Source organism: Empedobacter sp. UBA5924 (genome assembly GCF_002431085.1).
Lineage (GTDB): Bacteria > Bacteroidota > Bacteroidia > Flavobacteriales > Weeksellaceae > Empedobacter > Empedobacter falsenii_B.
This window is the reverse complement of the sequence record NZ_DJDM01000035.1, coordinates 1-57,671: the sequence shown is the minus strand read 5'-3', so window position 1 is coordinate 57,671 and position 57,671 is coordinate 1. Positions and strand designations below refer to the sequence as shown.

The following is a 57,671-nucleotide window of genomic DNA, read 5'->3' as shown; positions in this document are numbered from 1 at the left end:
AAACTACCGCTAAAAAAATCGAAAAATAATTAAGATAATTAAAACCTATCGTTTCTTCATCATCAAAATTAGTGTAGAATATTGCTGCAAAAAAATTGACTATAATTAAAAGAAACAATAAATAACCTAAAAGCGGCAAATAAAAACCTAAATCATAAAATCCTCGAATAATTGTTTCATCTAAAACAAAAGCTACTGAAATACAAAGCCATGTAATGTTGGTCCAAGTAAATATTTGTCCAGAATTAGAGAAAATTTCTCCTAAAAACAACTCCGAAATCTTATCAATTTTCAAATAAAATGACATTGCAAATAAGCAAATCACAAGCTCTATAATAAAAATAGAAAAACTGAAAATTGTATCATTATTTTTAACCACAATATCTGTAAAGGAAATTGCCATCAGTACAAGACCGATGACAAAAATCCCTAAAAATAAGTGTGCAAATGTTATTTTGTTTTGTTCCATTCGATGTTTTTTGAATAGTACATTAAGATTGCAACAATGATAAACAACCCTATACTTCCTACTAATAACGCGTGTTCTTTGAGTTGTAAAACACTGTAAATAAATGTGTATAATAAGATTAACATTAATGTAATTTTGAATGCTAAACCAAATGATTTTAGGAGAGAATTAACGAAAAATGTTATCAATAAAATGGTTGCACCAGATGAAATAAAGTAAGCAATATCAAATCCTAAATATTCTGACAACGATAACAATAATACAAAATTGACACAGATTGCAAATCCAACTAAGGCATATTGTACCAAATGAATATTAAAATTATTTCGACTTTCTATAAAGAAAAACGCTACAAACGTTAATCCAATGAACAAAATTGCATATTTTGTCGAACGATATGTTTTGTCATAATGATCATTCATTTGTAAAAAATTAACGCCAAAACTATAATCAGAAAAGTTAGAAGCGTCCTGCCAAATCTGTCCTTGCAAAGGATTTTGTTGATAAATAGACCATTTTACATTGGTTTTTCCATTCTTTGTTTCGGGATCAGAATTAGGTAAAAAATTTCCATCATATTTCAAATCTTTCCAATTTGTAGTCAAATCAACTTTTGTATTAATCGCCGATGGAATGATATTTAACATTTGCGAACCTTTCATTACCAAGTTAATCGAAACTTGATTAAAATCGAATGTAGAAGGATCAATTTTTTGAGACATCATTTGCACAGGCATCACCTTTTTAATGGCACTCGCTTGTTCCGAATATTCTCCATTTTCTGCTCTAACTTCTGGTTGAATATCAATTGTAGAAGTCGAATTATCCATATTCAACGGAAAATTTTTGCCGTTAGATTGTACAATCACTTTGTTCTCATATCCTTTAGAATCAGAGATTCCGAAAACAATTTTAGTCGAAACTATATTTTCTGCACTTACCTCCATTTCTGCAAGCATATCGCTATAATTCTTAAATTTCGAATTGATATTTAGCTTAGAATTGTAAACAACAGCTTCATAAATACTACGACTTTTTAACTGCGTATCTATCGTTCCATCGATATTCAAATCATTTGCAGAAATATACTTTTTCACTTGTTGTTTCACAACTTTTCCTTGCCCGTCATTTACATTTTCCATGTAAATAACCTCGATAAAAGGACCATAAATTGTCTGTTTTCCACTCCACTTATCAGAAATTTCGGTAATTACCTTGTCCTTGTTTCCTTGACGTTCTTCTATTAAATTTAATATGAACGGAATCGGAATTAAAAGTCCTAAAACTAAAAGGCATACCAAAAATCCTTTTATCATTGTTTTGTTTTGTGAATAAACTGATTGATTTTCAGTTTGATATTCATTTTCTAAATCATTGTGTTCCATAAGTTTGAATTTTAATTTTATTTTAAAAAGTACTTTGTTTTTCAAAGTTTAAATGCAAAAAAAATTATTTTATATTCTTTATTAATTTTTCAAGATAGTTCAAATGCTCCTGAAAAGCTTGTTTTCCAAGTGCTGTTATCGAATAAGTTGTATTCGTTTTACGACCTATAAATCCTTTGTGCACAGTAATATAATCGTTTTCTTCTAGGTTTTTTAAGTGTGAAGCCAAGTTACCATCAGTCAAATCCAAAAAGTCTTTCAAATCCTTAAAAGAAATTTCTTCATTCATGATCAAAGCACTCATAATTCCTACACGAATACGATTATCAAAGACTTTGTTTAATTTATTAAGATTAAAATCCATGTTGCAAATTTAAGCTTTGTAATCATATTTTCGCACCATCCAAACTCCAAAAATCAAATGCAAAAGACCGAAACCGATAAACCAAAATAATAAACCATTGAAAATAAAATAGAAAGCCAATAATCCTAAAAATATTTCACACATTGCCAAATATTTTATCTCAACAATCGTATCACGTTCCACCGTATAAAGCGCCAAACCGTAAAATAAAAGCGTTGCTGGAGCTACATAAGCAAAACTAAAATTATTGATAAAGATTAAACTTACTAATCCTCCAACGATTAAAACAAAAAGAAATTTACGCAATATTCGTTTTGTAACTGGATTTATAAATTTAACGCCGTCTTTTGCCGATTTTTTAGTCATAAAAAAGAAACCTCCAATACAAGCAATTATTAAAGTTACAATTCCTAAAATGAATAATTTAATCTCTAAATTTTTCATTAAAATAGGCGTCAATGTTCCTCTGTAATTTACTTGAAGCGCATCTTGTAAAATCAAAACATAAGCGATAAAAGCAGAAATCATTCCCACTACTCCAACCCAAACACCGCTCCATCCACTAATGCTTGTGAATTTTGAGGTGCGTTGCATCATCGATTTGATTTCGTTTAAACTTTCTACAGGATTATTTGTGCTCATATCAAAAGTACTTTGTAATTCAAAGTTAATATAAAAAATGATTCTACAAAATATTTTTTCAAAAAAAAATCCAATTTCTAAATGAAATTGGATTTTAAAATATAATGAATCAAATTATTCTTAAGGATTTGTAGACCACAAAGAAGCTGATGCCAGCATTGCGCGTTTATCTAATTTTAATAAATCGACAATTAATTGAGCAAAATCTTCTGGCTGAAGCACTTTTTCTGGATTCCCGTCTGTGATTTTCAACACATCTTTTGACATCTCAGATGCAATTGTACTTGGAGTTAAAGTCGTAACACGAATGTTTTTCTTTCTCAATTCAAACATTAATGATTCTGATAAACCTATCAATCCCGCTTTTGAAGCTGAATAAGCAGAAGTTACTGCGTTTCCTTTTAATCCTGCTGTTGAAGATACATTGATAATATCACCACTTCCTAACTCTACCATCGAAGGAATTACTGCTTTAGAAACATAATATGGTCCAAATAAATTCGTACGCACAATCTCTTCCCAATCATTTTCTGGCATTTCCAAAAAACTTCCGAAAGCCGCAATACCGGCATTATTAATCAAAATATCAAACGCTCCAAAACTCTCAATTAATCGTTCAAGTTGCATTTTCACTTCAACTTTTTCGACTACATTAAAAATCGAATAATCCGCTTTTACTCCAAAACTTTTGATCTCTTCTACAGTTTCTTCTAATGTCTTTGTATTTCGTCCTGTCACAGCTACATTAACACCTTCTTTAGCCAATGCCAAAGCAACAGCTTTTCCTAAACCTCTACTACCTCCTGTGACTAAAGCATTTTTCCCTTTTAAATCTTGCATAATTATTTTATAATTAAAATTTTACAATTTATTTTTTTGAAGATTTTTTATGATTTTGAAGTACAAAGATAAACAACACAGATTTCTAAAAAAATATTTTTTATCTACTTAATTATAAGTATTTTTACTACTTAATCACACACTGAATGGATAAATATTTATTTTTTACTCTACTCCTTATCAACGTTCTCTCTTTTTTTTTATTTAAAATAGATAAAAAAAACTCAATTATTGGTAAAAGACGTGTATCTGAATTAGCACTTTGTTTTGTGACTTTGATTGGTGGAACAATTGGTTCTCTTATGTCAATGCAGATTTATCGTCATAAAACAAGAAAAAAGTCTTTTATTTTTAAAATAGTAATGATTATAGCAATACAATGTAGTATATTAATTTTTTTAGTTGATCGAATTTAATTCTTCTAAAATTTAAACCTACGACCATCTTTTTTCTCAGCTTGTTGTTTCTTTTGATTCAATCTTTTTTGTTGAGAAGCTTTCGTAGGTTTGGTCTTTTTTCTAAACTTTGGAATAATCAATGCTTTTTCGACCAATTCTAACATTTTCTTTGTGGCAGATTCTTTATTGTCCAATTGAGAGCGAGATTCTTGTGAATTGATTTGTAGAAATCCTTCTGAATTAATCTTATTTTTTAGCTTTTCTGTAATTAATGCTTTTTCTTCCTCCGAAAAAAATAGAGAAGATTCAATGTTCCATTTTGCTAAAACCATTGTTTCAACTTTGTTTACATTTTGTCCTCCAGCTCCACTACTTCTTGCTGTTTTATATGTTATTTCAGAAGAAAAATCTTTCATCACTTATTATTTTTATTGAATAAAATATGAGATATCAAACAAATTAAAGTAAAAAATACGCCAACAGCAACCACTCCATTCCATTGAAATTTATCCCACGCATTTGCTGCAATAAATGTTCCTAAAGATCCACCAATAAAATAGCTTGTCATGTAAACTGTATTCACTCGATTTCCTGTTTTGGCATCTAATCCAAAAATAATGGTTTGATTAGAAACATGCATTGCCTGTAAACCTAAATCGATCAAAATTACACCAACAATTAATCCCCAATATGTATAGCCAAATTCATAGAAAAATCCCCAAGAAATTAGCATAGTAATGATGGAATAAAAGATAATTTTTGATGTTGACAGAACTTTTGAAACTCTACCAACTAATGCAGCAGCTAATGCTCCTACTGCTCCAATTAATCCAAAAGCACCAGCAATATCGCTTCCAACAAAAAATGGCGCTTCTTCTAAGTGAAAAACCAATGTTGTCCAAAATGCACTAAATGCTGCAAAACCTGTAGCTCCTCGAAAAGAAGCTAATCTTAATTGCGGTTGATTTTTTACTAAATCGACAATCGATTTCATCAAATTACCATAAGTTCCTTTGAAATTTGGTTGTATTTCTGGTAAAAATATATAGATAAAAATCCATAGAACAAACATTAAAATTGCGCCTATCATATAAACTTCTCGCCATCCTAAATATTCACCAATAAAGCCACTAAAAACGCGAGAAAGTAGAATACCAACAAGCAAACCACTCATAACCATTCCGACAGCTTGCGCTTTTTTTTGAGGTTCAGCTAATTCAGCCGCCATTGGCACAAAAACTTGCGGAATAACTGAGGTGAAACCGATTAGAAAACTTAATGGAAAAAGCCAACTTACAGATGGTGCAAAATACATTCCCAAAAGAGCTACTATTATAAAAACAAAATCGATTAAGATCATTCGTTTTCGTTTCAGTAAATCTCCTAAAGGAATAATAAACAACAATCCACAAGCGTATCCAATTTGTGTTAACATTGCAATATTAGAAACTTTACTTTCGGAAACATTAAAATCTTTAGCGATTAATGACAATAATGGCTGATTGTAATAATTATTTGCCACAACCAAACCGCTCCCAATAATCATTATCCATAAAATGATTGGAGTTAATTTGGGTTTCATTTGTAAATTTTCCATTCTAATATTCACTTGCTTCAGTCAAAAGTTTAACATCATCATGAGATAATTGCACATTTACAGCTTCTACAAAAGCATCAAGATGTTGTTCCTTAGTTGCACTCGCAATGGGAGCTACAACAGTTTTCTGATCCATTAACCAAGCCAATGCAACTGCCGAATAAGAAATATTATATCGTGTAGAAATAGTTTGTAAAGCGTCCAAAATTTTGAATCCTCTTTCATTCAAATACTTTTTGATTCCATTACCGCGCAAACTTTGTTGTAAATCTTCTTCAGTTTTATATTTACCTGATAAAAAACCACTCGCTAAACTGTAATAAGGGATAACAGCTAAATTATATTTCTCTGCAACAGGTTGCAAAAATTCTTCAAAATGCTGACGATCATATAAATTATATTCAGGTTGCAAGGTTTTGTATTGCGGTAAATTATAAAGTTCTGATTTATCCAACGATTCAGTCAATCGCTCCGAAGAAAAATTAGAAGCTCCTATAAATCTCACTTTTCCTTCTTTTATCAATTGATTATAAGCGGATAAAGTTTCTTCTACAGGTGTATTTACATCATCATAATGAGTTTGATATAAGTCAATATAATCTGTTTGTAAACGGATAAGTGATTCTTCTACTTCTTTTAAGATATGAACTTTTGTAGTATTTGGCTTATCTTGAATCATATTTCGTCCACCAACTTTCGTTGCCAAAACGATTTGATCTCTGATTCCTCTCGATTTTAACCAGTTTCCGATAATTCGTTCAGATTCTGTTCCAACATTACCTTCCACCCAATACGAATAGTTATTTGCAGTGTCTACCGCATTAAATCCTCTGTCCAAAAATCCATCTAAAATTCGAAAAGATTCTTCTTCATTCAATGTCCAACCAAAAACATTTCCTCCGAAAAAAATTGGTTTTATTTCTAAATCTGTATTTCCTAATTGTACATTTTTCATGGGGATAAAGATAAAAAAAAGCTACTTTGCAGTAGCTTCTTGTTGTAAAATTTTTTGACTCACACGTCGAAAAATGTAACTTTTAAGATACTTTTATGGTGTCTTCATAGGTTTAGAAAACAAAGCATCAAAGTTTAATACTTAGTTTGAAATCGATACCACAAATATATATACTGAATAATATCTATCATTAAAATAGAGTTCAGATTTCGTTAATTCACGTTTCAGCAAGGTGAATTGTGAATTTATTCAGGTGAAATTTTAATCAACTTTCAAAATCATTCGAACTTTTGTTCCTTTTTCATGAAAATCTATAAAAATATTTTCTTCAATATTATGATTAAGCAATTGTAAACGCTCATTAATAATTTTAAGTGCTTTCGAATCGTGAGTTTTATTTTGCGTAATTTGTGTTGTATTTCCTTTTCCGTTATCTTCAATAATTATTTCTAAATAATCAATTTTTATTCTAATAATCAATTTGATAATCGGTTGCAAATGGTTTTGATCAAATGCGTGAACAAAAGAATTTTCGATAATTGGCTGAATCAACATTGGCGGAATTTTGATACGATAAATATCCAATTGGCTATCAATTTGAACATCAAATTCTATTTTATTTTTCCATCTAAAATTCTCAACTTCAACATATAATTTCAAAAAATCAATTTCATCTTTCAAACTAATTTCATCTTTTGTTGAAAGATTTAACATCTGACGAATCAAATGAGAAAAACGTCCCAACGAATTTAACGCATTATCAATATCATTATCCAAAATATAAAACTGAATAGAATTCAACACATTGAAAATAAAATGCGGATTCATTTGAGATTGTAAGGCTGTTAACTTCGTTTCGGTTAATTGTCGCTCTAATTGCAAACGTTGATTTTCTTGTGTATTTTTCTCATTTAATTGACTAATTTTTAATTGATTAAATTTATTTAACGTCTTGATTTTATTTGTATTATAACGATAAATAATCAATCCTAAAGTTAAGACTGACAACAAAATAAAATAAATATTCAAGTAAAAAGGTTCGTCAACATTCAACGAAACCAAATCAATAATTTGTTTTTGTCCGTTGCTTGTATCTGTTATTTCTAATTGAATACGATATTTACCATATGGTATATTCCGCAAATAAATAGATGGGTTATAAAAATACTCATTCCACTTTTCATCAGGATTTACACGATATCTGTACTTATAACTTTGAGCGAAATTAGCATCAACGACAGCAAAATTTAGTGTAATATTGTTCTCATTATTTTTTAAATTCAAATCTTTATCAATCAAATCAAACCACATAAATTTATCTATCCCAAAAGATTCATCATTAATTTTAAAACTTGTAATAATAATCTCTTTCGACTGATTTTTTTGCTTTAATAAATTCTCAAGATTTAACTTATAATAACCATTTTCAACACCAATTGTAGCCGTTTTTCCGTCAAAAATAGACGAATGTATATCCTTATTCACAAAACCTTGTTCATTGCCAATCATATATGTTTTACCATTATTGAAAACGAGTAAATTACGATTGGTTCCAATTAAAATTGAGTTCCCAAAAATGTCAATTGAACTAATATTTTCTCCACAAATTTCACGAATATTAATTACTTTTTTTGTGATTAACTCATCTCCCTTTATCTCTAAAATATAAACTTTCGCAAATTCTGTTGCAACCAACAACTGATTATCTCCAACACATTTTATCATTTTAATTTTAGATTCTTTAAACTGATTATTTTGCAAATACGAAATAAAATTTCCATTTTCATACTTGAATAATCCATCTAAAGAAGATCCAAAAAATACAGCTTTTTTATTTTGACAAATCGAAACAACATCTTTCGGAACATTCGCTTGCGTAGCTGAATATGCGTGATATTTTAGATTATTCAGATCATCAAAAACCAAAATTCCTCCAAAAGGATTTGTCTGAATAAATTGATTATTAAAATATGTAAATTGACTTGTTCGATTAGGTAAATAATCTTTGAATTCTCCATTAAAATCTAACTCGAAAAGTCCTAAATTAGTTGCTATAATAAACGAATTATGACGAATAATCATTTTATAAAAACGAAGATTTTTTTCTTTCAAATCAAAATCAATTTCATAAAAATCTTTATTTGATTGACTTAAAAAATCTTTGAATTTTGACTTATTTCGAAGCATATATTGATAAAAAGCATTTCTCTTTATCTGCTTATTGAATACATTATTCTCTTGAAAATAAAGTCCTTCTGGTGTTAAAAAATATTGTGTATTCGCAACTTTTAAAATTTCAATAACCCTTTTATTATCAATCGTTGAAAAATCTAAAAAATGATTAAAATGAACTTCAAAAAGTCCTTTATCAGCACTTCCAACATAAATTAAATCATCCGTTTTACTACTAAAAACTCGATACGGATAATCCGAAGTGATTTTAAAATTTTCTGTTTGATCTGTTATTTTATTGTCCTTTAATTCGGCAACCATACCATTTCCCGCACCCGTTTCGTAACCAGCTAATAAAAGAGAATGACGTTTATCTGAAATGTTGTGATTTCTAAAAACTGGAAAATCGTAGGTTTTAAAATTCAATTTTTTATTCAAAAAATCGTTTATCGAAATGATATTAAGACCTTTAGAAGATGACAAATACAAATCATTATTATTCAAAAAACTATAATTAATTCGATTGAAAGGATTGACCAACTTCAACTTATCGCGATGAACTTCATAAACACCATGATCTATTGTTGCAACATAAACCTTGTTTTGATATTCGAAAAAAGATACCGCTTCGAACACAATATTGTTATTTTTTTCAAAAGAAGGATTATAAATTTTCTTTGATTTTGTATCAATAATCGAAACACCACCTTGCGCAGCAACATATATTAAATCATCTAAATAAAATAAATTTCGAACACGATCCGAAACTAATCCTTTCGCTGTATTAATTTGTTCAAAACGTTGACCAGTAAATTTCAATATCCCTTGTCCGTAACTTCCGAACCAAACATTATATTGCCTATCTTCTATTATTGTCCAAACATTATTGTATTGTACTTTCTCGAAGCGTTTCATCATTTTGAAATTGTCCATGTCTTTCACAAATACGCCAAAACGAGTTCCAACCCACAAGATTTTACGAGAATCTTTGTAAACACTCAAAATCTCATTGGCAGGCAAGCCATTTTCGTACGTGTATTGTTTTGTCAGAACATATTGCGCAGAAAGTTGATGAGAACAAAGAAATAAAACAAGTAAAAAAATGAAGTTACGCAACCACATTCGATAAAATTTTATACCCCAAAGAAGTCACAGGAAGATTTAATTCACCATCTTTTGGATGACAATTCAGAATCAATAAATTGTTTCGTTTATCAAATTTTTTAGCAAAATTAATATTAACCAAATACGATCTATTGACACGGAAAAAATTGGTTTGATCAATTAAATTTTCTACTTCTTTCAACGTTTTAGTTACCATGTACGCCTCTTTTTCGGTAAAAATTGTACAATAACTATCATCTGCTTTACAATAAATAATATCTTCAATTTTCAGTACCAAAACCTCTGTTATAGATGGAATAAATATAATTCCATGCTCATTTTTGAAAACATCTTTCAGATTATCAGTTTCTACTTCATCTTCAAAATCATCTGCAATATTAATAATCTCTTTCGTTATTTTTGTTTGATTTTGACGCTCTACAAAACGATTCAATAATACTTTAAGATCAGAAATTGAAATAGGTTTCATCAAATAACCCAAACATCCCCATTGATTTACAGCTTCTAAAATATAGTCTGAATGAGCTGTTGTGAAAATGACATCAAACGTAATATCATCGAAATAATCAAATAATTTAAACCCAAATTCCTCTGGCATGTGAATATCCAAAAAAACGATATCTGGTTGATTTTCCTTAATTTTTTCAACGCCTTCTTTTACAGAATTTGCAGTATCAATGGAAACAAAAAAATCTGGCAAAGCATGTTGAATAATTTTCTTTAACCCTTGTTGAGCAAAGTGTTCATCATCTATAATAAGAGCTTTGTAATGATTCATTTGAGTTTAATTTGTTACAAATATAAACTAAAAAAGGATGCTCCGTAGAACATCCTTTGATTATGATTGAAGTAATATTTTTAAACTCTTTTCGATTTTAATTGTAAAAAGATTGCTGCAATTATTGATCCTACCGAAGCCATAATAAAGCCAACCCACAATTGCGAATTAAATCCTAACCCCATTGCAATCGGAATTCCTCCTAAAAATGCACCTAAAGCATTTCCGATATTAAAACTTGCTTGACCAGCTGCTGCGGCTAAAGTTTCGGATCCTTTTCCGTTATTAATCAACATCATTTGAATTGGCGAACCAATTGTAAACGCAATTAATCCCGTAATAAACGACATAATATAAGCCATTATTTGTATGTGAGAAGTGAAATAAACAATCACTAAACAAATCGCCATCGAAGCAAATGAGATAATTGCAGCTTTATTTGGCGACATGGTATCTGCCAATTTTCCACCTATAAAATTACCTACAAACATTCCTAGACCAATCAAGGTCATAATAATTGGAACTTTTGTTTTGGGTAAATCTGCCACATTTGTCATTAATGGAGAAATGTAACTTATCCACGCAAATAATCCTGAAGTTCCGATAGAAATCATCACAATTAATACCCAAGCTTCCCATTTTTTGAAGAAACTTAATTGCTCTACTAAACTTCCTTTGTTTGTATTTTTAAGATTTGGAACCCAAAGCGAAATCGCTAACATTGTGATTAATCCTAAACTTGCAATAATCCCAAACGTTAATCGCCACGAAAAAACTTGTCCTAATTTCGTCCCTAATGGAACTCCGACTAAATTCGCAAACGTTAATCCCGCAAACATAATCGAAATAGCTTGCGCTTCTTTTCCTTTTGTTGCTAATTGTGCTGCCACAACAGATCCTACACCGAAGAATGCTCCATGAGGTAAACCAGACATAAAACGAGCAATTAATAAGGTATTATAACTTGGTGCGATAACAAAAAGTGAGTTAAAAATGGTAAACAATAACATAAAAAAGATTAATACTTTTTTAGGCGAATATTTACTTGTAGCCATGATCAATGTTGGAGCTCCAACCATTACGCCCATTGCATACATTGATATAAAATTCCCTGCTGTTGGAATTGAAATATTCAAATCTTTTGCAAAATCTTCTAAAACTCCCATCATCGAAAATTCCGTCATTCCGATGGCTAAACCTCCCATTGCTAAGGCAAGTAAACTCTTTTTTACCATTTATTCTTCTATTCTTCGTATAATTCTATCGGCAAACCGTCGGGATCTTCAAAAAAAGTAAACTTCTTTTGCGTGTATTCATCCACACGAATTGGCTCTACCATCACATTCAACTGCGTTAATTTTTCTACTTCATTTTCTATATTTTCCACAGCAAAAGCAATATGTCTCAATCCAGAAGCTTCTGGTCGAGAAACACGTTTTGGTGGATTAGGAAAAGAAAATAATTCGATGCAGTAATAATTTTGCAAAGCTAAATCTAATTTATAAGAATCACGTTCTTTTCGGTAAACTTCTTGCACAATTTCGAATCCTAAAATTTCTGTGTAAAAATGTTTTGATTTTTGATAATCCGAACAAATGATTGCAATATGATGGATTTTTTTTAATGCTAACATAATTTATGCGTAATGATTATTTTTTGCTCTTTCATATTGTGGCAACCACTTTATATCTTCTTCTAACTCTTTTGCAGCACGTAATGCAAAATATGGATCGCGTAATAATTCTCTTCCTAAAAAGATTAAATCTGCTTCTTCATTTTGAAGAATTTCTTCGGCTTGTTTTGGCTCAAAAATTAATCCAACAGCTCCAGTAATGATTTCGACTTGGTTTTTAATTTCATTTGCGAATGGAACTTGATAATTTTTTTTGACATCAATTTTTTGATGACTCACTCCTCCTCCAGACGAAACATCAATCACTTCTACTCCATTTTGTTTTAAAATTTTACACAATTCGATTGTTTCTTCTAAATTCCAACCATTTTCTGCCCAATCCGAAGCTGACAAACGAACCCAAAGCGATTGAGTTGTAATGTATTTTTGCATTTCAGCAACAATTTCCAACACAAAACGAATTCTATTTTCGAAACTTCCACCATATTCATCTGTTCTATTATTAATTAAAGGTGACAAAAACTGATGAACCAAATAACCATGCGCGCCATGAATTTCTAAAATTTCAAAACCAGATTTTATAGCACGCTCTGTTGCTTTTCCCCATTCTTTTACAATATTTTCAATTTCTGAAACTGATAATTCATGTGGGGTTTCATCCAATTCATTAAAAGGTAAACTAGAACTCGAAACCGTTTTCCAACCATTTTTTTCGTCAGATTTTATTTGATTGTGTCCCAACCAAGGCTTTTCTGTACTTGCTTTTCGTCCTGCATGCGCTAACTGAATTCCAGGAACACAATTGTATTTTTTAATTTCGGAAGTTAATTTTTGATACACTTCGATATGTTCATCTTTCCAAATTCCTAAATCGCCATACGAAATTCGACCATCTGCAACAACCGCGGTTGCTTCTTGTATAATCGCCGAAACATTGCCAACTGCACGCGAAACATAATGCTGAAAATGCCAATCATTTGGAAAACCATCTTCCGAAGAATATTGGCACATTGGCGACATAATAATTCTATTTTTTAATGAAATAGATTCATTTATATTGATTGATTCAAATAATTTGCTCATTACTTGTTTTTTTGACTTAATTAATTTGGAATAAAATTCGTGAATTTGATTGATTTCTTAAAATGATTCAGCTTAAAAATTGTTTGAATTCTAATCTTTCAACAAAATTAAAAAAGCTTAGAAATACATGAAATCACAAATAATTTTAACAATTTATTTAAAACTGACAAAAAACATAAATTTAAAAAAATCTAATAATCAATCCGATATCATAGTAAATATCTAAGGTTCAGAATAATTTTTAATAAATCTTTCATTGTTTCTTAGTTTGTTCGTAATTTTACAAAAAAGTGAATTTTGGAAAAGAAAAAGATTGTCATTTTAGGTGCTGGATTTGCCGGACTTAAATTAGCCCGTAAATTAAATAATAACCCACACTTTTCTGTTACACTTATTGACCGCTATAATTACCACCAATTTCAACCCTTATTTTATCAGGTTGCAACTGCAGCGATTAACGCAAGTGATATTTCGTTCCCTATTCGAAAAGTATTTCAAGGGAGTAAAAATGTGAGCGTTCGTTTAGCCGAAGTTACAGCAATTAAGAAAGATCAAAATATTGTTGAAACCACAATCGGGGATTTTTCCTACGACTATTTGGTTGTTGCCATGGGATGTACCACAAATTTCTTCGGGAACAAACAAATTGAGGAATTATCATTCCCAATGAAATCGACAAATGAAGCTTTAACGCTTAAAAATCGATTATTAACAAACTTCGAGAGTGCATATTCTGCAGAATCTCCAGAAGAATTGGAAGAAATTATGAATATTGTCGTTGTAGGTGGAGGACCAACAGGAGTTGAGCTTTCAGGTGCAATTGCGCAAATGAAAAAATTCATTCTTCCGAAAGATTATCCAGATTTAGATTTCTCTAAATTGAATATTTATTTGATTGAAGGAGGTCCAAATTTATTAGGTCCAATGTCTGAATTGGCGCACAAAAAGTCTTATGAATATTTGACAAATATGGGCGTAAATGTTTGGACAGAAGGTCGCGTAACTGACTACGATGGAAAAACAATTTCTTTGGCTGATGGTCGTACAATCAATACTCGAAATTTGATTTGGGCTGCTGGAGTTATGGGAAATGTGCCTGAAGGAGCAGTAAAACAAGAAGATTTGCAACGAGGAAATCGTTTGAAAGTAGATCGTACTTCTAAAGTTTTAGGAACTGAAAACATTTATGCAATTGGAGATATTTCTTCGATGGAAACACCGAAGTATCCTCATGGACATCCACAATTAGCACGTGTTGCAGGAGATCAAGCTGAACAATTGGCGAAAAACTTTGACAAATTAGGACAAGGTTTATCTGAAGATAAATTGACATTGTTCGAATACAAAGATCCAGGTTCTATGGCAACAATTGGTAAACGCAAAGCAGTTGTCGATTTACCTAAATTCTCTTTCTCTGGACGTTTGGCATGGTTTACATGGATGTTTTTGCACTTGATGTTAATCTTGACTGTACGTAACAAATTAGCTATTTTCTTAAACTGGGCACAAACTTATTTTACAAATGATTCATCATTACGTATTATTGTTCGTCCAACGAAAAAAGATTTTAGATTTAATTTGAAAGGTTATCGCCGTTTCCCAAAGAATCGTGATAAAGAAGTAGAAGCTTAATCAAAAAAGTATATCAATAAAAAACACCGCTAAAAATTTAGCGGAGTTTTTTTTATCTATAAATTGAAATTTTATTTTCTTGCAGAAGGTCTTCTCACTCCTGTTTTTACTCTTTCTGTTGTTGCTGATTTTGCATTTACAGCACCTTTTGCAGATTTGTTGTATAATTGAATGAAATCAAACAATCCGTCAAAATCACCCGTCAATGTTTTACCATTCGAAACTCTCAAAGCAAAGTTTGTAGACAATAAACTTCTGTTATAAGGATCAAAATAATTTTTTAAGTTAATAGATCCTGAAGAGAAATCTGTATCTAATAATGCAAATGTTCCTGAATTAAGAACTGGTACATAATTTTGCATAATAGGATCTTCGTAATATTCGATATAATCCAATCCTCTATCATTATTTTCTGTTACGTAAGTTCCATTAAAATTTAAATCACCTCTTTGAAAGATTTCTAAATACAAATAAGAGCCATATAATTTTCCATTTTTAGGAACCGGATTCGTCGATAACTCTACACTATAATAATATCCTCCATCTGCTTTTTCAATATCAGCTACAACTGCATTTCGAAGCGGAAAAGAAACGCCATCATAATTGATTTGTCCAACATTTACAATTTCTGGTCCGTTGTCATAGTATCCATCATCATTATTCACACAAGATGTTAATGATATAGACGAGACCGTTAACATTGCTAAAAATATAATTTTTTTCATAATTTCTAAATTTTCAAACTAATTATAATGCCAATATTACAAATAGCGTGCTAAAAAATAACAACAACCAGTTTTGGCATAAAAAAAGTGTCACACAAACGTGCAACACTTTGATATTAAATAAAATATTTTTTAACAGAAAATTATCCTTTGATAACGATTTCCATTTTTTCTTGCTCTTCTAAAGCCAATTCCAAATCAACCAAGATACGTCCTGAATGTTCATCAGCGATAATTTTTTTACGTTGAGCGATATCCATCTGTCTTTGTGGTGGAATTGTAAAGAAAGATCCCGCAGAAGCTCCACGTTGTACAGGAACAACAGCTAAACCATTTTTCACAGAATTTCTGATACGGCTGTAAGCATCTAATAATCTTTGTTCGATTTTAGCAGAATATTCAGAAGATAATTTCAATAAATTACTTTCTTCTTTTTCTGTATCTTTTACAATTGTATCCAACTCAGCTTGTTTGTGAGATAAATGCTCTTTCATTGAATTTAATTTTGCATTAAATTCTTCAACTTGTGCATTTTTTTGAGAAATTTTAACTGTAAACTCGCGAATACGTTTTTCAGATAACTCAATTTCCAAACCTTGATACTCAACTTCTTTAGCTAAAGCATCAAATTCTCTGTTATTTCGTACGTTATCTTGTTGTTTCGTGTATTTTTTAATTAAAGCTTCAGCATTTTTGATTGCTTCTTTCTTCAATTTAATTTCTTCATCCAAACCTTTAGTTTCGTCAACTATTTTTTGGATTCTCGTTTCTAATTGTGCAACATCGTCGCTCAAATCTTCAACTTCTAAAGGTAATTCACCTCTTGTGTTTCTGATTTCATCTAAACGTGAATCAATTAATTGCAAGTCGTATAACGCGCGAAGTTTTTCTTCTACGCTTAGTTCTTTGATATTTTTTGTTTCAGACATAGTTAACAATAATTAACAGGATTGGTATTAATTCCAGAATTAAAGACCACAAAATTAGTAAATTTTTCTTTAAGATACGAAGTTATTAAGTTTTTTGTAAACTGTTCCGATTCAAAATGCCCAATATCTGCCAAAACAAGCTTATTTTCAGCAGTAAAAAAATCGTGATATTTCAAATCTGCCGTGATATAAATGTCCGCTCCAGCCGAAATTGCATTTTTTATTCCAAATGCGCCAGAACCTCCAAGTACAGCAACCTTCTTTATTTTTTTGTTTAATAATTTCGAATGACGAATAACGGGTGTATTCATTTGAGTTTTTAGATAATTGAAAAAATCGAGTTCTTCCATTTCATTTTCTAACTCTCCAATCATTCCAATTCCAATATAATTGTTTTGATTATTCAACGAAATAACAGAATAAGCAACTTCTTCGTACGGATGATTTTTGAATAAAGCATTCATCACATCACCTTCCAAATGTTGCGGAATCACAACTTCTATTCGCGATTCGTTTACTGTTTCTAGCTTACCAACTTCACCAATAAAAGGGTTTGCGCCAGCAGTTGGTCTATAATTTCCAGTACCTTCTACCGCAAAACCGCACGAATCATAATTCCCAATTTTTCCTGCACCCGCTTCATACAACGCAGATTTCAATTGCTCAGCATGTTCTGTTGGCACATAAGTAATCAATTGTTTGATGGTTTGAGACTTTGGAATAAGAATTTTAGTATTCAATAAAGATAATTGTTCAGAAATTTTGAAATTAACACCAACTTTCGAATTATCTAAAGCCGTATGCGTTGCATAAATATTAATTCCATTTTTGATCGCTGTCATCACTGCTTTTTCAACATAATTTTTTCCGTTCAATTTCTTTAAACCAGAAAAAATAATTGGGTGAAAACTCACAATCAAATTACAATTTTTCTCAATCGCTTCTTCCACAACTTCTGGCGTTGTGTCCAACGTTACCAAGATTCTTGTTACCTCATCACTGTAATCACCAACAAGCAATCCAACATTGTCAAAATCTTCTGCATACGCCAAAGGCGCTATTTCTTCCATCGCCAAAGCGACATCTTTTACTCGTATCATTTCTCTTTTAAAAGCAATTTTTCTGTAGGCAAATCATTTTCGATGCCTTTCCAATACGATTCAAAATTAAACTTTTCTAACAACTTTCTTGAAGCAACATTATCAGGATCGATGACAGCCATTACTTGCAAATCAGGAAATTTTTCTTTTGATTCTGCTAATAAATGTTCGCAAATCATTGATCCAAAACCTTTTCTCCAAAATTCTTTTTTCAATAAATAACCAATTTCAAGTGAATTTTCAATATGTTTATTATACACCAATTTACAATCACCTAAAAGATTATCATTTTCATCATAAACTTTGAAAAAACCTAAGTTTTCATCAGCTTCTCCTTTTTCTAAGATTGATGTAAATTTATGATTTGCTTGCTCTTCGTTCAAACCTTTACCAGAGATGTATTTCATCACTTCGTCGTCTTGAACAAGTTTAAAAAAGTTATTAAAATCTGTAGGTTTATATTTTTCGAACCGAATTTTCTTCATGAAATTTTGTTAATGCTTTTAATAAATTGATTTGATTAATCGTACGATTTAGATTTTGTTTTGGATAAGAAATCGAATAATAAATATCGTTTTCTAAATAATCTGCCAAAAATCTAACCGCTTGAATATAAATCACAATATACGCAACAAAATCCATATTATCAAGCTCGACAGGCGTCAACACATTTTTCAGGTGTTCTTGAAAACCTTTTTTAACAGCCAAATAATAATCTGCCGAAAAACCATTTTCTCCATTTGGATCGTCTTCAGCTTTCAGGTTTGCATATGTACGAATCATATCTCCAAAATCGCACAAAATATTTCCTGGCATTATTGTATCCCAGTCTATCACAGCGATTGCTTGCGAATGATTATCATTATTAAATAAGAAATTACTGATTTTAGCATCAGCATGAACGACACGCTTTGGGAAATCTATTTCTAAATACTTTTCAACTTGATACAGATTATCCAAAATATAAGCAACTTCTTCTTTCGTTTCTTCTAAACGCTCTGTTGAAGCATTTTTCAATGCATTTTTGAAATCATTTACACGTTTATGATAATCTAAAAACCCGACAATCGAAGGATAAATTTCATCAACATTAACATCTAACAAATACGAATGAAATTCACTAATTGTTTTCGCCGCTTCATACGCTTGTTCCGCAGATTCCACTTTCTCAAAACAAATAGAATTTGGAATAAAAGAAGTCATTCTCCAAGTTTCTCTATCTTCTTTTGCTAATAAATTTCCTTGCAAATCTTTTACAATTTCGATTACCGAATTTTGATAATTCTTTGCTTTTAGATGGCGAGAAATGATGTCAATATTGTTCGAAATTACTTCTGGTTGAGGAAAAACGTGCGTGTTTATTTTTTGTAAAATATATTTTTTTCCTTCATACTCAACTTCATAAGTAGAATTAATCCAACCAGAACTGATTGGATTAATACTAACTTGATCTATATTTTCGAAATAATGTTTTAATATTTTCTCCATTATATTTTATGTCCAAAGAGAATTTGGATATTTTTGATCATTGATTAAATTGTGAATAGAATTTACTACAACTTCTCTATCTTCTGGATAAGTCATTCCGAACCAATTGTCATCCGATTTTTCTACAATCACTTCCAATTGATCTTCTTTGATCATATCATTTACAACTTTCGGCAAGAAAAATTCTGCTTTCAATTGAGAAGCATTTTCGTGAAGAAATTCCTCAAATTTATCTTCTAATTTTCTGAAAATAGAAGGATGTAAAACAAAGAAATTCATCGATACAGCCGTATCTCCATCTAATGGTAAAACGTTATCATCTTCTTCGAAAACAATTTCTCCATTTTCGTTAGAATAGATATTTGTACGTTCTACAACATTCTCCAAATGACCGTTAGTTACAGTACATACTCCGCGAGAAACAGAACCATTTTCGCTAATCGTATTGGCCAATTTGTACGCAACCATACCATAAGTATTTGCAGTGATTTTTTCGTTTTGAACCAATTCACTTGCTTTTTCAAATGCTTTACGACCATAAAAATCATCTGCATTAATTACAATAAATGGATTGTTTAAATGATTTTTTGTAATCATTAACGCATGTCCAGTTCCCCAAGGTTTTTCACGTTTTTCTATTGTATCATAAATTCCTCTCGGAACAGATGTATACGTCGTTTGAAGAACAAATTCTACTTTACCTCCATTTTTTTCAATTAAATTTTGAAAATATTTTTTAGTTTCTGCATTAAATTGTTCATTAATAATGAATACAAAATGTTTTATTCCGCAAGAAAAAGCATCGAAAATTGAATATTCCATCAACGTTTCTTTACTTGGTCCAATTGGATCAATTTGTTTTTGTCCTTTGTAGCGGCTTCCCATTCCACCTGCTAAAATGACTAATGATAAGGTTTTAGAATCCATAATCTTCTGTACCAAAAACTGGTTTTCTTGTTTTATATTTTCCTCTTGTAAAGTCTGGCATTTCTTGAGAAGTACCATTTCCTTCGATAGATTTTTCACTTAATGGTGTTACTGCATACCAAGTTGCTAAATCATATACATCGAATGGGAATTCTTTGTTTGCTTTAATACATTCGATAAAATCATTCATTAAGAAGAAATCCATTCCTCCGTGCCCAGCACCTTCTGCCTGAGTTTCGTATTTTTTCCAATATGGATGATCGTAAGTTTTTAAATGATCTTCTGAACTTGCCCATTTGTGAGAATGTTTCATTTCATCTTCGAAATAAATGAAACCTTGACTAAATCCTCCTGAACCGATATCTTGCCAAATACCATCAGTTCCTTGAATACGGAAACCTAAGTTATATGGACGCTGTAAAGATGTATCGTGCGTTAATAAGATTGTTTCTCCGTTTTCACATTTTAACATTGTTTGAACGATATCTCCTTGTTTGAATTTAACTTTTGCATTTGGATGATCTACACCTCCATTCTTCACGATATAATCAGTTAAACCAGCTTGTTGAGAAGCCATAGAAGTTAAATGTGTAATTCTATTTCCACGGTTAACATCCATCATTGTACCGATTGGTCCTAAACCATGCGTTGGATATAATTCTGCATTACGTTTTACATAATGATTTGTACGCCAAGCAGCTTCAGAGAAACCTTTGTCTCCAAATTCAACTCCACCACCATAAGGTTGTTTACCATCATTAAATAATACATTTCTTAAATCGTGTTGGTAACCACCTTGTCCATGAACAATTTGACCAAACATTCCTTTACGAACCATATTCATTACAGCCATAACATCGCGACGGTAACAAACATTCTCCATCATGAATACAGGAACTTTCGTTTTTTCGTATGTATCTACGTAATCCCAACATTCTTGTAAATTCATCGCTCCACACACTTCTAAACCTACAATTTTACCCGCATTCATTGCTGCAATTGTTTGCTCAGCGTGAAATTCCCATGGCGTAGCTATAATTACAGCATGCATTTCTTTATTCTTATATAATTTTTTATATCCATCTAAACCTTTAAAATACTCTACAGGTTTTTTATTATGTTTTGCAAAAATTTTGTTTGAACGATCAATCATTCGTTGATCTGGTTCAGCGATCCCAACAACTTCTACATCATTTCTTTTTAATAACTCATCTAAATGTACCTGCCCTCTCATTCCACAGCCAACAATTCCTACTTTCACCTTATCAATTTTTGATGAAAAATCAAATAATGAATCTGGTGATACTAATGCTACCGTAGATGCTGCAGCAGTCGATTTAATAAAATTTCTTCTGTCCATAGTTGTATTTAATTGTTTGCTTTATTTTTTAAAATGCAAAATATGAAAAATAATCAATAAAACTTTCTGCTTATAAGTAAAATTAGTAGGTTTTAGGCGAATCCTTAGGAAATACTATAATAAATTCTGTCGTAGTAACATTTTCGTTTTTAGATTTAATTACAGATAATTTTTCATTTAAATCTTCACTTTCTAGAATTTCAATTACGGCGATTTTGAGCTCAGGTCGAAAATATTTCAAATACCAATAAATTCCGCCATAATTTTTAGAATGATAATCACCATTGTAATGAATGAATAGATTATTTTTCTTCAAATTATTCAAAATTGATTCTGCCATTGTTGCATCCTTTGTAGCTTGTGCTGCAACAAACTGTTTTGCCTTCACTCCAGCATGATCTCCCATCATTTTAATCATCTCAGGATAACCAGGTGCATCATAATCTATGGTAATAGGAAGTTTCGCAATAAAGGCTTTCTCATTATTTGGAACTGTATCCAAAGCTTCAAGTCCATTCTTAGCGACATACGAAGCATATTTGCGCGTTACATTAGTTGCTACAAAATCTAAATTCTTTTCTTTCGCAAAATCAACAAGCGGTTTGTAATCTGTTTTGTAATTATTCCAAAGCTTTGTACTCTTTTGAAACTCATCATCCGTCGTTTTGCTTTTCAAATAATTCGTTAAATCATTTTGTTGATGACGCTCGAACATTTCTGCTCCAAGAATCAGTTGTTTTCCTTTTATCTTATACAATTCTTTTGTCGTTTGCAATTGCAACCAATGATTTACCGCATTATTATGATGTTCACCAAATAAAACAACATCATATTTTGCTAATTCTTTAATCATTTTATCAAAATCAACTTTCTTTTCTTGTTGATTATAAATTTGATAAGTTTTTCCGTTTTGCGCTTTAGCCTGAATTGTTAGTACAATTAATAAGGTATAAAGTATCGTTCTCATGTTATTTAAATTAATTCTAAATTGTAACAAATTAACAAAAAACTCTACATATAAAGAAAACAAATTCAACTACTATGAATAAAGTTCTTGAAATTAATCAACTTACTAAAAAATTTGGCAGTTTTACAGCGGTCAACAATGTCACTTTTTCGGTAGAAAAAGGAAACGTTTATGGATTACTTGGTCCAAACGGAAGTGGAAAATCGACAACATTAGGAATGATTCTTAATGTAATCAATCCTACAGCGGGTTCGTGGAAATGGTTTGATCAAGAACCAGATAACGATTCATTAAAAAAAATTGGTGCAATTATCGAAAGCCCAAAATTCTATCCTTATTTATCAGCAGAAAAAAATCTTGAAATTGTTGCTGATATTAAAGAAGTTAATTATGGAAAAATTGACGAAAAACTTGAATTAGTTGGATTACTTTCTCGTAAAAAAGATAAATTTCAACAATATTCGTTGGGAATGAAACAACGTTTGGCAATTGCGGCTGCGTTATTAAATGATCCTGAAGTGCTGATTTTAGACGAACCTACTAATGGTTTAGATCCACAAGGAATTATTCAGATTCGTGAATTGATTATTAAAATTGCTCAACAAGGAACTACAATTATTCTAGCAAGTCATTTATTAGACGAAGTCGAAAAAGTATGTTCGCATGTAGTGGTTCTGAATCAAGGAAAAATGCTTTATGCGGGTTCTGTAGATCAAATGAATTCAAGTTTTGGAAGTATAGAAGTTGCTGCGCAAAATATGGAAAGTTTGGAATATACACTAAAAACGTTCTCATTCGTTTCAAAAGTTACCAAAGAAAACAACAAACTTTTTGCTGTTTTATCAGAAGAGAAAGATCCAGCAGAAATTAACAAAATGCTTTATGAACAAGGAATTATCGTGAATCATTTAGTAAAACGTAAAGAATCTTTAGAACAACAATTTTTCCAACTAATCCAAAAACAGAACTAACATGAAAAGATTATTTAGCATAGAATGGAATAAATTATTCTACAATAAAGGAACGCGAATTTTCATCATTTTATATTTTGTGATGATTCTGTTAATGGGAATTACGTTACCGAATTTCAAACCAAATATGAATGAAATTGAAGTTGATTTAATCAAATTGGGAGCATTAGAGTTTCCTATAATTTGGCATAATATTACGTGGTTAATTGGTTTTGGAAAATTCTTTTTAGCTATTATTGTTATTAATAATATTACAAACGAATACTCTTTCGGAACTTTCAAGCAAAATACAATTGATGGTTTATCTAAAACTGAATTTTTAAACACAAAAGTTTTGATGAACGTTGTGATAACTTTGATTTCTACACTTTTAGTTGGCGTTTTAGTTTTTGCATTAGGTTCTATTTTTAGCGAAAAGTTTGATTTTGTAAACGGAATCGAATTCTTAGGAGGATATTTCGTCGAAATCTTCGCTTATATTGTATTCGCCATGTTTTTATCATTCCTATTAAAGAAAAGTGCTTTTGCGATTTTATCTTTAATTGTTTTGAATATTATAGAATCTGTTGCTAAAGTTGTTGAATTTTTAGTTCGTTTTGGTAAAAATCCTCCAAAAAATCCTAATGAAATTAAAATCTTAACTAATTATTTACCACTTAACTCGAACGGAAAAATAATTGATTATCCTTCTGTAGATATACAAAAAGCAATTATGGAAGGAAAATTATTTGTTGCGGATCATGTACAATGGGAATATTTTGCTGCAAATGTTTTCTACATCATTTTATTTCTTGGTTTATCCTTATTAATTATCAAAAAAAGAGATTTATAAATTATAAATATTTCATAAAAACAAGAAAACCTCCAAATTTGGAGGTTTTCTTGTTCAAAGCAATTTACAATATCACTTGTTTGTTTATCTTTGCAACTATGCAAATGACAAATTTCGAAGAGCTAAAAGCTCTGTTAAAATCAACCCCAAAGAAAATTGCAATTATACCGCACAAAAATCCTGATGGAGATGCGATAGGTTCTACATTGGCGATGTTTCATTATTTGAATAAATTGGGACATACGTGTAACATTGTTTCACCAAACGATTTTCCGAAGTTCCTAAAATGGATGCCTTCAGCAAAAGATATTGTAATTGCAGATTACCGACCAAAAGTTTCTGAAGCAATTATACATCAAGCTGAGTTGATTTTTATCTTAGATTTCAATACTGTAAAACGAATTGATGACTTAGGAAACTGGGTTGAACGTTCGAAAGCTCCAAAAATATTAATCGATCATCACCGCGAACCAGATACATTTGATTTTATGTATTCGGATATCGAAATGCCTGCGACTTGTCAAATGGTTTATAATTTTATCGAAGCGATGAATGATTTAGATAAAATTGATAAAGGCATTGCTGAATGTATTTATACTGGAATAATGACGGATACAGGCGGATTCCGTTTTCGTAATACATCGGCAGATACGCATAGAATTGTAGCAGAGTTAATTGATAAAGGTGTAGAAGTAGATAAAGTTACTTCTTATGTAAACGATTCACAAACACAAGGACGATTAAAGTTATTATCATTAACTCTAAATAATCTAACTTTTTTACCAGAATATCGAACAGCTTTCATGTTTTTAAAACGTGAAGATTTACTAGCAAATGGTTTTCAAAAAGGAGATACAGAAGGTTTTGTAAATTATGGTTTGAGTGTAGAAAATTTTATCTTTTCTGTAATTTTTATTGAAGACACACATCATAATTTCATTAAAATTTCGTTACGTTCGAAAGGTGATTTTGATGTGAATGAATTCTCTCGCAAACATTTCAATGGCGGCGGTCATATGAATGCTTCTGGAGGTCGTTCGGATATGAATATGGAAGAAACAATTGCTTATTTCCAATCCCTTTTACCAGAATATCAAGAAAAATTAGCTAGTATCGTTATCTAATGAAAAAAGTTATTTTATTCACTTTCGCTGTTTTTGCGTTAATGAGTTGTGATCAAAAAGTCATACAATATCCCGTTTCATATTCCAATGACGATTTTATGAAACGTTCGCAAGAACGTGGAAAATTATTGCATCAAGAAGAATTACAATGGTTTGATGATTATATGAAAACATCTGACCTAAAATTTGTTAAAACGAGTTCGGGCTTTTGGATTTCAAATAGTGGTCAACGAACAGCTTCTACAGCAAATAATGGAGACTACATCGAATTTGAATATCAAGTAACTGATCTCGAAAACAATATTTTATATTCGTTTAACGATAATAAAGTTCAGAAAATAATTTTAGGAAAAGCTGATATTGTGAGAGGTTTACAAGCTGGTTTGCAATTAATTCCTGAAGGTGAAACTGCTAAATTATTATTACCTTCGTTTTTAGCTTATGGAGGTTATGGTGATACACAAAAAATTGCTCCAGACTCGCCTATTATTATGGATGTAAAAGTTTTAAAAATAAAAAAACACTAATAAACACAAAGACTGTAAAGTTAAAATGAGAAAAATATTATTAATCTTAACTGTCATCACTACTCTTGTTAGTTGTGGCGTTAAAATTCCAAAATCGATGAGTAAAGAAGAATTTAAAAGTTTAGAAGACGGATTGTATGCAAAAATGACAACAAATCATGGTGCAATGACAATCAAATTATACGAAGAAGAAGCTCCAATGACTGTTGCTAACTTTGTAGGATTAGCAGAAGGTACAAAAGAAAATAAAGCAAAAGCAAAAGGAATTCCTTTTTATGATGGAATCATTTTTCACCGTGTAATCAAAGATTTCATGATTCAAGGTGGTGATCCAGACGGAAGAGGTACAGGTGGACCTGGTTACGATTTCGAAGATGAGTTTCATGCAACATTAAAACACGATAAAAAAGGTGTTTTATCTATGGCAAATTCAGGACCAGCAACAAACGGGTCTCAATTCTTCATTACAGAGGTTCCAACTCCATGGTTAGACGGTAAACACACTGTTTTTGGACAAGTTGTAGAAGGTTTAGAAGTTGTAGATTCTATTGCTAATGTAGAAAAAACAAGAGATGACAAACCAGTTGTTCCAGTTGTGATTGAGAAAGTAGAAATCGCTCGTAAAGGTGATAAATACGCCAAATATAACGGTGGAGAAGCTTTTGAAACTGCAAAAGCAAATCATGCAAAAAAACAAGCTGAAGCTGAAGCGAAAGCAAAAGCTGAAAAAGATGCTGAAATTGCTCGTCAAAAAGAATTAGAGGCTAAAGCGCAAACTACTCCTTCTGGATTAAAATATGTAATTTTAGAAGAAGGAAACGGAGCAAAACCTGTGCAAGGAGATCCAATTCAAGTACATTATACTTTACGTTTAAATGATGGTGAAAAATTAGATTCATCTTACGATCGCAATCAACCACTAGACGCAACAGTTGGTGTTACAGGATTAATCCAAGGTTGGATGGAAGCATTAACAATGTTCAACAGAGGTTCTAAAGTTTTCTTAATTATCCCTGCCGAATTAGGTTACGGATCAAGAGGTGCTGGAGGTGTTGTACCACCAAATGCAACTTTATATTTTGATATGGAAGTTTTAGATAAATAATTTATCTATTCAAAATAAGTAGAAAAGCCACTCAAATCGAGTGGCTTTCTTTTTTGCCTACATTTTTGAAATTACTATTTTTACTGCTTATCAAAACTCACATGAAAAATTTAACATCTCTAATTTTACTCTTTATCGGTTTACAAATAGTAAATGCACGAGAAATAGTAAACTTCAACTCTAATTGGAGCTTTAAAAAAGGGCCATTTACCACTGCAGAAATTAATTACAATTCTATCTTCAAAGGCGATTGGCAATTGGTTCAAGTTCCACATACATGGAATGCAACTGATATGCAAACGAACCAAGTTACACCTGGTTTTTATAGTACAAACGAGCGTTTTTATGTGGGTGATTCGTATTACAGAAAATCTTTTACGCCAAAAACAAACTGGAAAGGTAAACGAATCTTTATCAAATTTGAAGGTGTTGGAGCAAATGCAGAAGTTTACATGAATAATTCTCCTTTAAAATCAACTCAAAATAAGAACAAAGTAAGCTATCAAAGTGATGTAAACAACGGAAATTATAATTTTGTAGGTCGTCATCAAGGTGGATATTCTGCTTTTGTTTTGGAATTGACAGGAATGTTAAAATTTGATCAAGAAAATGAAATTTTGGTTAAAGCTAATAACGAAGAAAATCCAGCAATTATTCCTGTTAATCATGTTTTATTCCTGTTTATGGCGGAATTTATCGTCCTGTTTCGTTAATTGTTACTGATCCTATCAATATTGCTGTAAATGATTTTGCTTCGGCTGGAATTTTTATTTCTCAGAAAAATGTTAGTAAAAAATCGGCTGATATTCATCTTAAAGTCAAAGTTGATAATAAATCAGCTCAAACAAATAACATCGAAATTTTCACTTCGATCATCGATCATAACAATAAAACTGTAAAGTCTATCAGCACTCCTTACACTCTATCACCACAAGGAAGACAAGAAATTATTCAAGATATTAAGGTTAATAATCCACATTTATGGAATGGATTAGAAGATCCATATTTATATAAAGTAGTGACATAAATCAAACAAAATAATCAAGTTTTAGATGAAGTAACACAACCTTTGGGTATTCGTAAATTTGAACTAAAAGCGAACGAAGGTTTCTTCTTAAACGACAAAAAATATCCGCTTTATGGCGTGACAAGACATCAAGATCGCTGGGGAAAAGGTTCGGCTTTATCAAATGAAGATCACGATGAAGATTTAGCAATTATAAAAGAAATTGGTGCAACTTCTATTCGATTAGCTCATTACCAACAATCTGATTATTTTTACTCGAAATGTGATAGTCTAGGATTGATTGTTTGGGCAGAAATTCCGTTTGTGAATCAGGTTACAACCTTGGAAGAAAATAATGCAATGCAACAATTAAAAGAGTTGATTCGTCAAAATTACAATCATCCATCTATTTACACTTGGGGATTACACAATGAAGTTTATTCGCCAAATAATTACACCATCGAATTGACAACAAAGCTAAATGACTTAGCTAAAACAGAAGATTCTGATCGTTATACAGTACAAGTAAGTGGTTATAATGTGGTCGATCATCCAGTTAATAATAATGCGGATATACAAGGAATTAATCATTATTTTGGATGGTACAATGGCGAAGTAGAAAATTTGACAGACAAAGAAGATGTTGAAACTTGGGCGAATGAAATTTCGAAAAAATTCAAAGATTACAAAATCATTTTCTCTGAATATGGCGCAGAAGCAAAACCTGAAGATCAAGTTGAAGTTGCTGGGAACTATGGAAATCAATGGAGTGATCCTGCATTTTTTCCAGAAGAATTTGCAACTAAATTTCATATTGTTCATTGGGCAACAATAGAAAAACATCCAATATTTTTGGGATCTTATGTTTGGAATACTTTCGATTTTGCAACGCCTATTACACGATTAAATGTTAATCCAAGAAATTTCAAAGGTTTGGTTTCGTTTGATCGAAAAATTAAAAAAGATCCTTTTTATTGGTATAAAGCAAATTGGAGCAAAGAACCTGTTGTTTATTTAACGCAACGTAGAATGGTAAATAGAGGAAATGAATTTACAACTGTTACAATCTTCTCTAATCAAGGAACGCCAACGTTAACTGTAAATGGTAAAAAGATTGAAAATGTAAAAAATGGCTATAATAAGATTCATTTCGTTGCTGAAAATGTTCAATTGCAAAAAGGTGAAAACATAATCATTGCAGAAACTAATCTTAATGGAAAAACCATTTCAGATAAGATTATTTGGAACTATGATTCAAAATATAAAACTTCTCAAAAAGAAGCCACTACGAAAGATATTCATGTTGGACTTTAGTGAGAAATAATATCATTAAAAAAGGCTTAAAAATTAATTTTTAAGCCTTTTTTAATTGTAGTTTACTACTTATTTTTCAAAATCTCGTGAAAAACGGTTTGAGCTGAGAAAATTCGGTTCGTTGCTTCATCAATTACGATAGAACGATCAGAATCTAAAACTTCATCAGATACTACTACATTGCGACGAACTGGTAAACAATGCATAAATTTTCCGTTATTTGTCAAATTCATTTTATCCATTGTCACTTCCCAATCCTTATCACCATCATTCGGTTGACCATAATTTTCATAAGAAGACCAGTTTTTTGCATAGACAAAATCAGCATCTTTCAACGCTTCATCTTGATCATAAGCAATCGTTGCTCCATCAGTAAATTTTGGATCTAGCTCCAAACCTTTTGGTTGTACAACTGTAAAATCTACCCAATCTACTTTAGAAAACCATTGCGCAAAAGAATTCGGAACAGCTTGTGGCAAACGACGTGGATGCGGCGCCCAAGTCATCACAACTTTCACTTTCTTTTCAGGTTTTGTCCCAGGCGTATAACCCGTTTTTTCTGCAATTGTAATTAAATCAGCAAAAGATTGTAATGGATGTAATGTTGCACTTTCCAAAGACACAACAGGAACAGAAGATAATTCTTTTACTTTATTGAACATGATTTCGTTATAATCTTCATCACGATCTACTAATTTCGGAAAAGTACGAACGCCTAAAACATCACAATACGCACTCATTACCTGAATTGCTTCTTTGATATGTTCTTGCGAATCTCCGTTCATCACAGCACCATCAGCCATTTCCAATGTCCAAGAATCTGCTCCAGCATTCAAAACCCAAGCATTTGCTCCAAGATTATAAGCCGCTTTAATAGAACTTAGACGTGTACGTAAACTTGGATTAAAAAAAATTAAACCAACTGTTTTATTTTTACCAACTTCTTGTTGAGCAAAAGGATTTGCTTTAATTTCTAAGGCTGTTTTTAGTAATTCGTCGATGTTTTCTACATCATAAACCGAAGTAAATTGTTTCATAATTGAGAAGAATCTTTTGTTTTATTTGTTCTGCAAAATTAGTGGAAACAATCGAGGTTTAAAGAATTATTTTTGCTAATTTTCACTTAAAACAACGTCAATTCATCTTGTGGACCACGAATATCTAAATCTAAATCATTGTTTAATTTCTTAATAAAATATTTGGCTAACATTGGCGATTCTAACTCTAAATTTTGATGAATAAAGAAATACAATTTCTGCAAACCTTCTGCTTTCCAAAGTTTAATTGTTTCAATCCATTCATCCAAACGCTCGTAATCAGATGGAATATTTGCTCCAACAAAACGCACAAAAGCTTCATTCGAAGTCAATCGCATATGCACCATATCTCTCCTACCCGCTGTATCAACAATAATATTTGAAATGTTATGCTTTTCTAATAACGAAACCAATCGATTAAAATTTTCTTCGTTCGAAAACCAATCTTCATGACGAAGTTCTACAGCTAACGGATAACCTTTCGGAAAATTTTGAATGAAATTTTCTAATTTTTCAAAATCTTTTGGAGCAAAATTTTCGTGCATTTGTAAGAAAATCATTCCTAATTTTTCTTCAAATAACGCAACTGCATCCAAATATTGATTCAATTTATCTGTCACATTTTGCAATCGTCCATAATGACTAATACTTTGTGGAATTTTCGGGAAAAATTTAAAATCTTTTGGAGTTTTATTTACCCAAGTTTCGACATTTTCTTTACTTGGCGAACGATAATATGTCGCATTTAACTCGATACTATTAAATTGCGTTGAATAATAACTCAATTCATCTTTTGTTTTAGGCGGATAAAAATTCTTCAAATCTTGCTTATTCCATTTTGCACAGCCTACATATACTTCGAAATTATCTGATTTATCAACTTTATTCAACAAATCAATCGTTTCTTTTGGCGTTTTTGGCAATGTAAAATCAACCAATTCTGGGTTTTCTACTTTTCCGAATTTCATCTTTCTAAATTTGAACGAAAATTAAGCAATTATAAGCAGTTCTCATGATCTATTTTACGACAAAATGTCAGAAAAATTTCATTTGGAATATCTTTTGAAATTTACATTCCGTCTACAAATCTCATGATTTAGACTATTTACAAGAAAAACTAATTATTAAAAATAAAAAATACAATAACGATGAATAAAGGAAATATTAATGTTTCGGTAGAGAATATCTTTCCATTAATTAAGAAGTTTTTATACAGCGATCACGAAATCTTTTTGCGTGAGTTGATTTCGAATGCTTCTGACGCAACCCTGAAATTAAAGCATTTAACAAGTATTGGTGATGCAAAAGTAGAATACGGAAATCCAAAAATTGAAGTAAAAATCAATAAAGACGATAATACTTTACATATTATTGACCAAGGTTTGGGAATGACAGCTGATGAAGTTGAAAAATACATCAATCAAGTTGCTTTTTCTGGTGCAGAAGAATTTATTAATCAACACCAAGATGCAGACGGAATTATCGGACATTTTGGTTTAGGTTTTTATTCTGCATTTATGGTTGCGGATAAAGTAGAAATCATTACAAAATCATACAAAGACGAGCCAGCAGTTCATTGGACATGTGATGGTTCTCCTGAATTTACCTTAGAAAATTCGGATAAAACCGAGCGTGGAACTGAAATCGTTTTACACATTGCTGAAGATTCGAAAGAGTTTTTAGACGAATGGAAAATCCGTGAATTATTGAATAAATACAATAAATTCATGCCAATTCCGATCAAATTTGGAACGAAAAAAGAAACACTTCCTTTACCAGAAGGTGCTGCTGAAGATGCTAAACCAGAGGAAATCGAAGTTGATGATATTATCAATAATACAAATCCGGCTTGGACAAAAGCGCCATCAGAATTGTCTGACGAAGATTATCAAAATTTCTACAGAGAATTGTATCCAATGCAATTCGAAGAACCTTTATTCCATATTCACTTAAATGTTGATTATCCATTTAATTTGACTGGAATTTTATTCTTCCCAAAATTAGGAAACAACATCAATATTGATAAAGATCGTATTCAATTATACCAAAATCAAGTATTTGTAACAGACGAAGTGAAAGGAATTGTTCCTGATTTCTTGATGTTATTACGTGGTGTGATAGATTCTCCAGATATTCCATTGAATGTTTCGCGTTCGTACTTACAAGCTGATGGAGCTGTGAAGAAAATTTCGGCACATATTACGAAAAAAGTGGCGGATAAAATGTCTTCATTAATGAATCAAAATCGTGAAGATTACGAGCAAAAATGGAACGATATTAAAGTTGTAATTGAATATGGAATGATTTCGGAAGATAAATTCTTCGAAAAATCTGACAAATTTGCATTGTATCCAACAGTTGATGGTAAATATTTTACTTGGGATGAATTAAATACTGCGATTAAAGACAATCAAACCAACAAAGACGGAAAATTAGTAATTCTTTATGCGTCTGATGTTGATGGACAAGATCAATACATACAAATTGCGAAAGAAAAAGGTTACGAAGTAATTTTATTAGATTCTCCTATTTCTTCTCACTTGATTCAGAAGTTAGAATCTACAAAAGAAAATGTAACATTTGTTCGTGTTGATGCGGATCATATCAATAATTTGATTGAAAAAGATGAAGTTAAAATTTCCAAATTATCTGATGATGATAAAGAAAAATTGAAAACTGAAATCACAGAATCAATCAACAATAAATCATATACAATTCAATTAGAAGATTTATCTGGAACAGATGCACCTTTCATCATTACGCAATCAGAATTTATGCGTCGTATGAAAGATATGCAAGCTTCTGGCGGAGCTGGGATGTTTGGAATGGGTAATTTCCCTGAAATGTATAATGTTGTTGTGAATGCAAACTCGGATTTAGCAACAGAAATTTTAGCTAAAGATTCGAAAGAAGAAAAAGAAGCGTTGATTAATCAAGCATTAGATCTAGCAAAATTATCGCAAGGTTTGTTAAAAGGTAAAGAATTAACAAATTTTATCAATAGAAGTTTTAAGAACATTAAATAATCTCAGAACACTATATTTTAGTAATCTTAAACTTAAAATCCAGCACATAATGTGCTGGATTTTTTATTTCTAAATAGATTTATTGATGTGTTAAACTTTTAAAATTAATCTGAAATAATTTGCAAAACATGATTTTTGTCATTAATTTTACATCAAGGAATTAATAATTATTCGTTCAGGACTTCAAAATACTTTAGTTGTTTTGAAACAGAACATTAAAATTAATAGTTGTTTTTCCACAAAATAACGAAATTTTTAAGCCGACAGAGAATTTTCATAATAAGGTGAAAATTAATTCAAATCATTATCAAAAATTTCGGGAAGGATTTCAAGAAATTGAAATCCTTTTTTCTCTAGACGTTCTTTTTAAATCGATTTTGCTCATAGTTATTGCATAGGATTAATAGTCTCTCATATATGAGTACATTTCATTTATTATTTACAATAGATATTTGTTCTATTTATAAAAATTCTTTTTTATAATCATTTAAAAAGAACAAGTTACAATGGACTTATTCAGAAGAAAGAATTTGACATTGGGAAGGATTTCAAGAGATTGAAATCCTTTTTTTTTGCAATTATTATAACAAAAAAAGAGCGACAAACATGTCGCTCTTTTAATATATATCAGAATGTTATTATTCTTGTGATACAATTTTTGCAGATAAATACTCACGGTTCATACGTGCAATGTTATCTAAAGAAATTCCTTTTGGACATTCGATTTCACAAGCTCCTGTATTTGTACAGTTACCAAAACCTTCTAAATCCATTTGTGCAACCATTTTTTGAGCACGACGAGCAGCTTCTACTTGTCCTTGTGGTAACAATGCGAATTGAGAAACTTTAGCTCCTACGAATAACATTGCAGATCCATTTTTACAAGTTGCAACACAAGCTCCACAACCAATACATGTTGCAGCGTCGAACGCTTCATCTGCATGCATTTTGTTTACTGGAATATTGTTTGCATCTACTGTACGTCCTGATGTATTTACAGAGATGTAACCACCAGCTTGTTGGATACGGTCGAAAGATGAACGGTCTACAATTAAATCTTTGATTACTGGGAATGCAGCAGATCTCCATGGTTCGATGTAAATCGTTTCACCATCTTTGAACATACGCATATGTAATTGACAAGTTGTAACACCTCTATCTGGTCCGTGCGCTTCTCCATTGATGAATAAAGAACACATACCACAAATACCTTCACGACAGTCGTGGTCGAATGCAACTGGCTCTTTTCCTTCCTCTATTAATTGCTCGTTTAATAAATCAAGCATTTCTAAGAAAGAAGAATCAGTAGAAACATCTTTTAAGGAATATGTTTCCATTTTTCCTTGAGCATTAGCGTTTTTTTGACGCCAAATTTTCAGCGTGATGCTGATTGTTTTTGATGATGCCATAATTCTATATGATATTTTGACATTTTGCTTGAAGGTTTGTTATCAAGCAAAATGATTTTATTATTTATAACTACGAGTTTTAAGCTCGATATATTTGTAATTTAATTCCTCTTTGTGTAAAACCTCAGTGTTGATATCATCACCTTTATATTCCCAAGCGGCAACATAAGTATAATTTTCATCATCACGCATTGCTTCACCTTCTTCTGTTTGGTACTCCTCACGGAAGTGACCACCACAAGACTCATTACGGTTAAGAGCGTCAATTGCCATTAACTGTCCTAATTCTAAGAAGTCAGCTACACGTCCAGCTTTCTCTAACTCAGTGTTCATTTCGTTAGCATCACCAGGAACTTTTACATCACGGTAGAATTCTTCACGTAAAGCAGCAATTTCAGCAATCGCTTCTTTTAAACCTTGAGCATTACGAGCCATACCTACTTTGTTCCACATAATATTTCCTAAACGTTTGTGGAAACTATCTACAGTTTTAGTTCCTTTATTGCTTAAGAAATGTTGAATTTGGTCTTTAACAGCCTTTTCAGCTTCATCAAATTCTGGCGTATTTGTAGGAATTTTACCTGTACGAATATCTGCTGATAAATAATCTGCAATTGTATAAGGTAATACGAAATAACCATCTGCTAAACCTTGCATTAATGCAGAAGCTCCTAAACGGTTAGCTCCGTGATCAGAGAAGTTAGCTTCTCCTACTACGAAACATCCAGGAATTGTTGATTGTAAGTTGTAGTCAACCCAAACACCACCCATTGTGTAGTGAATTGCTGGATAGATACGCATTGGATTTTCGTATGGATTCTCATCTGTAATTTTCCAATACATTTGGAATAAGTTTCCATATTTCTCTTCAATCCATTTTTTACCTAATTTCTCGATTTCAGCATCTGATGGATTTTGATCTCCGTTTGCGAAAGCAACCTCACGACCTTTTTTCTTGATCTCATCTGTAAAATCTAAATAAACTCCTTCTCCAGTTTCATTTGCTTCAATACCATAACCAGCATCACAACGCTCTTTTGCAGCACGAGATGCAACGTCACGAGGAACTAAGTTACCAAATGCAGGATAACGTCTTTCTAAGTAGTAATCTCTGTCTTCTTCTTTGATATCAACTGCTTTTTTCTTACCAGCACGGATTGCTTCAGCATCTTCTTTCTTTTTAGGAACCCAGATACGACCAGAGTTACGTAAAGATTCAGACATTAAAGTCAATTTAGATTGATTTGTTCCGTGGATTGGAATACAAGTTGGGTGAATTTGTACATAACAAGGGTTAGCAAAATAAGCACCTTTTTTGTGAATTTTCCATGCTGAAGTTACGTTAGAACCCATTGCATTAGAAGATAAGAAATATACGTTTCCGTAACCACCAGTAGCAATAACTACTGCGTGAGCAGAATGTCTTTCGATTTCACCTGTAATTAAATTACGAGCGATAATACCACGAGCTTTACCATCTACAAGTACAATATCTAACATTTCGTGACGGTTGTACATTTGGATGTGCCCTAAGTGGATTTGCTGATTCATTGCTGAATAAGCTCCTAATAATAATTGTTGCCCTGTTTGACCTTTCGCATAGAAAGTACGAGATACTTGTACCCCACCAAAAGAACGATTATCTAATAACCCACCGTAATCACGTGCAAAAGGAACCCCTTGCATTACACATTGGTCGATAATATTACCAGAAACCTCCGCTAAACGATAAACGTTAGACTCACGAGCGCGGTAATCACCACCTTTGATTGTATCGTAAAATAAACGATAGATAGAGTCGTTATCTCCTTTATAATTTTTAGCAGCATTAATACCCCCTTGTGCAGCAATAGAGTGAGCACGACGAGGTGAATCTTGGTAACAGAAAGCTTTTACTTTATATCCTAACTCTGCTAAAGTAGCAGCTGCAGAACCACCAGCTAAACCAGTACCTACAACAATAACATCAATTTTATCACGGTTATTTGGAGCCACTAAGTTTAGGTGTGCTTTGTGTTCGCTCCATTGTTGTGCGATATCTCCTTCTGGAGATTTTGAATCTAATATACTCATTTCTTGATATTATTTAATTATTTAACAAAAAAATGGTAAACAGCGATGATAATGAAACCTGCTGGAATTAAAATTGAATACCATTTCCCGAAAGCAACAATTACTGGAGTGTATTTGTTGTGTCTTGCACCAATAGATTGGAATGCTGATGCAAATCCATGTTGTAAGTGTAATGATAAAAATACAAATGCAACAATGTAAATTACTAATCTTACAAAACTTAAAGCACCTTCTAATGTGAAAACGTGGTTTAAGTGATCCATAAAGTAATTTCCTTGAGCAAACTCAGGATTTGGAACAATGTAGTGATCAGTAATTGTAGGAACCCAAAAGTCATACAAGTGTAATAATAAGAAAATTAAAATTACAGATCCAGAAACTAACATGTTTCTTGACATCCAAGAAGCATTTGCAGCACCATTATACTTTTGGTAAGCAACTGGTCCACGCGCTTTCTTGTTTTGCGCTTCTAATACAAACCCCATTACAAAGTGGTATACAACACCAATTAATAAAATAGGCTGCATTAAATATTGGATAAAAGGGTTATCACTCATGAAAGCCGAAACTTCATTGAACCCATTCGGATTAATAACAGATAATGCATTAATCACGAAATGTTGTAACAAGAACACGATCAAAAATAACGCTGAAAGCGCCATCGCGAACTTCTTACCAATCGACGATTTTAGTAATGATTCATTTGCCATAAAGCAATTCGTTTAATTTTTTAGATATTTCCACAAATTTAATCATCCCATTGCTCTAATCACAATGAATTATATCATTTCGTTAACAGATTTCAATAGTTTAGAATCATTCTTAGTTAATTAAGACATTTTTAACAATTTTTCTAAATTTTTATTGCTTAATAAATAATTAATTTCTATACTTGCAGTAGAAAAGTAGAACAACTTTTCATAGGTTTAAGTTAGTTAGGTTAATCCTCTTATATTTCTATAAGAGGATTTTTTATTTTTTTAGTTGTAACATTATTCTTTTTTTTACTACAAATAAAGAGCAACAGAATAATAGTTTGAATAATAAAGCAAAAATATTTACCGAATTAGTCGAGAAAAATCAGGGAATTATCCATAAGGTTTGTCGTATTTACACAGACGACAAGGATTCTCATGACGATTTATTTCAGGAAATTGTATTGCAATTATGGCGTTCTTACGATTCCTTCAAGGGAGATTCAAAATTTAGTACGTGGATGTATCGTGTTAGCTTAAACACAGCAATTACATTAATCAAAAAAAAAACAAAATCCAGTGAAACTGATTTTAATGAAGCTCAATTTTTAAACTTAAAATCAGACGACAAAGACGAATTTTTAGAAGAGCGTATCACACTTTTATACGCGGCAATTAGATTATTAAACGACGTAGAACGTGCATTGGTACTGCTATTTTTGGAAGACTTACCTTACAAAGACATTGCCGAAACTTTAGGAATTTCGGAAGTAAATGCACGAGTAAAGATGAACAGAGTGAAGATAAAATTAAAAGAAATAATGTCTAAAATGGAACAATAATGGAGTTAGATGACTTAAAATCAATTTGGGGTTCCATAAAGGAAGAAGAAAAGTTTGATCAAAATCAAATTTTTCAAATGTTGAAGAAAAAATCATCAACAACAATAAAATGGTTATTTATATTCACTTTTTTCGAATTTATCCTTTTTCTTGTCTACAATTTATATGTTTTAATTTCAGGAAAAAATTTTTTTAATAACGAAGTCAAAACATTAGTCGAAGAAAAAACAATTAACAATTACGAGATCGCTTCGGTTTTTAGTATTGTGATTACGTTTGGATTTTTGGTGATGGCTTATCGTTATTTCAAAAAAATAGATCTTAATCAATCTGTGGTCGATTTGATGAAAAACATTATTTCATTTCGTCGATTGGTGAACTTGTTTATTCTTTTCACCGTTTTAAGTTTAATTGTTTCTTCTGCCCCATTCTATTACGAATTAGGCCAATCTATTTATTTGGCAAAACACGCTCATGATATACAGCCAATTGTGAATAATGCTGCTGTTTATGGTTGGATTGCAATAATAACTGCTGTTGCTTTTATTGTGATTATAGGAACGGTTTATTATGGGATTATTTATTTTTTATTTTTAAGAAAACTTCAACAAAACATGAAAGAGTTGAAAGAAATGAAATAAAATCTTATTTTTGTAAACTGAATGAAAAAATTTATCCAATATCTTATGCTAACGATTTCACTGTTTATGACAGTGTATCAGTCTGCGCATATATTGGATCATGCTCTAAATAAAGAGCACAAAGAGCTGAAAGACAAATTCTCTAACGTACACGATCATAGCTGTACAATTTGCCATTTCAATCAACATTTTATAGAAAATGATTCAGAAATTGAGTTATTTGAATGGTCACAATCATTTATCCAAAAAGATAAAACACTTTACACAACTCGTGTAAAACAAGCTGTATTACTTACTCAAAAAAGTCTTCGAGCACCGCCCTACGCAATTTAATTTCAGAAAAAACCACCTTATTTTTTTAACGTTATTAAATTATTGTATTTATGTCAATCAACATAAAATGTAGTATTGCGGCTACATTATTGTGCGGAACTGTGTTTGCACAAAACATTTTCGAAGGTCAAATTATAGATAAAAATCAAAAACCAATTCCTTTCGCAACTGTATACTTCAACAACGAAGAATATCACACAAATGCCGAAGGAAAATTTAGAATTGAGAATTTAAACAAAGGAAATTATCAAGTTCAAATTGATGAGCAAGGTTACGAACCTTTTTCTCAAAATATTACGTTTGATTCTCAACAAAAATTTGTTTTTACACTTACTTTTCACAAAGCATATAATTTAGATGAAGTTACTGTTTTAGGGCATCATCACGATTTTTCAACAGCTAATGTAGAGCGTGTCGATCAATCTTATATTCAAGAAAACTATGCAGGATCATTAGCCAAATCACTTGAAAATATTGCAGGTGTTAATGCTTCTGGAATTGGATCATCAGCTTCAAAACCAATTATTCGTGGACTTGGTTTCAATCGATTAATTGTTGCTGAAAATGGTGTAAAACAAGAAGGACAACAATGGGGAGCCGATCATGGTTTGGAGATTGATGCGCTAAATGTTGAAGATGTCGAAGTGATAAAAGGGCCTGCGGCTTTGGAGTACGGAAATGAAGCTATTGCTGGAGTTATCAAGATTAACAATAACAATTTACCAGCGAAACATTCACTTTCTGGAGAAGCAAAAACTTTATATCAATCAATAAATGATAATTACGGAATTGGATTTAATTTGAAATCTCGTAACGATCATTTTTTCTATAAAATAAAAGGTTCTTATTCTGATTATGCAGACTACAGAACGACTACCGATCGCATTTATTACCTGAATCGCTATTTACCAATTTACAATAAACGTGTAAAAAATACGGCTGGACAAGATTTGAATGCTGAAATACAAACAGGTTATATTGGTGAGAAATTTCGTTCAATTTTAACGGTTTCTAACGTTAATCAGAAAATCGGTTTCTTTCCTGGTTCACACGGAATTCCTTCTGTAGATAGACTTCAAGATGATGGAAATTATAGAAATATCGAATTTCCTTATCAAAAAGTGAATCATTTTAAAGTAATTTCCGAAAATGAATTTCGTTTAAATTCAAAAGACGTTTTAAAATTTTTAGCAAGTTATCAAAACAATCGTCGACAAGAAGTTAGTTCATTTCACACACATTATGCAAATCAACCAGTTCCAACAAAAAATCCTGATTTAGAATTAGATTTTAATTTATCAACGTATGATTCTCAATTAAAATTTGAACATAATCATAGCAAAAATTTCAAAACAATAATTGGCGCACAAGCGCAATTACAAGCCAATAATATTGCCGGTTACAATTATTTATTACCAAAATATGACCGAAATATTTTTAGCGGATTTTTGATTGAAGAATTCAAAAAAGGAAATCGTTGGAAAGTAACTGCTGGTTTACGTTACGATTATTCGACGTTCAAATCGGAAGGTTATTTTGATGAATTTCTTTACAATTATTTGATTGAAAAAGGTAATTCTGAAGGCATTGCAGATTATTATGCAAATCGTAGCAAATCAATCGATCGTAGTTTCAGTAATTTAAACGGAATGATTGGTGCAACTTTTCAACCAAATGATTTATGGGATTTCAACTTGAATGTTGGAACAAATTTCCGTTTACCAACCGCTATAGAATTGGGTTCTAACGGAATTCATCACGGTAGTTTTAGACATGAACGAGGTGACGAAAATCTTGATATAGAAAAAGGAATTGCTGTAGATTTCAAATCTGTTTTTCACAAAAATGATTGGAATATTTCGCTAAGTCCGTATTTATATTATTTCAGCAATTATATTTTCTTAAAACCTTCGGGACAATTTTCGATTCTTCCTCATGGTGGACAAATTTATCAATATACACAAAGCAAAGCTTTGTTGACTGGTTTTGAATTTGAAGTTCGTAAGAAAATCAACGAAAATTTTGATGCAAATCTTGTGTACGAATATTTATACAATCGACAAATTACGGAAAATAAAAAATTCGGAAATTATCTTCCTTTCACTCCTGCAAATAATTTATTTGGACAAATTAATTATAAAATCAATCAAAATATTGCATTTTTAGAAGGTTTGAGCTTTTTTGCAAATGGAAAATATACATTTGAGCAAGATAAAATTGCACAAAATGAAGATATCACTCCAAGTTATTTCTTGGTTGGAATTGGAGGAAAAACGAAACTTAAATTCAATAATTTTAGTGCAAATTTAAGTGTTCAGGTTTCTAATTTATTCAATAAAAACTATTACAATCACACCAGTTTTTATCGTGCATTGCAATTACCAGAACAAGCTCGAAACATACAAATTATGTTAGGAATTCCGTTCGGAAAATAGTTGATACATGAAAAAGAAACATCCTATTTTTGGACTTTTCTTTAGTATTATTCTTTTTTCGATTCCAACTTTTAATCAATTACATTTTTCTTTAATCGATCATTCACAAGATTTTTCGAATCAAAAGAAAGAAATTATTCATCATCAATGTAATCATTTCACCTATTACTCTGTCTTTATTGACACGCATGATGAACCAAAAATAGAATCAAAACCGAACGAAGAATTTTACAGTAAAGAAAGTTTTGAACAAGTAGAAAAAATTAAACATTCTACAATTGAATATCATTTTACACGAGGTCCGCCTCAGGATTTTGTTTATTAATAAATCAACCAAAATCTTAAAAAAATAATATTCAATTCAAAAAAAATAAAACAATGAAAAATTCAATTTTAAACTATTCATTTATAACATTATCAGCATTATTCATTACATCTTGTTCATCAGATGATTTTTCATTAGATACAACAAAACCTGAAATTAATTTGATTGCACCTAAAGACCACGATGAATTTCATTTAGGCGAAACCATCTCAATTGATGCTATTTTGAAAGACAATGTAGAATTGGGAACGGTAAAAATTGAAATTCATTCCGCAGAAGATGGTCATCAACACAGAACAGCAAATGTTAATTGGACGTATGATGCAGAAGAAGCTATTCCAGCAGGAAAAACTGAGCACACATTAAGTCATAAAGTAAATATTCCTACAGAAGGAATTACGGAAGGACATTATCACTTAGGATTATTCTTAATTGATCGCGCTGGAAATCAAACGCAATCTTTTATCGAAATCGTTGTAGGTGAAGATTACGACCATGATCACTAAAAAAAAAATTTGAAAACGTCCGAAATTTCGGGCGTTTTTTTATGTGCATTGTTAAAAGAATACTATTTTAGCACTCTTCAATTATATCAAAACAAAAAAATGATTGCAATAGCAGATAGTGGTTCTACTAAAACGGATTGGGTAATTTTAGATAGCGACCTTAATGAAGTTTTTAGAACAAGTACAATTGGATTTAATCCGTATTTTGTAACAGCAGAAGATATTACGACTGAATTACAAAAAAATGAAGATTTTGCACCTGTTGCAAATGATTTCGCAAAAATCTTTTTTTATGGTGCTGGAACTTCCAGCGAAACAATGCATGCTGTTGTTAAAGAAGGTTTACAAAACTTCTTTACAAATGCTGAATTTGTAATAGACCATGATTTATTAGCCGCTTGTTATGCCACTTACATGGGAAAACCTGCAATGGTCTGTATCTTAGGAACAGGTTCTAACTCTTGTTATTTCGATGGAACAACAATGCGTGAAGAAACAAAATCTTTAGCTTATATCTTAGGAGACGAAGGTTCTGGAAATGACTTAGGAAAACGTGTATTACGCGCTTTTTATACAAAAAAAATGCCTCCACATTTAGCAAAAGCTTTTGATGATTATTATAAATTATCTGTAGATGAGTTAAATAAAAATGTGTACCAAAATAAATTTGCAAATACATATTTAGCTTCTTTCAATAAATTTGTTGTTGAACATAAAAATGATCCATTTATTCAGAAAATTATTTATGATGCGATGTCTTCTTTTATCGAATATCAAATTATGCCTTACGAAGAAGCTCGTCATTCTGAATTAAATTTTATTGGTTCAATTGCTCATATTTACGAAGATGTTATTCGTTCAGTTGCGGCAGAATATCACTTAACAGTTGGTCATATTATTAGAAAACCAATTGATAATGTTGTTGATTATCACAAAAAATATTTGATTAAATAAGCATGGCAGCTCAACCAAAAATAGCGGTAATTTCTTACAATACTCCTCATCGCAAAACACAAGATGTTTTGCACGGATTAAAAGCTAAAGGTTATCAAAATGTAAAAATATTTGCTTTGCCTTTTGTACAAAGAGAAAATCCGTTCAAACCAATTTATCAACATCGTCCAAGTAAAGCGATTCAAGTAAATTTAGATGATTACTGTAATAATTTTGGTTATAATTTCGATTTGACAACTGCTGAAACGTTGAATAATCAATTAAACGATTATAAAGCTGAATATGTAATTATTGCAGGTGCGGGATTATTACCAGATGAGTTGGTTGACAATCATAAAATTATCAATACACACCCAGGTTTTTTACCTTTGACAAGAGGTTTAGATTCATTAAAATGGGCAATCACAAAAGGAGTCGAAATTGGTGTTACAACTCATTTTGTAGACACAGAAGCCGATGCTGGCTTTTTGATTGAACAACAATATGTTCCTGTTTACGGGAATGATACGTTTCATTCTTTGGCTAATCGTCAATATGAAACAGAAATTGAAATGTTAGTTAATTCGATTGAATTAATACCAACACTTTCAGAATTCAAATCACTTTCATCAAATGAATTTGAAGCGACGCGCAGAATGCCAAAAGCTATTGAAGAAAATTTGATGCAAGCATTTGACACTTACAAAGAAAAATATAAAAGGGATTAAAAATTTTTTAGAAAAAAATTAAAAAGCTAACCGAATTGGTTAGCTTTTTTGTTGAATCTATTTTTTAATTTGATTTTACTATCTTTAATAAAATAATTAAGATGAACAAAGAAAAACCTTTGAGCGAATTAACATTAGAAGAATTAAATGAAAAAAGAAAAAAAGTTAATAAACTTAATCTTAGCATTCAAATTCCTTTATTACTCATTGCAATCGTTTTATTAATTCTGAAGATGACAAACAAATATGATATCAATGTAACATTCGTTATTTTATTATCATGTTCTGTAACTTTTATTCCTCTTATAACAGGTTTAGCGAAAATAAATGCAGAAATCAATACCAGAAAAAAAGCGAATCAATGAGTTTCTTTTCTCTTTTTCCTAAGATGTAAAATTCCTTTGATTGGATTATAAATCATAATAAAAACCATCATTACAATTCCGAAATAAAATAAGGTTCTAAAAATTTGAATATCTGCGATCAACAAAGCTTGATTATACAATTGAGATTTTAGATTGCTTGCTGTCAAACTGATAGACTCATTTACTAAATGAGTTGTATCGTGTTTATTGAATAGATTATTCCATTGTTCTTGAAAAATTGTATTGGTAATATCTAAATTTTTCGTCATCAAAAATTGATGTTTAGTCGTCAAGAAAAGAATTGCATTTTGCATAATCGAAAAACTAATTGTTGACGACCAATAACGCATTGCAACTGCTGCTTGCATGGTATTCATAGAAAAATTAGCATGTACAGAACATACCATATATTGCAAAATTGGCGCAAACAACATTCCTTGTCCCATTCCTTCCATCAACAATGGCGGAATAACTGCATTCGGACGAGTATCTGGAACCAAAATGTAACTAAACCACAACATAGCAAACGTTAAACAAAAAAAACCTCCAAAAAACACATACTTATATTGCGTTTGAAATTGTGTTATGATGTAATAAGCAAACAATGCTCCAATATAAATTCCGGCACAATTATAATATTGTATTTGCAAAACAAACTCCCAATTCCATTTCCAAACAACATTCATCACTTGATAAATGTTACTCATACTCGATTTGAAAATATAAAATGTAAAAAACAACAACATACCTACAATAACTCTTTCGGAACGAAGAATCTCGAAATGGAAAATTGGTTTTTTAGACGTTAATTGTTGCAAAATAAATAAGCCTGAGAAAATAAACATTGCAGCAAACGCAATAACGATATAAAGCGATTCGAACCAATAATATCTTTTACCATAAATCAATAAAAAAGCTCCTGCTATTAATGACATCATCATCAAAAAATAACCCGCCAAATTTAACTGATACAATGGTTTTTTGGGATACAATCTACCATGACTAAAGAGAAAAACATAAATCAATAACGATAAAACATGAAAAAAGATGACAGTATAAATCACCATATTGAAATTATAATTTTCGATGGCAAATTTTACAATAGAGGTTGTATATTTATCAGCCGTCATCATAAATCCATACAAAAACGTATTTCCTAATAATCGTCCATATTCGCCTTTTATACGCGACATAATTAGCGGAACAATAATACATCCTTCGAGATAAGATGTTGTTCCTTGTATCACACGAAGTAAATAAATCAATTGCGTATTTGTTGTCAACGAAATTATTAACATTAATATAATATTGATAATAGTCATAAACAATAAATAAGAGCGAATATTAAAGAACTGAAAAAGCCGTTCGTTAATAAAAAGTCCACAAACAATTGTGGCGTAAGCCAAAGAAAAAATGAATTGTAAATCGTCTACATCAACATCTAGAAATGAAGCTGTAAATGTACTATTCATATTGAAAAGTGAGAGAATCATCACATGCGGAATCAACGCGGCAATGAGAATTGGAAGCACCAATTTTTCTGGTATCCATTTCTTGAAAATGGGATGTTGATTGTGCATTGAGTTATTTATTCAATTTTACAATCAAGTTCAAAACATTCATTCGAAAGTTTGTCTAATTAAAAATATTTTATTGATTTCGTGATTATCTTACCTAAAAAGTAAAAAAAGGAAGCTGCCTGAGAAAAGTCAAAAGGCTAAAATGTGATTCTGAATAATAAATCGTTAAAATACGATGATTCATTTTATAAAAATATAACAAATTTAAAATCAATAAAATACAACTAACATTTATTAAAACAATTAATCATTTTTCGTTTGATTTATTTTGATGGCAAAAGTAAGTGCTAGCGCATAAAAACAAGTTGATTATTTGAGAATAAAATTTGTTCATTTAAGCCATTTATAAATTTAAAAAACTTTAAAATATGACCTTTCTACAGGATAATTTTGATAAAATATTCATTTTAAAAAATTTGTCATAAAAAAAAACGTACTTGATTCTATTAAATCAAATACGCCAATTAAATAAAAAAGTAATATATAAAAATTATTTTAACGATGTAAAAGTCTATTTTTTATCGGTTGATAAAGAATTACAAAAATCGCAGCGATAATTCCCACAACAAACAATGTTCGGAAAATCTCTATATTACTAACCAACAAAGCTTGGTTATACAATTTTGCTTTTAAAGCTGCGGCAGTAATACTTTCTGCTTCGTTTGGAAGATGACTCGCAATATTTTTATTGAACAAACTATTCCATTGTTGTTGGAAAATCGGACTCGTTTTGTCTAAATTTTTGGTCATCAAAAATTGATGTTTAGTCGTCAAGTATAAAATTGCATTTTGCATCAGCGAAAAACCAATTGTTGTCGTCCAAAAACGAATCGCCGTACCTGCTTGCGCCGCACTACCAGTAATAGAAGGATGTACAGAACCTGTAATATACAACACTAATGGCGTAAAAATAACACCTTGCGCAATTCCTTCTAATATCAGCGTTGGCGCTACTGCCTCGACTTTTGTATCTGGATAAAACAAGTAACTAAACCACAACATGCTCATGGCTAAAAGTACAAATCCAAGAAAAAATATTTTTCTAAAATCAACTTTATTTTTAACCATGAAAAATGAAAATACAATACCAATGATGGAACCTGCTACATTAAAATATTGAATCTGCAACACATATTCCCATTGCCATTTCCAAACTGTTGACATGACTTGGTAAATATTGCTCATCCCAGCACGCAAAGTATAGAAAACAAAAAACATTAATATTCCTAAAATGACACGTTCTGATCTGAAAATCTCAAAATGAAACAAAGGTCGTTTGGCTGTTTTTTGATGCAATAAAAATAAGCCACTAAAAACGAGTGTTGATGCAAATGCTGTGATAATAATTGGCGATTCGAACCAATAATATTTTTTCCCATAAATCAAGAAAAACGCGCCAGAAATTAGGGAAATAATCATCAAGAAAATTCCTCCTAAATTTAATTGATACAATGGTTTTTTAGGAAACATTCTGTTGTGATTAAAGAAAAATACATAAATAATTAATGCTACAACATGAAAACTCATAATCGTATACACCATCATATTGTGGTTATAATTCTCAATCGCAAACTTCACGATAGAAGTCGTAAATTTATCACCTGTTAACATTACGCCATACAAAAACGAATAAGCAATCAATTTTGAATGTTCACTTTTAATATTCGACATAATGATTGGCAACAAAATACAACCTTCGAAAAGCGATAAAGGTCCTTGAATAAAACGCAGAATCAAAATCAATTCTGTATTTGTCGTTAATGTCATTCCAAACAATACCAAAATGTTAAGCATGGTCATTGTTAGCAAATAACTTCTGATATTGAAAAAGTGAAAAAATCGAACGTGAATAAATAAGCCACAAACAATAGTGGCATACGCCATCGAAAAAAGGAACTGCAAATCGTCGACCTCCAAATCCAAAAATGATGCTGTAAACGTACTATTCATGTTGAATATAGTCAAAATCATCAAGTGTGGAAATAGCGCAAGGATAAAAATTGGCACAACCAATTTTTGCGGAACCCATTTATTAAATATTGAATTTTGTTGTGACATTTATTTAATTTACTTTTTCTGCGGAAACATTTACATTCATTCCGGTACGTAATTTTTCGTTGTTTTTAGACTCTTTCAGAATTATTTTTACAGGAAAACGTTGTTCAATTTTCACGAAGTTTCCTGTAGCATTATCAGGTTTAATCAAAGCAAACTCAGACCCAGAAGCTGGCGAAAGTGATTCAATTTTTCCTTCAAACTCAATGTATTTGTAGGCATCAGCTTTTATAATAACTGGTTGATCCAAATCGATTTCTCCAATTTGCGTTTCTTTAAAATTTGCAACAATCCATTTCTCTTTCGAAACTACTTGCACCAAGGCCTGCCCTTCTTTTATTAACTGACCTTCTTGTATATTTTTTGTTCCAACCCAACCATCGTAAGGTGCTACAACATAGGTATATGAGAGAATAAGTTTAGCATCGTTCAATTGGGCTTTTCGTTGTAAAATTTGAGTTTTTGCAGGCGCAACTTTTGTTTGTTCTGCAGACGCACTAACATTCACGGCATTACGTTGTTGTTCCAAAGCACTCAAACTTGCTTTTGCTTGTTTATATTTCGCTTCAACTTCTTCAAACTGTTGCACGGTTGCAGCATCTTCTTGCACTAAATTTTTGAAACGATTATAATCTTTTTCAGTTCTCCAAACCTCTATTTTAGCAGCTTCTATATTTGCATTAACAATATTAACATCACTTGATTTTGTATCTACCGCTTTTTCATATGTTAAAACAGATTGCGAAGTCGATTCTAAATTTGCTTCTGCAATATCAATCTGGTTCTGAAATTCTCTATTGTCAATCACAACAAGCGTATCACCTTTGTGTACAAATTGATTTTCTTCGAAATTTACTTTTTTGATAAAACCAGAAACTTTACTCGAAACTGGCGTAATATATTGTCGCACTTGCGCGTCATTTGTATTGACATGTGAACTCGAAAAGAAATAAAACCAAGCTACTGCAGTGATTCCTATGATAATAAAAATCCAAGCAATCGCAGAAAGCGTTCTATTCATTCGTTTTTCTCCTTTTGTCTGTTGTTTTCCCATTTTTATAAGTTTCCTAAAATGTATTGTAATTGATAGTATTTTAATTGTTTGTTAATTTGCAATGAAATCAAATTCGATTGAGCTTCTAAATAAGCGTTATCCGCATCGATAAGTTCTGTAATCAAACTCAATTTGTTGACATATTTTGTTCTAACAATTCGATAATTTTCTTTGGCTTGACCAATTGCATCTTCCGCAATTTTTATTTTATCGATCGATTCTTCTAATCGTTTATTCGCTGCAAAAACATCATGTCGAATTTGTTCTTCTTTCTCTTCTATTTCTAATTTTGCAATTGAAATGTTACGATCTGCGATTTGCATTTTTTGTTTATTCTTGAAAAAATTACTCAACGGAATCGAAACATTTACACCAACAGAACCAAATCTGTACAAATATTCTTCTGGTGGAAAAAACATAAAGTTTGGATAATTATATCCATATTCCGCTCCAGCAGTTATTTTTGGTAATGTATTAGCTTTGGTAATTTTCTTATCAATTTCTTTCAAATTCAAATCATCTTTCGCAATTTTCAAGCTTTCACTTTGATCTATTGCTTCCAAAATCATTTCATCAACCAAACCCAAATGCTCTTCATTTGTAAACAAATCATTGGTGTCAATATGCATTTCTTGATTTTCTGGTAAGGCTAAAATTGTTTTGATTTGATGTTCAATAATCGAAATTTCATTCGCCAATTCTGTAAAAGACATTTTATGATTTGACAATTGCAATTCTGTTCTCAAGACTTCGTTGTAGGTTACCAAACCATTTTTTTTCAAGGATTCTGTTTGTTTAATCACAACCGAATCTTCTCTCATTTTATCTGAAATTAACTTTTGTTGTTCTTGCAAATGCAACGCTTGTAAATAAGCTGTGATGATTTGCATTCTCAATTCTCGTTCATCTTTTCGAACTTGCAGTTTCGAAATATTAGTTTCTATTTCAGATTTTTTCTCATCATTTTTTAATTTACCACCTAAATAAATTGGAATTTCTGCCGAAAGTGTAAAATCGTATTTCACTCGAGGAACAGCATATTTTGTAGAAGGTTTTAGAAAACCGTCTTCATATTGGCGTAAATTACTCAAAACATGAAAACCAGTATGAAAGTCTACATCTGGCAATTTCTCATTTTTAAGATCTTTCTCTTTTAATTCAGCAATATTAGTTTTTAAAGCGCTAATTTGTAATTTTTTATTATTTTGAAGTCCAATTTCAATTGCTTTGCTTAATTTCAGTTGGTTATAGTCTATTTCATTTTGAGCATAACTCAACCCACTCAGCATTAACAACAATGTAAGCAACTGATATTTAACGAATTTAAATATCATTTTGTATTATTTATAAGTCTGTTATTGATTTTTAGTGATGCAAAGTTACATTCAAAACACCTTTACCCTCTTGATAAAAAAAGAAAATAATTTGCTCATTTACGCCAAAATAAAGTAATTTGCAAAAGCAAAAATATTTCACTTTATAAAAGTATAAAACAATGTTGTTTGATCAGTTTTTTTTTAACGAAGTTGACAAATCTAAAGTCCATTTTTACATACAACATGCACATTTAGATACGATAGGAACGCGCGTACATGAACACAAAAAAGCACAATTATTATATGCAGAAGGCGGAATTGTACATGTTTTTGTAAACGACAAACATTGGTATTTGCCTGCGCGTTGTTTTATGTGGATTCCTGCAAATACGCCACATTCTATCTTAACGAATAGTAAAACAGGCGATTTGTATAACTTTTATTTCAAGACCGAAAAAGAAGAAAACGATTTTTATTCGATTACAAATATTTATTACACGAATGAGTTGTTAAGGGAAATGATTTTGTACACCAAAAATTGGAGTGGATCAATTTCGGAAAAAGATCCTGCAAAATATGATTTTGTAAAAGCCATACGATCTATTCTACCCGAAATGGAATCGAACAAATTACCTGCTTTTATTCAGCATCCATTTCCAAAAGATCAGAAACTGATTGATATTGCTCGATTTCTGATGAAAAATATCGAGAAAAACTATACAATAGATGAAGTTGCGCAACAATTTGGTTTGAGCACGCGAACATTATCTCGAAAATTCAAAGATAATATGGGAATTAATTATGTTCGATTTTTACGCGCATTACGTATCACAAAATCATTGGAATTGATTGCTGAAAATAAATACAATATGTACGAAATCGCAATGTTAGTTGGTTATAATTCGTTGTCATCTTTCAGTAATATTTTTCAGAAAGTTTCAGGAATTCGACCAACAGAATATGCGCAATTATTACACACAAAAAAACAATAACTTAAGATAAAAACTATGATTATTAAAGCTTTTGCCGGAAGTAACAGCTCTACTTCTATCAATAAACAACTCGTAACTTATGCTTCTTCTTTATTAAACAAAGATCAAATTGAGATTTTAGATTTAGATGACTTTGATATTCCTACTTTTGATATTGATATAGAAAAAGAACAAGGTTTTTCTGATGAAGTAAAACGATTTTATCAAAAACTTGTTGATTCTGATATTTTACTTATTTCATTAGCAGAACATAATGCTTGCATTACAGCAGTTTTTAAAAGCTATATGGATTGGTGCTCAAGAATTAATTATAAATTTCTTGAAGGAAAAAAGGTCTTCGTTATGAGTACATCTCCTGGTGGTTATGGAGCTAAAAACTCTTTAGAAATAGGTTCTAAATTAATTACAAAATTGGGAGGTGACATTTTAGTCGATTTCTCTTTGCCTAAATTCAACGAAAATTTTGCAGAAGATAAAATCACTAATGAAGAATTAAACAGAGAATTGATTCTTAAAATTGATGAATTTAGAAAAAAAATATAAGTTTTTATCTTTTCCTAACATAGGTCAATAAAATTTATGGTTGCTTGCAATAACTTTGCTTCATCAAAAATGAAAATACTCAATAAGAATATGAAAATTTTAGCTTTCGCTGGTAGTAACAGCAAAAAATCAATCAATAAAGAATTATTAAATTATACTTTAAATCAAATCGAAAATGCAGAAATCGATTTAGTTGACATCAATGATTTCGAGATGCCTATCTATTCTATTGACCGTCAATTAGAAAATGGATTTCCACAAGAAGCGCAGGATTTTTACAATAAAATCAAAGATGCAGAAGGTGTTGTAATTTCTTTGGCAGAACATAATGGAAACTTTTCTGTTGCATTAAAAAATATTTTGGATTGGGTTTCTCGTATCGAAATGCCATATTTGAAAGATAAAAAATTGTTGTTATTAAGTACATCTCCAGGTGCTTATGGTGGAGGAAATGTAATGGAAGTTGCAACAAAATATTTTGGAATGTTTGCAAGCGGAGAAATTGTAGCAAGCACAACTTTCCCATCTTTCAACGATAATTTCCAAAATAACGAAATTGTAAATGAAGAATTAAAAAATAAAGTATTAGCGCAAGTTAGTATCTTTCAAGAAGCTTTAACTATTGTTGAAGCTTAATTGAAAATGTATGTATTAAAAAAAGGTCTTTCGTTCGAAAGACCTTTTTTTTGTTATCAATTTAATTTACATTTATCTCGTAAGTGATATCAATTCCTCCATTTGCAAGCATATCATGTACACTACAATACTTCTTAACCGCTAATTCAGCAGCCTTATTTGCTTTATCTAAATCAATATTTCCTTTTAAGAAAAATTTGATATGAATATTTGTAAAAATATTTGGAATTTCATCTCGACGCTGACCTTCAACCTCAACTTTAATATCTTCAATTTCTTGGCGTTGTTTCTTCAAAATTTCATTCAAATCAAAAACACTACAACTTCCCAAAGCAATCAAAACCAACTCCATTGGGCGAACTCCTTTTCCTTCTCCTCCAATCGATTCAGGTCCATCAATATTTACTTTTACCGAAGAACTTGACGCAGTCGCTTCATAGTGAGAAGCCTGATTTACTCTATTTAATTCAATTTTCATCTTATTTCTTTTAAAGTATAAAAATAATCATTCTCTAAAGATTTATTCTAATATTTGATTGAATAATGATTTTCTGAATAAATTTAGCTAAATTTAAATTCAATTATAGAAATTTTTGAAGTAGATCGAAGCACAAAATAGCAACAAAGGCTGTCTCACGACAGCCTTTATATTTTTTAATCACTTTATAATTTAAACAGTATGATATTTAAAACTTTGTTCGTTTTTAATTGTTTTCACTGATTCGTAAATCAACTCGATGACATTTTTTACATCAGCTTGATGAACCATTTCTACAGTTGTGTGCATATAACGCAAAGGCAACGAAATTAAAGCTGAAGGTACACCACCATTACTATATGCAAAAGCGTCTGTATCCGTTCCTGTTACACGAGAACTTGCAGCACGCTGAAAAGGAATATTGTTTTTCTCAGCTGCATCAATAATTAATTCGCGTACATTATTTTGCACAGCAGGCGCATAATAAACAACTGGGCCATCACCACATTTTTGCTCACCTTCTTTCGATTTTGTAATCATTGGTGTCGTTGTATCATGTGTAACATCAGTAATAATCGCAACATTTGGTTTGATTGTTTGCGTAATCATTTCCGCGCCACGCAACCCTACTTCTTCCTGAACCGCATTTACAACGTATAAACCAAAATCTAATTGATCTTTATTTTCTGCCAATTTACGCGCAACCTCAGCAATCATAAACCCTCCCATTCTATTGTCTATTGCACGACAAACAAAATAACGATCGTTCAATGTAAAAAATTCATCAGGATAAGTAATCACACAACCAACGTGAATTCCAAGTTCAAGAACTTCTTCTTTCGATGTACAACCTGTATCAATCCAAATTTTATCTGGAGTTGGCGCTTCATCTTTTCCTGCTTGACGCAAATGAATTGCTGGCCAACCAAAAACTCCTTTTACAATTCCTTTTTTGGTATGAATATTAACCACTTTAGAAGGTGCTATCATATGATCTGATCCTCCATTACGAATCACATAAATCAATCCATCATCAGAAATATAATTCACAAACCAAGAAATCTCATCAGCATGGGCTTCAATCACAACTTTATACTTCGCTTCAGGATTTATTATACCATAAGCAGAACCGTAATTATCTGTTTTTACTTCATCTACATATGGTTTGATATAATCCATCCAAACTTTTTGTCCTTCACTTTCAAAACCTGTAGGTGAAGCTGTATTTAAATATTTTGTCAAAAAATCCAAAGATTGTTGATCAAACAAATTATTTGTACTCATTTTAGTTTATTTATCTAACAAATGTACTAATTTTAGGAACAATTTTTGAACTAATTCTGATATGAAATTTTATATCTATCATATAACTTTACTACTTACTTTTGTTGGATTATCTAATGTTAATGCTCAAATTTTTGGGTTAGATTTAGGTGGAAAAAATCCTGCACAAGAAATTAAAAATGATTCAATTAATTTAGATGAATTTGCGTTTAATCCTTTAGACACAATACATCTTAATGAAATGAATAGTTATTCGGTTCATTTAAAAACTGATTTAGAAAAAAAATATTATTTATGGCTAAGAAAGCGTGTTCGCGATGTTTGGCCGTATGTAAGAACTGCTGTTAGAGAATATAATTATGTATCAGACACCATTCAAACAATGGATAAAAGACGAGACAAAAAACGTTTTATTAAATCTCGCCAAAAGGATTTGGCTGATCAATTTGAGAATCAATTAAAAAATATGTCAAGTTCTCGTGGACAAATTCTTACTAAATTAATCTATAAAGAAACAAATAAAACAACATACGATATTATAAAAGAATTACGTGGCGGATTGAATGCTTTTCTTTATCAAGCAGCAAGTGGCGCGTTTAATATTGATCTAAAACAAACTTATGATCCGAAGCGAACGCGAGAAGATTTGTATATTGCCGTTATTCTTCAACGAGATTTTGCAGACGGAACGTTAAAACCTGTCGACGAAGATTAATTTATCTTTCATACTACCAATTATAATAATATTCTGATTTTTTATTATATTTGATTTAATAAAGGGAAAAACGTGGGAAACAATATAAAAAGAATTGGTGTATTAACCTCTGGAGGTGATGCGCCAGGAATGAATGCGGCCTTACGTGCCGTTGTAAGAGCATGTAAGTACTACGATATCAAATCAGTAGGAATCCGTCAAGGTTACGAAGGTTTGATTAACAATGATATGATTGAACTTGGACCTCGTTCGGTAAAAAACATTATCAATCAAGGTGGTACAATTCTTAAAACAGCTCGTTCTTTAGAATTCAAAACTGCAGAAGGTCGTCAAAAAGCATACGATCATCTAAAACAAAATAATATCGATGCTTTAGTTGTAATTGGTGGAGATGGTTCTTTTACAGGAGCAAATATCTTTCATCAAGAGTTTGGTGTTCCATTTATTGGAATTCCAGGAACAATTGACAATGATATTTTTGGAACAGATTTTACAATTGGATATGATACAGCTTTGAATACTGTCATTGATGCAATTGATAAATTAAGAGATACAGCAACTTCACATGATCGTGTATTTTTTGTAGAAGTTATGGGACGCGATGCAGGTTTTATTGCTTTAAATAGTGGAATTGCTTCAGGTGCACAAGATATTTTGATTCCAGAACAACGTGATAGTGTCGAAGAATTATGTTCTTCTTTAGAACGTTCAGAAAAATCTGGAAAAAAATCAAGCATCGTTGTAGTTGCAGAGGGTGAAAAATTAGGTGGAGTTTTTGAATTAGCAAAACAAGTACAAAATCGTCATCCAGAATATGATATTCGTGTAACAGTTTTAGGACACATACAGCGTGGTGGTTCTCCATCTTGTCACGATCGTGTTTTAGCAAGTCGTTTAGGAATTGCTGCTGTCGAAGGTTTACTAGAAGGTAAAACAAATCTTATGGCTGGTATTCGCTCTAATAAAGTTGTATTTACAGCGATAGATGAAGCCATCAAAAAACACAATGAGATTGACGAAGAGTTAATCAAAGTAGCTAATATTTTAGCGATTTAAACATTTAATATAAAGGGAAATTATATATACTATGTCAAAAATTAAAATTGGAATCAACGGATTCGGAAGAATTGGTAGCCTTGTTTTCGGGGTTGCTATTGAGAGAAACGATATTGAAATCGTAGGTATTAACGATTTAGTAGACGTTGATTATTTAGCTTATATGCTAAAGTATGATTCAGTTCACGGAAAATTTAACGGAGAAGTTAAAGTAGAAAACGGAAACTTAATTGTTAATGGACAAACAATTCGCGTTACAGCTGAAAGAGACCCAGCGAACTTGAAATGGGACGAAGTTGGAGCTGATATCGTAATCGAAGCAACAGGTTTATTCTTAACAAAAGAAACTGCAGGAAAACACATTGAAGCTGGAGCAAAAAAAGTTGTTTTAACAGGTCCTTCTAAAGATGATACCCCTATGTTTGTAATGGGTGTTAACCACGAATCTGTAACAGCAGAAGACACAATCGTTTCTAATGCTTCTTGTACAACAAACTGTTTAGCACCATTAGCAAAAGTAATTCACGAAAATTTCGGAATTGTGGAAGCTTTAATGACAACAGTTCACGCAACTACTGCAACTCAGAAAACAGTTGACGGACCATCAATGAAAGATTGGAGAGGTGGACGTAGTGCAATGGTAAACATCATTCCTTCATCTACTGGAGCTGCGAAAGCAGTTGGAAAAGTAATTCCAGAATTGAACGGAAAATTAACAGGAATGTCTTTCCGTGTACCAACTGTTGATGTCTCTGTAGTTGATTTAACAGTTAAATTAGCAAAAGAAACAAACTACGACGAAATCAAAAAAGTAATGTGCGAAGCTGCTGAAGGAGATTTGAAAGGAATTGTAGGATACACAGAAGATGCTGTTGTTTCTCAAGATTTCGTAGGTGATACAAGAACATCTATTTTCGATGCAGAAGCTGGTATCATGCTAAACCCTACTTTCGTTAAGTTAGTTGCTTGGTATGACAACGAAATTGGTTACTCTAACAAAGTAGTTGATTTAGTTCAGCACATCGCAAAGATTTAATTCTTAATTAATAATTAACAAAAAGGCTGTTCTCAATAAATGAATGGCCTTTTTTGGTTTAGACTTCTAAAATTTTAAGAAAATTTTATTCTTTTTTAAGACTTTTTATGACACTGTACCAAAAACTGTG

The 57,671-nt window shown here is 31.2% G+C and carries 58 protein-coding genes (1 of these 58 running past the window's edge); 26 read left to right on the top strand and 32 right to left on the bottom strand.

From position 1 onward, the window contains the following. The 5 genes from B3792_RS10060 to B3792_RS10040 form a co-directional block, all read right to left on the bottom strand. Nucleotides 1-469: the 5' portion of a hypothetical protein gene (locus tag B3792_RS10060; RefSeq protein WP_291069512.1), read on the bottom strand. 131 nt of this gene lie to the left of the window's left edge; 469 of the gene's 600 nt are visible here — the first part of the coding sequence; its start codon is at nucleotides 467-469; the stop codon falls past the left edge of the window. Further along, nucleotides 451-1,854 (bottom strand): cell envelope integrity protein CreD, encoded by a 1,404-nt coding sequence (gene creD / locus B3792_RS10055; protein ID WP_180904588.1) that lies wholly within the window; start codon nucleotides 1,852-1,854, stop codon nucleotides 451-453. The genes B3792_RS10060 and creD overlap by 19 nt, the downstream gene beginning before the upstream one ends. A gap of 64 nt (nucleotides 1,855-1,918) precedes the next feature. Continuing rightward, nucleotides 1,919-2,218, bottom strand: a complete 300-nt coding sequence (locus B3792_RS10050) for a winged helix-turn-helix domain-containing protein (protein WP_180904589.1) — start codon at nucleotides 2,216-2,218, stop codon at nucleotides 1,919-1,921. A gap of 9 nt (nucleotides 2,219-2,227) precedes the next feature. Next, nucleotides 2,228-2,860: a hypothetical protein gene (locus tag B3792_RS10045; protein WP_180904590.1), complete on the bottom strand. Its 633-nt coding sequence runs from the start codon at nucleotides 2,858-2,860 to the stop codon at nucleotides 2,228-2,230. 120 nt (nucleotides 2,861-2,980) lie between these two features. After that, nucleotides 2,981-3,700 carry a 3-ketoacyl-ACP reductase gene (locus B3792_RS10040; RefSeq protein ID WP_038331245.1) on the bottom strand — a complete coding sequence of 240 codons (720 nt, stop codon included), beginning with the start codon at nucleotides 3,698-3,700 and terminating at the stop codon, nucleotides 2,981-2,983. A gap of 146 nt (nucleotides 3,701-3,846) precedes the next feature. Between B3792_RS10040 and B3792_RS10035 the strand changes: the two genes are divergently transcribed. Then, entirely contained in the window at nucleotides 3,847-4,116 is a 270-nt protein-coding gene (locus B3792_RS10035) for a DUF1294 domain-containing protein (protein ID WP_291061615.1), read from the top strand. Nucleotides 4,117-4,121: 5 nt separating this feature from the next. Here B3792_RS10035 and arfB read toward each other — a convergent pair whose 3' ends face one another. From arfB to B3792_RS09995, 8 genes are all read right to left on the bottom strand, one after another. Next, nucleotides 4,122-4,514 carry an alternative ribosome rescue aminoacyl-tRNA hydrolase ArfB gene (gene arfB, locus B3792_RS10030; protein WP_038331233.1) on the bottom strand — a complete coding sequence of 131 codons (393 nt, stop codon included), beginning with the start codon at nucleotides 4,512-4,514 and terminating at the stop codon, nucleotides 4,122-4,124. Next, complete coding sequence (locus B3792_RS10025; RefSeq protein WP_291069508.1) at nucleotides 4,514-5,695, bottom strand: MFS transporter; 1,182 nt, start codon at nucleotides 5,693-5,695, stop codon at nucleotides 4,514-4,516. Before B3792_RS10025 ends, arfB begins: the two co-directional genes overlap by 1 nt. A gap of 1 nt (nucleotide 5,696) precedes the next feature. Then, on the bottom strand, nucleotides 5,697-6,650 hold the full coding sequence (locus B3792_RS10020; protein WP_125349277.1) for an aldo/keto reductase: 954 nt from the start codon (nucleotides 6,648-6,650) through the stop codon (nucleotides 5,697-5,699). 261 nt (nucleotides 6,651-6,911) lie between these two features. After that, on the bottom strand, nucleotides 6,912-9,944 hold the full coding sequence (locus tag B3792_RS10015; RefSeq protein ID WP_291069506.1) for a sensor histidine kinase: 3,033 nt from the start codon (nucleotides 9,942-9,944) through the stop codon (nucleotides 6,912-6,914). Next, the gene (locus tag B3792_RS10010; protein WP_280049277.1) at nucleotides 9,931-10,725 is read right to left on the bottom strand and encodes a LytR/AlgR family response regulator transcription factor; all 795 of its coding nucleotides are present in this window, start codon (nucleotides 10,723-10,725) and stop codon (nucleotides 9,931-9,933) included. Before B3792_RS10010 ends, B3792_RS10015 begins: the two co-directional genes overlap by 14 nt. 80 nt (nucleotides 10,726-10,805) lie before the next feature. Continuing rightward, a complete protein-coding gene (locus B3792_RS10005) occupies nucleotides 10,806-11,960 on the bottom strand; it encodes an MFS transporter (RefSeq protein WP_286495202.1) in 1,155 nt (384 codons plus the stop codon). Nucleotides 11,961-11,968: 8 nt separating this feature from the next. Beyond that, the gene (locus tag B3792_RS10000; protein ID WP_125349274.1) at nucleotides 11,969-12,358 is read right to left on the bottom strand and encodes a VOC family protein; all 390 of its coding nucleotides are present in this window, start codon (nucleotides 12,356-12,358) and stop codon (nucleotides 11,969-11,971) included. A 3-nt stretch (nucleotides 12,359-12,361) separates the two neighbouring features. After that, nucleotides 12,362-13,441, bottom strand: coding sequence for an NADH:flavin oxidoreductase/NADH oxidase (locus tag B3792_RS09995; RefSeq protein ID WP_291069504.1), 1,080 nt, complete (start codon nucleotides 13,439-13,441; stop codon nucleotides 12,362-12,364). Nucleotides 13,442-13,738: 297 nt separating this feature from the next. On the opposite strand from B3792_RS09995, the gene B3792_RS09990 reads away from it, so the two are divergent. Next, nucleotides 13,739-15,073 carry an NAD(P)/FAD-dependent oxidoreductase gene (locus B3792_RS09990; RefSeq protein WP_115000890.1) on the top strand — a complete coding sequence of 445 codons (1,335 nt, stop codon included), beginning with the start codon at nucleotides 13,739-13,741 and terminating at the stop codon, nucleotides 15,071-15,073. 71 nt (nucleotides 15,074-15,144) lie between these two features. Here B3792_RS09990 and B3792_RS09985 read toward each other — a convergent pair whose 3' ends face one another. The 8 genes from B3792_RS09985 to B3792_RS09950 form a co-directional block, all read right to left on the bottom strand. Next, entirely contained in the window at nucleotides 15,145-15,798 is a 654-nt protein-coding gene (locus tag B3792_RS09985; RefSeq protein WP_219034331.1) for a hypothetical protein, read from the bottom strand. A gap of 143 nt (nucleotides 15,799-15,941) precedes the next feature. Then, the gene (locus tag B3792_RS09980; protein WP_125349270.1) at nucleotides 15,942-16,727 is read right to left on the bottom strand and encodes a zinc ribbon domain-containing protein; all 786 of its coding nucleotides are present in this window, start codon (nucleotides 16,725-16,727) and stop codon (nucleotides 15,942-15,944) included. Nucleotides 16,728-16,729: 2 nt separating this feature from the next. Next, complete coding sequence (locus B3792_RS09975) at nucleotides 16,730-17,827, bottom strand: Nif3-like dinuclear metal center hexameric protein (RefSeq protein WP_409450510.1); 1,098 nt, start codon at nucleotides 17,825-17,827, stop codon at nucleotides 16,730-16,732. Next, a complete protein-coding gene (locus tag B3792_RS09970; protein WP_038331212.1) occupies nucleotides 17,824-18,312 on the bottom strand; it encodes a GNAT family N-acetyltransferase in 489 nt (162 codons plus the stop codon). The genes B3792_RS09975 and B3792_RS09970 overlap by 4 nt, the downstream gene beginning before the upstream one ends. Next, complete coding sequence (locus B3792_RS09965; RefSeq protein WP_291069500.1) at nucleotides 18,284-19,315, bottom strand: phosphotransferase enzyme family protein; 1,032 nt, start codon at nucleotides 19,313-19,315, stop codon at nucleotides 18,284-18,286. The genes B3792_RS09970 and B3792_RS09965 overlap by 29 nt, the downstream gene beginning before the upstream one ends. A gap of 6 nt (nucleotides 19,316-19,321) precedes the next feature. After that, the gene (locus B3792_RS09960) at nucleotides 19,322-20,242 is read right to left on the bottom strand and encodes a nucleotidyltransferase family protein (RefSeq protein ID WP_038331209.1); all 921 of its coding nucleotides are present in this window, start codon (nucleotides 20,240-20,242) and stop codon (nucleotides 19,322-19,324) included. Then, the gene (locus tag B3792_RS09955) at nucleotides 20,232-21,602 is read right to left on the bottom strand and encodes a Gfo/Idh/MocA family protein (RefSeq protein ID WP_286495206.1); all 1,371 of its coding nucleotides are present in this window, start codon (nucleotides 21,600-21,602) and stop codon (nucleotides 20,232-20,234) included. Before B3792_RS09955 ends, B3792_RS09960 begins: the two co-directional genes overlap by 11 nt. Nucleotides 21,603-21,684: 82 nt before the next feature. Continuing rightward, nucleotides 21,685-22,569, bottom strand: a complete 885-nt coding sequence (locus B3792_RS09950) for a ChaN family lipoprotein (protein WP_221856264.1) — start codon at nucleotides 22,567-22,569, stop codon at nucleotides 21,685-21,687. Between the two features lie 74 nt (nucleotides 22,570-22,643). On the opposite strand from B3792_RS09950, the gene B3792_RS09945 reads away from it, so the two are divergent. The 8 genes from B3792_RS09945 to B3792_RS09915 all read left to right on the top strand — a co-directional run bounded on the left by B3792_RS09945 (nucleotide 22,644) and on the right by B3792_RS09915 (nucleotide 29,448). Next, a complete protein-coding gene (locus B3792_RS09945; RefSeq protein WP_221856261.1) occupies nucleotides 22,644-23,540 on the top strand; it encodes an ABC transporter ATP-binding protein in 897 nt (298 codons plus the stop codon). A gap of 1 nt (nucleotide 23,541) precedes the next feature. Beyond that, the gene (locus B3792_RS09940) at nucleotides 23,542-24,372 is read left to right on the top strand and encodes an ABC transporter permease (protein WP_221856259.1); all 831 of its coding nucleotides are present in this window, start codon (nucleotides 23,542-23,544) and stop codon (nucleotides 24,370-24,372) included. A 98-nt stretch (nucleotides 24,373-24,470) separates the two neighbouring features. After that, the gene (locus B3792_RS09935; protein ID WP_125349263.1) at nucleotides 24,471-25,496 is read left to right on the top strand and encodes a DHH family phosphoesterase; all 1,026 of its coding nucleotides are present in this window, start codon (nucleotides 24,471-24,473) and stop codon (nucleotides 25,494-25,496) included. Beyond that, nucleotides 25,496-26,023: an FKBP-type peptidyl-prolyl cis-trans isomerase gene (locus B3792_RS09930; protein WP_115000909.1), complete on the top strand. Its 528-nt coding sequence runs from the start codon at nucleotides 25,496-25,498 to the stop codon at nucleotides 26,021-26,023. Before B3792_RS09935 ends, B3792_RS09930 begins: the two co-directional genes overlap by 1 nt. 25 nt (nucleotides 26,024-26,048) lie before the next feature. Continuing rightward, on the top strand, nucleotides 26,049-27,128 hold the full coding sequence (locus tag B3792_RS09925) for a peptidylprolyl isomerase (RefSeq protein ID WP_291049136.1): 1,080 nt from the start codon (nucleotides 26,049-26,051) through the stop codon (nucleotides 27,126-27,128). A gap of 101 nt (nucleotides 27,129-27,229) precedes the next feature. After that, a complete protein-coding gene (locus B3792_RS09920) occupies nucleotides 27,230-27,841 on the top strand; it encodes a sugar-binding domain-containing protein (RefSeq protein WP_286495215.1) in 612 nt (203 codons plus the stop codon). Beyond that, entirely contained in the window at nucleotides 27,802-28,155 is a 354-nt protein-coding gene (locus B3792_RS14130) for a hypothetical protein (protein ID WP_409450446.1), read from the top strand. The genes B3792_RS09920 and B3792_RS14130 overlap by 40 nt, the downstream gene beginning before the upstream one ends. Nucleotides 28,156-28,197: 42 nt before the next feature. After that, entirely contained in the window at nucleotides 28,198-29,448 is a 1,251-nt protein-coding gene (locus B3792_RS09915) for a glycoside hydrolase family 2 TIM barrel-domain containing protein (RefSeq protein ID WP_291049132.1), read from the top strand. Between the two features lie 65 nt (nucleotides 29,449-29,513). Here the strand turns inward: B3792_RS09915 and B3792_RS09910 are convergent, their stop codons facing one another. Further along, a complete protein-coding gene (locus B3792_RS09910) occupies nucleotides 29,514-30,485 on the bottom strand; it encodes an N-acetylornithine carbamoyltransferase (RefSeq protein ID WP_280051133.1) in 972 nt (323 codons plus the stop codon). A gap of 86 nt (nucleotides 30,486-30,571) precedes the next feature. Beyond that, nucleotides 30,572-31,453, bottom strand: a complete 882-nt coding sequence (locus B3792_RS09905; protein WP_291049127.1) for a DUF72 domain-containing protein — start codon at nucleotides 31,451-31,453, stop codon at nucleotides 30,572-30,574. Nucleotides 31,454-31,633: 180 nt separating this feature from the next. On the opposite strand from B3792_RS09905, the gene htpG reads away from it, so the two are divergent. Continuing rightward, nucleotides 31,634-33,511: a molecular chaperone HtpG gene (htpG, locus tag B3792_RS09900; protein WP_286495218.1), complete on the top strand. Its 1,878-nt coding sequence runs from the start codon at nucleotides 31,634-31,636 to the stop codon at nucleotides 33,509-33,511. A gap of 638 nt (nucleotides 33,512-34,149) precedes the next feature. Here the strand turns inward: htpG and B3792_RS09895 are convergent. Genes B3792_RS09895 through B3792_RS09885 form a run of 3 tightly spaced genes read right to left on the bottom strand, consistent with a single transcriptional unit; the run spans nucleotide 34,150 to nucleotide 37,703 of the window. Further along, nucleotides 34,150-34,920, bottom strand: coding sequence for a succinate dehydrogenase/fumarate reductase iron-sulfur subunit (locus tag B3792_RS09895; protein ID WP_038337216.1), 771 nt, complete (start codon nucleotides 34,918-34,920; stop codon nucleotides 34,150-34,152). A 60-nt stretch (nucleotides 34,921-34,980) separates the two neighbouring features. Further along, nucleotides 34,981-36,993, bottom strand: coding sequence for a fumarate reductase/succinate dehydrogenase flavoprotein subunit (locus B3792_RS09890; protein WP_286495219.1), 2,013 nt, complete (start codon nucleotides 36,991-36,993; stop codon nucleotides 34,981-34,983). 17 nt (nucleotides 36,994-37,010) lie between these two features. Next, nucleotides 37,011-37,703, bottom strand: a complete 693-nt coding sequence (locus B3792_RS09885; RefSeq protein ID WP_286495220.1) for a succinate dehydrogenase cytochrome b subunit — start codon at nucleotides 37,701-37,703, stop codon at nucleotides 37,011-37,013. Between the two features lie 326 nt (nucleotides 37,704-38,029). Between B3792_RS09885 and B3792_RS09880 the strand changes: the two genes are divergently transcribed. From B3792_RS09880 to B3792_RS09840, 9 genes are all read left to right on the top strand, one after another. Then, on the top strand, nucleotides 38,030-38,530 hold the full coding sequence (locus B3792_RS09880; protein ID WP_291069497.1) for an RNA polymerase sigma factor: 501 nt from the start codon (nucleotides 38,030-38,032) through the stop codon (nucleotides 38,528-38,530). After that, nucleotides 38,530-39,171 (top strand): hypothetical protein, encoded by a 642-nt coding sequence (locus B3792_RS09875; protein WP_219034492.1) that lies wholly within the window; start codon nucleotides 38,530-38,532, stop codon nucleotides 39,169-39,171. Before B3792_RS09880 ends, B3792_RS09875 begins: the two co-directional genes overlap by 1 nt. A gap of 66 nt (nucleotides 39,172-39,237) precedes the next feature. Beyond that, entirely contained in the window at nucleotides 39,238-39,504 is a 267-nt protein-coding gene (locus B3792_RS09870) for a hypothetical protein (protein WP_148098210.1), read from the top strand. Nucleotides 39,505-39,554: 50 nt separating this feature from the next. After that, complete coding sequence (locus B3792_RS09865; protein ID WP_221855587.1) at nucleotides 39,555-41,939, top strand: TonB-dependent receptor; 2,385 nt, start codon at nucleotides 39,555-39,557, stop codon at nucleotides 41,937-41,939. 7 nt (nucleotides 41,940-41,946) lie between these two features. Beyond that, nucleotides 41,947-42,264, top strand: a complete 318-nt coding sequence (locus tag B3792_RS09860; protein WP_038337229.1) for a hypothetical protein — start codon at nucleotides 41,947-41,949, stop codon at nucleotides 42,262-42,264. 53 nt (nucleotides 42,265-42,317) lie between these two features. Continuing rightward, on the top strand, nucleotides 42,318-42,770 hold the full coding sequence (locus tag B3792_RS09855; protein ID WP_291049109.1) for a DUF4625 domain-containing protein: 453 nt from the start codon (nucleotides 42,318-42,320) through the stop codon (nucleotides 42,768-42,770). A 99-nt stretch (nucleotides 42,771-42,869) separates the two neighbouring features. Further along, nucleotides 42,870-43,724 (top strand): BadF/BadG/BcrA/BcrD ATPase family protein, encoded by an 855-nt coding sequence (locus B3792_RS09850; RefSeq protein ID WP_221855585.1) that lies wholly within the window; start codon nucleotides 42,870-42,872, stop codon nucleotides 43,722-43,724. Nucleotides 43,725-43,726: 2 nt separating this feature from the next. Further along, the gene (locus B3792_RS09845; protein WP_286495224.1) at nucleotides 43,727-44,431 is read left to right on the top strand and encodes a formyltransferase family protein; all 705 of its coding nucleotides are present in this window, start codon (nucleotides 43,727-43,729) and stop codon (nucleotides 44,429-44,431) included. Nucleotides 44,432-44,532: 101 nt separating this feature from the next. Next, complete coding sequence (locus B3792_RS09840) at nucleotides 44,533-44,796, top strand: hypothetical protein (RefSeq protein ID WP_286495225.1); 264 nt, start codon at nucleotides 44,533-44,535, stop codon at nucleotides 44,794-44,796. Here B3792_RS09840 and B3792_RS09835 read toward each other — a convergent pair. From B3792_RS09835 to B3792_RS09820, 4 genes are all read right to left on the bottom strand, one after another. After that, a complete protein-coding gene (locus tag B3792_RS09835) occupies nucleotides 44,790-46,376 on the bottom strand; it encodes a hypothetical protein (protein WP_286495226.1) in 1,587 nt (528 codons plus the stop codon). The genes B3792_RS09840 and B3792_RS09835 overlap by 7 nt on opposite strands. Before the next feature lie 495 nt (nucleotides 46,377-46,871). After that, nucleotides 46,872-48,434, bottom strand: coding sequence for a hypothetical protein (locus tag B3792_RS09830; RefSeq protein ID WP_115001100.1), 1,563 nt, complete (start codon nucleotides 48,432-48,434; stop codon nucleotides 46,872-46,874). 4 nt (nucleotides 48,435-48,438) lie between these two features. Beyond that, a complete protein-coding gene (locus tag B3792_RS09825) occupies nucleotides 48,439-49,485 on the bottom strand; it encodes an HlyD family secretion protein (protein ID WP_280037837.1) in 1,047 nt (348 codons plus the stop codon). Between the two features lie 2 nt (nucleotides 49,486-49,487). Continuing rightward, entirely contained in the window at nucleotides 49,488-50,819 is a 1,332-nt protein-coding gene (locus B3792_RS09820; protein WP_291049100.1) for a TolC family protein, read from the bottom strand. Nucleotides 50,820-50,980: 161 nt separating this feature from the next. On the opposite strand from B3792_RS09820, the gene B3792_RS09815 reads away from it, so the two are divergent. The 3 genes from B3792_RS09815 to B3792_RS09805 all read left to right on the top strand — a co-directional run bounded on the left by B3792_RS09815 (nucleotide 50,981) and on the right by B3792_RS09805 (nucleotide 52,972). Continuing rightward, nucleotides 50,981-51,793, top strand: coding sequence for an AraC family transcriptional regulator (locus B3792_RS09815; RefSeq protein WP_038336064.1), 813 nt, complete (start codon nucleotides 50,981-50,983; stop codon nucleotides 51,791-51,793). A 15-nt stretch (nucleotides 51,794-51,808) separates the two neighbouring features. Next, nucleotides 51,809-52,336, top strand: a complete 528-nt coding sequence (locus B3792_RS09810; protein WP_221855853.1) for an NADPH-dependent FMN reductase — start codon at nucleotides 51,809-51,811, stop codon at nucleotides 52,334-52,336. A 69-nt stretch (nucleotides 52,337-52,405) separates the two neighbouring features. Next, complete coding sequence (locus B3792_RS09805) at nucleotides 52,406-52,972, top strand: NADPH-dependent FMN reductase (RefSeq protein ID WP_260391945.1); 567 nt, start codon at nucleotides 52,406-52,408, stop codon at nucleotides 52,970-52,972. A gap of 61 nt (nucleotides 52,973-53,033) precedes the next feature. Here the strand turns inward: B3792_RS09805 and B3792_RS09800 are convergent, their stop codons facing one another. Together B3792_RS09800 and B3792_RS09795 are read right to left on the bottom strand one after the other, a co-directional pair. After that, the gene (locus tag B3792_RS09800; RefSeq protein WP_286495230.1) at nucleotides 53,034-53,450 is read right to left on the bottom strand and encodes an OsmC family protein; all 417 of its coding nucleotides are present in this window, start codon (nucleotides 53,448-53,450) and stop codon (nucleotides 53,034-53,036) included. Nucleotides 53,451-53,642: 192 nt separating this feature from the next. Next, complete coding sequence (locus B3792_RS09795; protein WP_286495231.1) at nucleotides 53,643-54,734, bottom strand: M42 family metallopeptidase; 1,092 nt, start codon at nucleotides 54,732-54,734, stop codon at nucleotides 53,643-53,645. A 61-nt stretch (nucleotides 54,735-54,795) separates the two neighbouring features. Between B3792_RS09795 and B3792_RS09790 the strand changes: the two genes are divergently transcribed. From B3792_RS09790 to gap, 3 genes are all read left to right on the top strand, one after another. Beyond that, a complete protein-coding gene (locus tag B3792_RS09790) occupies nucleotides 54,796-55,449 on the top strand; it encodes a DUF4294 domain-containing protein (protein ID WP_286495232.1) in 654 nt (217 codons plus the stop codon). A gap of 72 nt (nucleotides 55,450-55,521) precedes the next feature. Beyond that, complete coding sequence (gene pfkA / locus B3792_RS09785) at nucleotides 55,522-56,505, top strand: 6-phosphofructokinase (protein WP_038336350.1); 984 nt, start codon at nucleotides 55,522-55,524, stop codon at nucleotides 56,503-56,505. 31 nt (nucleotides 56,506-56,536) lie between these two features. Then, entirely contained in the window at nucleotides 56,537-57,541 is a 1,005-nt protein-coding gene (gap, locus tag B3792_RS09780) for a type I glyceraldehyde-3-phosphate dehydrogenase (protein ID WP_286495233.1), read from the top strand. Nucleotides 57,542-57,671 lie beyond the last annotated feature (130 nt).

Coding starts and splice junctions, on each gene's coding strand:
- creD (WP_180904588.1), bottom strand. CDS start 1,854: ATGGAACACAATGATTTAGAAAATGAATATCAAACTGAAAATCAATCA.
- B3792_RS10050 (WP_180904589.1), bottom strand. CDS start 2,218: ATGGATTTTAATCTTAATAAATTAAACAAAGTCTTTGATAATCGTATT.
- B3792_RS10045 (WP_180904590.1), bottom strand. CDS start 2,860: ATGAGCACAAATAATCCTGTAGAAAGTTTAAACGAAATCAAATCGATG.
- B3792_RS10040 (WP_038331245.1), bottom strand. CDS start 3,700: ATGCAAGATTTAAAAGGGAAAAATGCTTTAGTCACAGGAGGTAGTAGA.
- B3792_RS10035 (WP_291061615.1), top strand. CDS start 3,847: ATGGATAAATATTTATTTTTTACTCTACTCCTTATCAACGTTCTCTCT.
- arfB (WP_038331233.1), bottom strand. CDS start 4,514: ATGAAAGATTTTTCTTCTGAAATAACATATAAAACAGCAAGAAGTAGT.
- B3792_RS10025 (WP_291069508.1), bottom strand. CDS start 5,695: ATGGAAAATTTACAAATGAAACCCAAATTAACTCCAATCATTTTATGG.
- B3792_RS10020 (WP_125349277.1), bottom strand. CDS start 6,650: ATGAAAAATGTACAATTAGGAAATACAGATTTAGAAATAAAACCAATT.
- B3792_RS10015 (WP_291069506.1), bottom strand. CDS start 9,944: ATGTGGTTGCGTAACTTCATTTTTTTACTTGTTTTATTTCTTTGTTCT.
- B3792_RS10010 (WP_280049277.1), bottom strand. CDS start 10,725: ATGAATCATTACAAAGCTCTTATTATAGATGATGAACACTTTGCTCAA.
- B3792_RS10005 (WP_286495202.1), bottom strand. CDS start 11,960: ATGGTAAAAAAGAGTTTACTTGCCTTAGCAATGGGAGGTTTAGCCATC.
- B3792_RS10000 (WP_125349274.1), bottom strand. CDS start 12,358: ATGTTAGCATTAAAAAAAATCCATCATATTGCAATCATTTGTTCGGAT.
- B3792_RS09995 (WP_291069504.1), bottom strand. CDS start 13,441: ATGAGCAAATTATTTGAATCAATCAATATAAATGAATCTATTTCATTA.
- B3792_RS09985 (WP_219034331.1), bottom strand. CDS start 15,798: ATGAAAAAAATTATATTTTTAGCAATGTTAACGGTCTCGTCTATATCA.
- B3792_RS09980 (WP_125349270.1), bottom strand. CDS start 16,727: ATGTCTGAAACAAAAAATATCAAAGAACTAAGCGTAGAAGAAAAACTT.
- B3792_RS09975 (WP_409450510.1), bottom strand. CDS start 17,827: ATGATACGAGTAAAAGATGTCGCTTTGGCGATGGAAGAAATAGCGCCT.
- B3792_RS09970 (WP_038331212.1), bottom strand. CDS start 18,312: ATGAAGAAAATTCGGTTCGAAAAATATAAACCTACAGATTTTAATAAC.
- B3792_RS09965 (WP_291069500.1), bottom strand. CDS start 19,315: ATGGAGAAAATATTAAAACATTATTTCGAAAATATAGATCAAGTTAGT.
- B3792_RS09960 (WP_038331209.1), bottom strand. CDS start 20,242: ATGGATTCTAAAACCTTATCATTAGTCATTTTAGCAGGTGGAATGGGA.
- B3792_RS09955 (WP_286495206.1), bottom strand. CDS start 21,602: ATGGACAGAAGAAATTTTATTAAATCGACTGCTGCAGCATCTACGGTA.
- B3792_RS09950 (WP_221856264.1), bottom strand. CDS start 22,569: ATGAGAACGATACTTTATACCTTATTAATTGTACTAACAATTCAGGCT.
- B3792_RS09945 (WP_221856261.1), top strand. CDS start 22,644: ATGAATAAAGTTCTTGAAATTAATCAACTTACTAAAAAATTTGGCAGT.
- B3792_RS09940 (WP_221856259.1), top strand. CDS start 23,542: ATGAAAAGATTATTTAGCATAGAATGGAATAAATTATTCTACAATAAA.
- B3792_RS09935 (WP_125349263.1), top strand. CDS start 24,471: ATGCAAATGACAAATTTCGAAGAGCTAAAAGCTCTGTTAAAATCAACC.
- B3792_RS09930 (WP_115000909.1), top strand. CDS start 25,496: ATGAAAAAAGTTATTTTATTCACTTTCGCTGTTTTTGCGTTAATGAGT.
- B3792_RS09925 (WP_291049136.1), top strand. CDS start 26,049: ATGAGAAAAATATTATTAATCTTAACTGTCATCACTACTCTTGTTAGT.
- B3792_RS09920 (WP_286495215.1), top strand. CDS start 27,230: ATGAAAAATTTAACATCTCTAATTTTACTCTTTATCGGTTTACAAATA.
- B3792_RS09910 (WP_280051133.1), bottom strand. CDS start 30,485: ATGAAACAATTTACTTCGGTTTATGATGTAGAAAACATCGACGAATTA.
- B3792_RS09905 (WP_291049127.1), bottom strand. CDS start 31,453: ATGAAATTCGGAAAAGTAGAAAACCCAGAATTGGTTGATTTTACATTG.
- htpG (WP_286495218.1), top strand. CDS start 31,634: ATGAATAAAGGAAATATTAATGTTTCGGTAGAGAATATCTTTCCATTA.
- B3792_RS09895 (WP_038337216.1), bottom strand. CDS start 34,920: ATGGCATCATCAAAAACAATCAGCATCACGCTGAAAATTTGGCGTCAA.
- B3792_RS09890 (WP_286495219.1), bottom strand. CDS start 36,993: ATGAGTATATTAGATTCAAAATCTCCAGAAGGAGATATCGCACAACAA.
- B3792_RS09885 (WP_286495220.1), bottom strand. CDS start 37,703: ATGGCAAATGAATCATTACTAAAATCGTCGATTGGTAAGAAGTTCGCG.
- B3792_RS09875 (WP_219034492.1), top strand. CDS start 38,530: ATGGAGTTAGATGACTTAAAATCAATTTGGGGTTCCATAAAGGAAGAA.
- B3792_RS09870 (WP_148098210.1), top strand. CDS start 39,238: ATGACAGTGTATCAGTCTGCGCATATATTGGATCATGCTCTAAATAAA.
- B3792_RS09865 (WP_221855587.1), top strand. CDS start 39,555: ATGTCAATCAACATAAAATGTAGTATTGCGGCTACATTATTGTGCGGA.
- B3792_RS09860 (WP_038337229.1), top strand. CDS start 41,947: ATGAAAAAGAAACATCCTATTTTTGGACTTTTCTTTAGTATTATTCTT.
- B3792_RS09855 (WP_291049109.1), top strand. CDS start 42,318: ATGAAAAATTCAATTTTAAACTATTCATTTATAACATTATCAGCATTA.
- B3792_RS09850 (WP_221855585.1), top strand. CDS start 42,870: ATGATTGCAATAGCAGATAGTGGTTCTACTAAAACGGATTGGGTAATT.
- B3792_RS09845 (WP_286495224.1), top strand. CDS start 43,727: ATGGCAGCTCAACCAAAAATAGCGGTAATTTCTTACAATACTCCTCAT.
- B3792_RS09840 (WP_286495225.1), top strand. CDS start 44,533: ATGAACAAAGAAAAACCTTTGAGCGAATTAACATTAGAAGAATTAAAT.
- B3792_RS09835 (WP_286495226.1), bottom strand. CDS start 46,376: ATGCACAATCAACATCCCATTTTCAAGAAATGGATACCAGAAAAATTG.
- B3792_RS09830 (WP_115001100.1), bottom strand. CDS start 48,434: ATGTCACAACAAAATTCAATATTTAATAAATGGGTTCCGCAAAAATTG.
- B3792_RS09825 (WP_280037837.1), bottom strand. CDS start 49,485: ATGGGAAAACAACAGACAAAAGGAGAAAAACGAATGAATAGAACGCTT.
- B3792_RS09820 (WP_291049100.1), bottom strand. CDS start 50,819: ATGATATTTAAATTCGTTAAATATCAGTTGCTTACATTGTTGTTAATG.
- B3792_RS09815 (WP_038336064.1), top strand. CDS start 50,981: ATGTTGTTTGATCAGTTTTTTTTTAACGAAGTTGACAAATCTAAAGTC.
- B3792_RS09810 (WP_221855853.1), top strand. CDS start 51,809: ATGATTATTAAAGCTTTTGCCGGAAGTAACAGCTCTACTTCTATCAAT.
- B3792_RS09805 (WP_260391945.1), top strand. CDS start 52,406: ATGAAAATACTCAATAAGAATATGAAAATTTTAGCTTTCGCTGGTAGT.
- B3792_RS09800 (WP_286495230.1), bottom strand. CDS start 53,450: ATGAAAATTGAATTAAATAGAGTAAATCAGGCTTCTCACTATGAAGCG.
- B3792_RS09795 (WP_286495231.1), bottom strand. CDS start 54,734: ATGAGTACAAATAATTTGTTTGATCAACAATCTTTGGATTTTTTGACA.
- B3792_RS09790 (WP_286495232.1), top strand. CDS start 54,796: ATGAAATTTTATATCTATCATATAACTTTACTACTTACTTTTGTTGGA.
- gap (WP_286495233.1), top strand. CDS start 56,537: ATGTCAAAAATTAAAATTGGAATCAACGGATTCGGAAGAATTGGTAGC.